Consider the following 52,406-nt stretch of genomic DNA (forward strand, 5'->3'; position numbering starts at 1 on the left):
TATGATCTGGGATATATCGACCTGGAGCAGAGAACCCTACAGACAATCGACAACCCGTTCGGCACGAGGTTGTAACCCATGTCTCCGGTACAAACTGTTACCTATGTCTCCGGATCGGACATCGGGCAAAACTGGATTTGGTAGCGGAGGAGGGACTCGAACCCCCGACACGCGGATTATGATTCCGCTGCTCTAACCGGCTGAGCTACTCCGCCATCCAATGCGTCTTCGAGCCTTGGCGGCCCGCGCAACGTGGGGTGCTTATAGTGAGGCGGCGGGCGGGCGTCAAGCGTTGAATCGGCACCCGCGCGCAAAGTTTTTGAACAGGCCTCAGGCGGCGGAAACCGGGCTTTCGGCCTGTGGAAAATCGATGGTCCAGGTGCCGGTGCGCTCGGTCTTGTGGATCCAGCCGCCGCCAAGCACGCGGGCGGTGTCGTCGTCTGAATCGAAAAAGACGCAGGCCTGGCCCGGGGCAACGCCGGCTTCCGCGTTGGCCAGATCGACAAAGGCCTTGCCGTTCAGGGTGCGCAGGGTGGCGGGCGCGGGCGGGCGGGTCGAGCGGACCTTGGCAAAGAGCTCGATCTCGTCGCCCTCGTCCAGCGGCTGGTCGCCGATCCAGTTCATTTCGCGCAGCAAAATGGTGCTGGTCGCCAGCGCCTCGCGCGGGCCGACCACGACCCGGCGCTCGTCCGGATCCAGGCGGACCACATAGAGAGGCTCACCCGTGGCGACGCCGAGGCCGCGGCGCTGGCCGATGGTGTAATGGATGATGCCGTCATGGTCGCCCAGCACCCGGCCGTCCATGTGCACGATCCTGCCCGGTTCGGCGGCGTTCGGGCGCAGCTTGCGGATCACCTCGGCATAATCGCCATTGGGCACGAAGCAGATGTCCTGGCTGTCCGGCTTGTTCGCAACCGACAGGCCGAATTCGGCGGCGAGCTCGCGCACCCTGGCCTTGGGCATGCCGCCAAGCGGAAAGCGGACGAAGTCCAGTTGCTCCTGGGTGGTGGCGAACAGGAAGTAGCTCTGGTCGCGGTCGAGATCGGCCGGGCGATAGAGCGCGCGCTTGTTGCCCTGCTGCGCGGAGCGGACATAGTGGCCGGTCGCCAGGGCGTCGGCGCCAAGGTCCTTCGCCGTCTTCAGAAGATCGGTGAACTTGACCGTCTGGTTGCAGGACACGCAGGGGATCGGGGTTTCGCCGGCAATATAGCTGTCGGCGAACCGGTCCATGACCTGTTCCTTGAAGCGGCTTTCATAGTCGAGCACGTAGTGGGGGATGCCGATCTTTTCCGCGGCGCGGCGGGCGTCGTGAATGTCGACGCCGGCGCAGCAGGACTTGGCCTTGGCGACGGCCGCGCCATGGTCATAGAGCTGCAGGGTGACGCCGATGACGTCATAGCCTTCCGCCTTCATCAGCGCGGCAACGACCGAGCTGTCGACGCCGCCGGACATGGCAACGACAACACGTGTATCTTCCGGGCGGCCGGGCAGATCCAGACTGTTTCGCATTTCTACAAGCTTCCAGAAATCTTGGCCGATCGCGCGTGCCGGAAGGCGTTTGCCTCCAGGTCCTCCGGGTTGGCCGGGGACGGGCGCCGATCAAGGGCCTCGTTCAAAGTTGGCGGCACTATATAGAAAGGGCCGGGAAATGCCAATTGCTGCCCGCGCATGGCAGGCACGCTTTGCCCGACCGGCAAACCTTGCCGCCTCCCGGGAGCGGGTATTCCGGGGAGGTCGAGAAATTTCTTAGCTATTTCAAAGGCTTTTTTGAAATTTCAGACTGGCCCGATGTTTGCTTCCTTTCCCGTGATGAAATGTGCCTGCAGCCGCGGGCGAAGATCTGGGGGCAAACGTGCTGCCATTTGGACTGACAACGGATGTATCTGCGGGCGCTCTTGCCGCCGGCGCGGGCGGTGCGCTCGGGGCCGGGGTGGCGGGACCCGTTACAGGTGATGCCGCACCCGGCGCGAGCGTGTTCGCCGACGCGTTGAAAGCGGCCGCCGCAACCGGCGTTGTGGCCACTCCGGAAGGCGGTGCCGCCGCCAGGCCGGGAGACGTGAAAGTGGCGCTGCCGGCAAGCGCCTCGGAAGAAGCCATCGATTTGCTGAAGAAGGCGGTGAGCGATCAGGCCGCCGCGCAGCCGCCGGTGCCGGCCACGCAGCCTGCGCCGCTTCCCGGGACGGCCGGGGCGGATACGGCAAAGATATCAAGTGACGGTGAGGCCGCGGTTGCGGACCCGCCCGGGCCCGAGGACCCGCAAATTGATGAAGGCGCCATCCTGGCGTCCATGGACGCGATTGTTCCGGCGGTGCCTGGACCTGCCCCGCTGCCGGGCGTAACGCCCGCCGGTCAGGAGGCGGGTGGTGCGGCCTCTCCTTCGTCGGTGCCGTCCAGCGCGGTGCCTCCGGCTGTCGGAGCGGCTGGCAATGGCGTGCCAGGTGGCATGCTGCCCGGCGCGCCGGGTGGGCAACAGCCGCCGGCCGTGGCCAGTCCGAATGCCGCGAACGGCCTGCAACAGGCGGCCAATGCCGGTGCGGGTGTTTCGGGCTCGCCTGCGGGCTTGGAGGGCGGCACGGATGCTGCAGCGCCTGCGGGCCGGCGCTGGCAGAACGAATTGCCGCCGGAACTTCGTGCTTCGCAGCCGCAGGCCGGGCAGAGCCGGGCCAATGCTCAGCCGGCCCCGGTGCTTCCGGCATCCGCCAATGCCACGACGCCCGCGACAGCCGCTGTGGTGGCTGGTAACGGCGCAGCGGAAAGTGCCGTCCCGAAAGTTGCTGCCTTGGCCGCGGCGGATAAGTCCGCGGCACAGGCCCCGGCCGGGACAACGAGCAACGCGCAGCCGGCGCCTCTGCAGACCCAGTCGGGTCAGCTGGCACCCGTACCGACCAACGGGCAGGCTCCAGTGCCGGCAAGTGGTTCGCAACTCGGCGGTCAGCCGGCCGCGCAGCTGCCCTCTGATCTGGCAACAGCGGCCGGACAGGCGTCCTCGCGGCCTGCCGGACCATCCGCCGCGACCGGCGGTTCCTTGACGGCGGTGGCCGCAACGACGTCCGGTTCCGGCACCCCTTCTGTCCTGAGCGCTGAAGCGCCGGTGACGGTGCAGACGGGTGAGGTGTTGCCGGATGCCGCTTTGCCGGACGCGCCGGTTGCCGACGATGTTGCCACCCTTGCCAAGCCGGGTGCTGACACAGGCGCGCCTGGCAATGCTGCCAAACCCGCCGGTGTCGCCACCACGCAAGCCGGGCAGGGGGCTGACAATCGTGCGGCAAATACGCCTGCGGTGACTGCGCCCGTGGCCGCGGCCACAACCCTTGCGGTTGTTGCGGAAGATGCCGGCCTTCCGGTCACCGATCCCGATACGATGACGGGTTCGGACTTCACCACGGCCAGCGTGCGCGGCGGCGACCTGCATGGCGCCATGCGCACCGAAAGCCTGCAGACGCCGAACCAGACCCAGTCCGCTCATGTGGCCACCCAGGTCGCGGCGGAAATCGCCCGCAATCTGAAAGACGGCAACACCCGCTTCCAGATGCGGTTCGATCCGCCGGAACTCGGCCGGGTGGAAGTCAATATGCGGGTCGGTGCCGATGGCAGCGTCCAGGCTCATCTGATTGTCGACCGGCCCGAAACCCTCGACATGTTCCTGCGCGATCAGCGCGGGCTGGAGCGGGCGCTTGAGGCCGCGGGCCTGAACCCGGACAGTGACAATCTGCAATTCTCGCTGAAACAGGATGGTGGCCAGCAATTCGCCTCGGATCAGGGCGACGGCGGCCAGCAATCCGGCTTTGGCGACAATGGCTCCGAAGGCTCGGGCGATGCGGATCCGGACATCACCGAACGGGTCCGGCTGATGCTTGCCGAACAGCGCGGCGGTCTGGACATGAAAGTATAGAAGGGACGGGATCCGTCCCGGGAGTGAAACATGACCACAGTATCTTCAGCCACCTCTAGCAGCGCTCAGAGCGGTGCCGCCAACAGCAGCAGCGGTCTGATCGCGAATTACGAGCTGTTTCTGACCATTCTGACAACGCAGATCCAGAACCAGGACCCGCTCGATCCACTCGACTCGGCGGAATACACCAATCAGCTGGTGCAATATTCGAATGTCGAGCAGTCGATCAAGCAGAACCAGAACCTGGAAGACATCATTGCCACGTTGCAGAGCAGCCAGAGCCTCAGCTATGTCAGCTATGTCGGCAACGAGGTGACCGCGGACGCGTCCACGACAACGCTGACAGGCAGCCAGGCGAGCTGGTCCTATGACATCACCGAGGAAGCTTCCGGATCCTTCGAGATCCGCAACTCGAGCGGAGCGGTTGTCTATAGCGGCGACATCGAACTCGATGCCGGCAGCGGGACGTTCAATTGGGACGGGCGCACGGACAGCGGTCAGCAGGCCGTCGACGGGCTTTACACCATTTCCTTCGATATGAAGGATGCCAACAGCCGGCCGGAAACGGTCCGGACCACGGTGTCCGGCATTGTCGACCGGGTGGACTGGTCCAGTGGCGAGGCGGTGCTGAAGGTCGGCGACCAGGACTTTCCTGTCAGCTCGGTGACGGCAGTCTCAAGGCCGTCCTAAAGGCAATAATTTCAATTCGCTGCGCATTTGTTGGCTCCGGGCGATGTCCGGAGCCCTTTTTTGCTGGCTTATCGGATTTTGGTCGGGAAACCGGAGTGCCTGCAATTTTCAAGCGTATTCGATTTGCGTTGCAAAATGCACGGGCAAGTCATTATGGTTAACGAATTCATATATCGCTATTTACAAATTGAGTGTTTATTTTTCTGATTTCCTAAATATCATTCACTAAATTTAGATTTTATAGTTAATAAAAATACAATTTTGCTTTAGGCGTTTGTTAAGCGTCATTGTGTAGTCTCAATTCAACTTGGTCATGGTTAGTGTGAGAGTACAATGACCGAACAGATTCGTTCGCGTGTAAAATATGTCATCGGACCCGATGGAAGCCCGCTCACTATTGCGGACTTGCCGCCGACGTCCACGAAGCGGTGGGTCATCCGCCGCAAGGCGGAAGTCGTTGCAGCTGTTCGGGGAGGGCTTCTTTCCCTGGAAGAGGCCTGTCAACGATACACTCTGACGGTTGAGGAATTCCTCTCCTGGCAGAGCTCGATCGAGAAACACGGTCTGGCGGGCCTCAGGGCCACGAGGATCCAGCAGTACCGGAACTGACCGGGCTCAACAGACGTGAGAAGGCGCTGCGCTTGCTGCGCCTGCAAAGGGTCGGCTCCGCCGGCCTTTTTTTGTTTCTGAGGCAAGTCCGTCGGACCTGTTCCATCCTCCCGCAAGCGAACGACCCGTCTGATTAGCGCCGCTGCCGGTCCGTCCGTGCTTCGTGGTGCTGCCGGGGAGGCTTGACCTTTGGGGAACTTATCCAAAAATTAATAAGGTAGGCAGTTTTTCCCCACCTGAGTTGCGTTTTGCATTATCGTAAATCGCTGAATTCTGCCGATCCGGGATAGTGGTAAAGAGCTCGTTAACCACTTGTTAACCCTCTGGGCGGCAAATTTTGCCCATCGAAGGTGTGGCATGCCGAGCCGACTCCAATAATAACGGTTTCAAGGCATGTTTCAGATGCGGGCGGGCATTCGTGAACGGATTGACTGAATTCATAAAAGCACTTGGACCGGCGCGGATTGCCGCGATGGGCGCGGTTGCCGCGATCCTGATCGGCGTGTTCGCGTTCATCATCTTCCGTGTCACCGCACCTCAAATGACCACGCTTTATAACGAGATGACCCTTGAAGACAGCGCGGCGATCGTCAGCCAGCTGGAAAGCCAGGGTGTGCAGTTTGAACTGAAGCGCGAAGGCTCGACCATTCTCGTGCCAAGGGAGCAGGTCGCCCGGCTGCGCATGCAGCTGGCCGCGGAAGGCCTGCCGACCGGCGGGTCCATCGGCTATGAAATCTTCGACCGGACCGACACGCTGGGCGCCACCAGCTTTGTTCAGAACATCAATCACCTCCGGGCCATGGAAGGCGAGCTGTCGCGCACGATCGGTTCGCTGGACCGGATCCGCGCGGCCCGTGTTCATCTGGTGATCCCGGAGCGGCAGCTGTTCCAGCGTGACCGGCGTCCGCCGTCGGCCTCCATTGTCCTGAATGTGCGTGGCGCGCTCGGGCCGGGTGAAATCCGCGCCGTGCAGCACCTGGTGGCCACCGCGGTCGACGGTTTGGACCCCGACAGGGTGTCGATCGTCGACGAGAGCGGCCGTCTTCTGGCCTCCGGTGTCGGCGACGACGAAGACGGTATGGTCTCCGCGTCGCTTCAGGAGCGCACCGTCGCGGTTGAAAGCCGGCTGCGCAACCAGATCGAGGAAATCCTCAATTCGGTGGTCGGCCCCGGCCGGGCCCGCGTCCGCGTCAACGCGGAAGTGGATTACAACCGCCTGACCGAAACCACGGAAACCTTCGATCCGGAAGGTCAGGTGGTGCGCTCGACCCAGACCAAGGAAGAGGCATCGTCCTCCCTGTCGCGGAACGGCCAGGTCACAGTCGGCAATCAGCTGCCCAACCAGGAAGGCGGTCAGGGCGACGCCAACGGCCGGGACACGGCGACGCTGACCGAGGAGATCACCAATTACGAGATTTCCAAATCGACCCGTACGGAAATCATAGAGGCCGGCCAGGTCAAGCGCCTGTCCGTGGCCGTGCTGGTCGACGGTACCTATCAGCCGGACGGCAGCGGCAACAATGCCTATACGCCAAGGTCCCAGGAAACCCTCGACCGGATCGCTGTCCTGGTCCGCTCCGCGGTTGGTTTCGACGCAGCGCGCGGCGACTCCGTCGAGGTGGTCAACCTGCAATTCGCGCTGCCGCCGCAGGACGACCTGCTGGCCGAAGGCGACGAGCTGTTCGAATTCACCCGCGACGACATCATCCGTTTCGCCGAATTGGGCGTTCTGTTCCTGATTGCGCTGCTGCTGCTGCTCTTCGTGGTCCGCCCGCTGCTGCGCCGGATCGTGACGCCGGAAGAAAAACAGCCGCAGGAACTGATGATCGGCCCCGACGGTACGCTGGTCGTCGAGACCGAAGTGCCGCAGGAAGAGACACCGGAAGACGAATTCGTCATCGAATGGCTGGAACAGGCCAAGCAGGAAGGAGCCATGCAGGCAAGCTCGATCGCCAAGGTTGGCGGCATGATCAAGGACCATCCGACGGAAGCAGTGAACATCGTTCGCGGCTGGCTGGATGAGCAGGCCGCCTGATGGCTAGCGATCAACTCCAGCAACAGCTGCAAGTCAGCGCCGATCACGAAGACCGCGAGCTGAAAGGTGCCGAGCGGGCAGCCGTCCTGTTGCTGGCGCTTGGAGAACAGCACGGCGCGCCGATCTGGGAGAAACTAGACGAAATCGAGGTGCGTCAGGTATCCGCGGCCATGGCCAATCTCGGTCCGGTCACGCCGAACATGCTGGAGAACCTGTTCAAGGACTTTGTCCGGCGCGTCAGCTCGAAAGGCGCCCTGACCGGCAATGTCGACGCGACGGAGCGGCTATTGGCCAGCTTCCTGCCGGGCGACAAGGTCAACATCATCATGGAAGAAATCCGCGGTCCGGCCGGCCGCAACATGTGGGAGAAACTCTCCAACGTGCAGGAGAATGTGCTCGCCAACTACCTGAAGAACGAATATCCGCAGACCGTTGCGGTGGTGCTGTCGAAGATCAATTCCGACCATGCCGCCCGTGTGCTCGGCATTCTGCCGGAAGAGCTGGCGCTGGAAGTGGTCAGCCGCATGCTGCGCATGGATGCGGTTCAAAAGGAAGTTCTGGAGAAAGTCGAGCAGACGCTGCGGGTCGAGTTCATGTCGAACCTGACCAACACCTCACGGCGCGACAGTCACGAGATGATGGCCGACATCTTCAACAATTTCGACCGTCAGACCGAGGCCCGGTTCCTGGCGGCGCTCGAAGAGGACAACCGCGAGGCCGCGGACCGGATCAAGACGCTGATGTTCACCTTCGACGACCTGTTGAAACTCGACGCGGCCAGCGCGCAGACGCTCCTGCGCCATGTGGAGAAGGATCAGCTGGCGATCGCGCTCAAAGGCTCGACAGATTCCGCACGCGAATTCTTCTTCGGCAACATGTCCTCGCGCGCCGCCAAGTTGCTCGGCGACGACATGGATGCGCTCGGACCGGTGCGGCTGCGTGACGTGGACGAGGCTCAGACGAGCATGGTGAACAAGGCCAAGGACCTGGCGGCGAAGGGCGAAATCATGATCTCCAAGTCCAAGGGCGAGGATGAAATCATCTACTGATGCGGCAATCGGCAAGTATCTCTAACAGTATGGGCAGCATGACCAACCCGTCGAAATTTCTGTTCAATGTCGACTTCTCGGAACCCGAGGAGCCGCAGGAGGTTGCGCCGGCTGAGCCCGAAGTGCCGATGATCACGGTGGCGGAGCACAAGAAGCTCCTGAAGGACGCGCAGGCAAAGGCCTTCGAGGAGGGCCGTGTCAAGGCACTTCAGGATCTGCAGACCAAACAGGAAACCCTGCTGACGCAGGAGGTCGGTCATCTGGTCGCGGCCGTCGGTGGCGTTCTTGAGACCCTGGACGATGTTCAGGCCACCCGGGAAAAAGATGCGATCAGCCTCGCATTTCTTGTGGCTAGACGGCTGTGCGCCCATCTGATTGCCCGTCAGCCGCTGGCCGAAACGGTGGCGTTGGTGTCAGAATGTCTGGGGCCTCTGCGCAAGGCGCCGCACCTTGTTATCCGGATCGCGGAAAAGGATGTCGAGGCCCTGAAGGCCCAGGTGGATCCGATCGTGCATGAAAAGGGCTTTGACGGTCGCCTGGTCATTCTCGGGGAACCGGAGATCGGCCGCGGCGACTGCCATATCGAATGGGCCGACGGCGGTATCAGGCGGGACCGCAAGGCGCTGGAGACGGAGATCGATACGAGCATTCGCGCTTACCTGCGGGCGCGCGCATCCGAGAAACGCGGAACACCGTCCGCCACGCCGGCGGAAAAGGAAACTAACGAATGAGCGACGAACAGGACACCAACATTCCGCTCGACGAGCTGGAAGCCCCCGAGCGTCACATTGACGAAGGGGATCAGCGAGAGCCGCAATCGGCCGCCGATCTCGAGGCCGTGTTCGACGTTCCCGTGCGGATTTCGGCGGTGCTTGGCCATTCGCGCATGCATGTCTCCGATTTGTTGAAACTGGCCTCGGGTACGGTGCTTGAGCTGGATCGGAAAGTCGGTGAGGCCATTGATATTTATGTAAATAACCGTCTTGTTGCCCGTGGCGAGGTTGTCCTGGTGGAAGACAAGCTCGGTGTGACGATGACGGAAATCATCAAGACGGATCGATAGGAAAAAACGCGGATGCGTCTGTTAATAGTCGGAACCCTTGGCGGCCAGCTGACAACCGCTTCGAAGATCGCCATGCAGGGCGGCGCCCAGGTGACCCATGCCGACGATGTCGAGGGCGCTCTGAGGGTCCTCAGGTCCGGGCGCGGCGCCGACCTTCTGATGGTCGAGGTGCATCTCGACATAGCCGGGCTGATCCAGAAGCTTCAGGACGAGCGGGTGCATGTTCCGGTCGTTGCCTGCGGTGTGGAAACGGATGCCCAGGCTGCGGTCAGCGCCATTCGCGCCGGCGCCAAGGAATATATCCCGCTGCCGCCCGATCCGGAGTTGATCGCCGCCGTTCTGGCGGCCGTTGCCCAGGAGCGCGGCGACCTGATCTACCGGGACGACGCCATGGCCTCCGTGGTCAAGCTGGCCGAGCAGGTGGCGCCGTCGGAGGCATCCGTTCTGATCACAGGCGAGTCCGGCACGGGTAAGGAAGTCATTGCGCGCCACGTGCACAAATGCTCCAACCGGTCATCCAAACCGTTCATCTCGATCAATTGCGCCGCCATTCCCGAGCATCTCCTGGAATCCGAACTCTTCGGCCACGAGAAGGGGGCTTTTACCGGGGCCGTCGCGCGCCGGATCGGCAAGTTCGAAGAGGCCGACGGCGGCACGCTGCTGCTCGACGAGATTTCCGAAATGGATGTGCGCCTGCAGGCCAAGCTTCTGCGCGCCATTCAGGAGCGGGTGATCGACCGTGTCGGCGGCACCCGTCCGGTGCCGGTCAATATCCGCATTCTGGCGACGTCGAACCGGGACCTTGCCGAAACCGTGCGCCAGGGACAGTTCCGCGAGGATCTGCTGTTCCGCCTGAACGTGGTCAATCTGAAGCTGCCGTCGCTGCGCGAACGTCCGGCGGATATCCTGGAACTCGCGCAGTTCTTCATCAAACACTATTCAGAAGCCAATGGCGTGCCGATCCGGCCGCTGGCGGCCGAGGCGCGCCAGGCGTTGATGACCAATCCGTGGCCGGGCAATGTGCGCGAACTTGAAAACACCATGCACAGGGCCATTCTGCTGGCCAGCGGCGCGGAGATCGGCGTCGAGGCGATCCGCATGCCTGACGGCTCGCCGCTGGGCATTTCCAGGGGGGCGGCGGAGCGCGCCGCGCAAACGGCGGAGGCCGTGACGCGGTCCTTTGTCGGCCGCACGGTGGCCGATGTGGAACGCGACCTCATCCTGGACACGCTCGATCACTGCCTCGGCAACCGCACCCATGCGGCGAAAATTCTGGGTATTTCCATTCGCACGCTGCGCAACAAGCTGAATCAATATACCGATGAAGGCATCAGCGTGCCTGGCCCTGGTGAAGCCAGAGCGTAACAAGAGGCGCCCTAGGGCGTCGTGGAACGCGTCGCTTCACGTCAGGCGGCGCAGGTAAGGAACCGGAAGCGGAATGTCGGACACGGCAGCAGGCGGACAAGGCGGACCGGGCGGGCCAGAGGGACCCGCTCCGCAGCAGGCAGCGGCAGCGCCGCAGACTGGCGGCGCGCTGTCGGGCCTGCCCAGCATGCAGGAGCTGATCGACACGCTGCGCAAGGGCGATATCGGTCTCGCGACGGGCATCCTTGTGATCCTGACGCTGCTGATCCTGCCGATGCCGCCGGTGATGCTGGACACGTTCCTGGCGGTCTCCATCATCTTCTCGGTCATGATTCTGATGACCGGCCTGTTCATCCAGAAGCCGCTGGAATTCTCGTCCTTTCCGACCGTTCTCCTGATCGCGACCATGTTGCGGCTCGGCCTTAATATCGCCTCGACACGCCTGATCCTGTCCAACGGTCACGAGGGCACGGCAGCGGCCGGAAACGTCATCCAGTCCTTCGGCAACCTGGTGATGGGCGGCAATTTCGTCATCGGGATCATCGTCTTCGCGATCCTGGTGATCGTGAACTTCGTCGTCATCACCAAGGGTTCCGGCCGTATCGCGGAAGTGGCGGCGCGCTTCACCCTGGACGCCATGCCCGGCAAGCAGATGGCGATCGACGCCGATCTTTCCGCCGGCCTGATCGACGAAGCCGAAGCCAAGCAGCGACGCAAGGCGCTGGAGGATGAAAGCTCTTTCTTCGGCGCCATGGACGGTGCTTCGAAATTCGTGCGCGGCGATGCCATTGCCGGCCTTCTGATCACCTTCATCAACATTCTCGGCGGCATCTTCATCGGCGTCGCCCAGATGGAACTGACCTTCTCCGAAGCCGCCAACAATTATACGCTCCTGACCATCGGCGACGGCCTGGTCTCCCAGATCCCGGCGCTGATCGTATCGACCGCGGCCGGCCTTCTGGTCTCCAAAGCCGGCGTGCACGGCGCCGCCGACAAGGCGCTGGCAGCCCAGTTCACCGGGTATCCCAAGGCACTCGGCATGTCCGCGGCGGTGATGGTGATCCTGGCGCTGCTGCCGGGCATGCCGATGATCCCATTCTTCGGTCTTGCCGGGGTTGCAGGCTATCTGGCCTACCGTGTCAGCTCCCAGAAGAAGCAGGAAGCAGCCGAGGCCGCCCAGGTGAAGGCGGTGGAATCCGCGCCGAAACCGCTGCCGGAGCCGCCGATCACCGACGCCCTCAAGATGGACGAACTGCGCATCGAGCTGGGTTATGCCCTGCTGCCGCTGATCAACGGCAAGGCCACAGGCGACGGCGATGTCCTGACCGAGCAGATCAAGGCGCTGCGCCGCCAGGTCGCCGGCGACATGGGCGTGATCATGCCGCCGGTGCGCATCCTCGACAACATCCAGCTGGGCGCCAACGACTATGTGATCAAGGTGAAGGAAGTCGAGGCCGGCCGGGGCATTCTCTATCCGAACCATTTCATGGTGATGGATCCGGCCGGCGGTCAGGTCAAGCTGCCGGGCACGCACACGACCGAGCCGACCTTCGGCCTGCCGGCGACCTGGGTGGAAGCCCAGTACCGCGAGGACGCGTCCCTGCGCGGCTACACGGTGGTCGATCCGGCGACCGTGCTGTCGACCCATCTGACCGAAACCATCAAGGCCAATATCAGCGAGCTTTTGACCTATGGCGACGTCCAGAAACTCCTGAAGGAGCTGCAGGGCGAGCAGGCCAAGCTGGTCGAGGACCTGATCCCGTCGCAGATCACCGTATCGGGTGTCCAGCGCGTGCTGCAGACCCTGCTCAACGAGCGCATTTCGGTCCGCGATCTCGGCACCATCCTGGAGGGCGTGTCCGAGGCGACCGGCATGACCCGCAACACCGACACCATCGCCGAACATGTGCGCATGCGTCTTGGCCGGCAGATCTGCGCGGCCAATCTGGCGCCCGGCGGCTACCTGCCCTTGATCGCCCTGTCGCCGCAATGGGAACAGGCGTTCCTGGAATCGATTGTCGGCGAGGGCGACGACCGCCAGCTGGCGATGCAGCCGAGCAAGTTGCAGGAATTCGTCGGCCGCGTGCGCGACACGTTCGAGGAAGCCGCCCAGCAAGGCGAGGTACCGGTGCTGCTGACCTCGCCGCAGACACGGCCGTTCGTACGCTCCATCGTCGAACGCTTCCGCGCCCACACCACCATCATGAGCCAGGCCGAGGTCCACCCGCGCATCAAGCTGAAGACGATCGGGTCGATCTGACCCTGAAAACGAGCTTGGGTGTGCTGGGGAAGCAGCCCCTAAACCACCAGATTGATCCGTGCCTGGGCCGCCGTCTGATTGCCGTAGTGGCCGAGCCGACCCTGGTTTTTCAGCACAAACAGGGTGTTCAGCTGCGAGGATTGCAGGGTGACCGACTGCATGGTGTAGGCCAGCGCGTTTATCTTGTCCAAGCGCTTGGCGGCCGATTGACGGCGTTTGGTCCAAGCCTTGTTGTAGTCCGACCAGGAGGGCTTTCGTTGTGAGCGGAAGCGGCTATAGGTGTCCCTCTGGACATAATTCCCAATTTTCGCCATGTGAGCGCCTTTTCAAAAAGACTGCTCTCAGCGTAGCTCCCGAATGTGTGACCAAACGGTTAACGAAGTGTCCGGATCGGAGAATTTTTTACGTTGGGGAAGGTTGGGGCAATCCGGTGCCCGCGGCCTGGCGAGGTCCTAAATCAGCACGTTGACGCGGTTCATGGCAGCCGTCTGGTTCGCGTATGCGCCGACCCGGCCCTGGTTCTGCATCACGAACACCGTGTTGGCCTGGGAGGCCTGCACACCGATGCTGTTGAAAACGCTGGCCACGTTGCGCAGTTGCTGCATTTTCTGCGCCGATGCCTCGCGGCGTTTGGACCAGGCCTTGTTGTAGTCGGACCAGGTCGACTTCCGTTGCGAACTGAAGCGGTTGTGGTAATCGCGCTGGACGTAATTTCCGACTTTGGGCATGGCAGCGTCTTTCATGAACAGGGCTCGATTGTCCCAAAACGTGGTTAACAGCGCGTTAACCAACTGCAATACGCCATTCGGCCCTTGGAGCGAATGGCCGGCGCTGCTATGGCCCATGCCGACACGCGCAACAAAGGAGATTCGACGGTGACACAGACGCTTGGCCCGGTCCTCAATCTGGATGGATATACAGAAGTTCCGGACGGTAAAATTGCCTTTGTCGTCACTTATCTGGAGATGCGCGAAGCCCCGGCGAAGCCCCTCGCTCCGCCTCGCAGCGACGTGACCCTGGAGCGCTGGGACGCGCCCGATGTTGCCACCTATCGCAAGCTGTTCCGGGAAATCGGCGAGGACTGGATCTGGTTCAGCCGCCTGGAGCAGGACGAGGCCGTTCTGGAAAAAACGCTGGCCGAGCCGGCGCGGGACCTGTTTCGGCCGATCAGGGACGGACGGTGTGTCGGCACGCTGGAGCTAGACTATGCCAACCCGGCTGAGCCGGTCGTTGCCTATTTCGGCCTCGTGCCGGGAGCGATCGGCGGCGGACTCGGCCGCTGGCTGATGGGCCAGGCCGTGGACATGGCCTGGGCGCGGCCTGAGACCAAACGCCTGTGGCTGCACACCTGCACAGGCGACAGCCCGCAGGCGATCCATTTCTACCAGTCCTGCGGTTTCACCCCTTACAAGCGCGCCATCGAGGTCGCCGACGACCCGCGGCTCAAGGGGCTTCTCGGCCGGGACCGGGCGCCGCATGTGCCGGTGATCGGGTAGGTCGTGAAGCGACAGAGCACCCTCAACAACTGACGTCATCCTGAGGAGGACCTAAGGTCCGTCTCGAAGGATGGGCCGCTTGTTCCGGAATATGCTGCCGCTCCTTCGAGACGCCGCTTGCGCGGCTCCTCAGGATGACGCCGGTGTGTGTTGCTGCGGCTCCTTGCAGACGAATTTCACGCGCTCATCTTCACCCGTTCCGGAAACGCGTCGGCGATGGATTTCCGGTTGGGCTCCAGAACGCCGCGTTCGGTGATAAGGCCGGTGACGAGGCGGGCCGGGGTGACGTCGAAGGCCGGGTTGCCGACCTCGGAGCCGTCGGCGACGATGTTGATCGTCTCGATGGCACCGGCCTCCGTGCGGCCGGTCATCTGGCTGACCTCCAGCCCGCTGCGTTCCTCGATCGGGATCTGGCTGACGCCGTCGGAAAGCGAGAAGTCTATGGTCGGCGAGGGCAGGGCGACATAGAAAGGCACGTTGTTGTCCTTGGCCGCCAGCGCCTTCAGATAGGTGCCGATCTTGTTGCAGACATCGCCGGTGGCGGTGGTGCGGTCGGTGCCGGTGATGACGATATCGACTTCGCCATGCTGCATCAGATGGCCGCCTGCATTGTCGACGATGACCGTGTGCGGCACGCCGTGATGGCCGAGCTCCCAGGCGGTCAGGAAGGCGCCCTGGTTGCGCGGCCGGGTCTCGTCGACCCAGACATGGACCGGAATGCCGCCGTCATGGGACATGTAGATCGGCGCGGTGGCCGTGCCCCAGTCGACGGTGGCGAGCCAGCCGGCATTGCAATGGGTCAGGATGTTGACCGGTTCGCCTTCCCGCTTCAGCCGGGAGATGGCGGCAATCAGCTCCATGCCATGCATGCCGATCGACATGTTGATGGCAATGTCCTCGTCGCAAATGTCGTTGGCAAGGGTGAAGGCAGCAGCCGCCCGGTTTTCAGGGGCCACCTGGATCAGCGACTTGCGTGCCTTGTCGAGGGCCCAGTGCAGATTGACCGCGGTCGGCCGCGTTTCCAGAAGCGCCGAGCAGGCGGCGTGGAGATTGGCGTCGGACGGGTCGGCGCGCATGGCCAGCGCGACACCATAGCCGGCGGTCGCGCCGATCAGCGGCGCGCCACGCACCTGCATCACGCGGATCGCGTGCGCGGCGTCTTCCATGGTGTGGAGCCTGGCAATCTCAAAGGCATAGGGAAACTTGGTCTGGTCGATGATCTCGACCGAACCGCCATCCTCCGCGAGCCAGATCGTGCGATATTTCTTGCCGTCGACATTCATGACCCAACTCCGCGCTTCCGCATATTGCCTTTGAATAACCCAGGATGAGGCGGAGAGGCCAGTCTTGCCTTGCTGGTCTCATGGTAAAAAATGGCTTAATCTTCGTTAACCATGTTCCGATAGCCGGTGGATAGCGTGCTCAGAATTGGGCTGCGTCTGTTCCGCACCGGTAAGAGTCAGTTAAGACTCTATTGACCAAGAGTGAAACGGAGTCAGGCGCCTCATGTCTGAAATGCAGGATAACGTTGTTCCCCACACCCGCATGCGCTCGCTGCGCGACGCGATCCGCAAGGTTCAGCTCGGCGAAGTCGAGCGCTCCGACGTGGTGGTGGAGCTACAGGACACCGAGCGGGCCCGTCTCGACATGCTCGCGGACGAACTCAAGGACGTTTTCAGGGAAATCCCGGAAGAGGACGACCAGTTCTCGCTGCAGATCATTTCCGGATCGATGCCGCGCCTGTGGATCGACGCCACCAGCCATGTCGCGGTCGGCGGCGACCGGCGCACCTACCGGTTCTTAAAGGACACACGGCTTGGCCGGGTGGTCATCCTGGAAACCGCCAATATCGACGACATGGCCGACTGCCTGACCGAATATATCGCCGAGCGGGTTCTGGAGCGGGAGAAGGCGCTGGAGGGCGACTGGCTCAACAACCGGCTGCGCCAGGTGGCGCTTGACAGCCAGGTGGTGCGCGTCAAGGAAAGCCGCACGCCGTGGCTGGCGGTGGTCGGCGCCTTCGGCATCGGCCTTGCCGCCGGCATAGTAGGACTTGTCGCCTTTGCCTGGTTCGCCAATCCGCTTTGATTTTTTGAATTTTCCGGCACCTGAGTGTCACCCCGGACAAGCGAAGCGCAAATCCGGGGCCTACTCGCCGGGCAGCTTGCTGAAGCCGCAGGTGCGTTATCAGGAATTGCTCGCCTGTTCCCACCATTCTGGAAGTGAGTAGGCCCCGGGTCTCGTTTCGCTCGCCCGGGGGGACACCGAATTATCCGCCAATTTTTTCGCGGCCTACGCATGGCCGTTGCAAGGGGCGCAAAGGCAGCGCTCCGGGTTTATATCCGCTCACACCGGTACCTCGACCTCCCGCTTCGCCAGCAGCTTGACTGGTTCTTTCGGCGCTTCAAAGCCGTGTTCCTCCATCCGGCAGGACCAGCCGGTATTTGTCTTTTCGATCCTGAAGAGATTGTAGCGCGCCGCAGGTTTTTTGCCGCCCGGGGCGCTGGTGGCCGAGGGCACGCCGACAACGGAAACCGGACCGCTTGGGCCGTCAATGGTCTCGAAGCTGTCGATATGGGTGTGGCCGTGCAGGATCAGTTCGGCGCCCGCGCGCTTGACCACCGCACGCACCCTGGAGGCGTCCGACAGGCGTTTGTGCCAGTGGGTGGCATGTTTGAAGGGGGGATGGTGCAGCATCACAACCCGGAAAAGCCCCTCGGCGCCGAGTTGCTCCAGAACGGCCCTGAGACGTTTGCTTTGCTCGCTTCCGACCCGGCCGGTCGCGAACCATGGAGCGCTGGCGCGGCCGGTGGTAACGCCGACAAGAGCAACGTCGCCGCGTTTGCGCACATAGGGAAACGTGGCTTCGGATTTTGTTCCGGCTGCAGGGGCGCCGTCGGCGTCATCGCCGCACATATAGGGCCACCAGGCGGCCCGCGCACGGCGGACGGCTCCGGGCACATAGGCATCGTGGTTGCCCGGCACAACGGAAACGTTCCGGGGCTCGCCGATCTCCTCCAGCCAGGTACGCGCCCCTGAGATTTCAAGCGGCAAGGCGATATTGACCAGGTCTCCCGTCACCGCAATGTGGTCGGGAGCCTGCGCCTTCATGTCCTCGACGAGCTGCTCCAGGTAACTGGCGCCCATGATCTTGGAGCGGTTGCGTTGCCAGTTGAGATAGCCGAGCAGTCGCTTGGAAAAGAGCTGGAGGAGCTTCGGGTCGGGCAGGGGGCCGAGATGCGGGTCGGAAATGTGCGCGAGCGTGAACATGGTTCGTTGATATTCAGGTTCCCGCTGCGGTGCAATGCGTTCCTGCAGATCGCCGCAAATTCGTAGCCTAATCGCAAAAGCAAAGGGCGCCGTGTCCGGAGACACAGCGCCCTTTTGCGGGGGATCTGGTCAGGCCAGCCGGTTATTTGGCCGGCTTGACCGTCTTGGCAGCTTTCGGAGCTTTTTGCGTGCTCTGGTCCGCGGAGCGCGTGGTTTCGCGCAGCGTCGCGCCAACAACATTTACAAATCCGAACATATTAGCCACTCCGTTCAGATCCTTCGACGGCCTTAGTTGGACGCGAAGGTGGTCAGGGTTGCCGCGATGCGCGGGTTGGTCAGGTCGACAGCCGGCTTCCACTGGTAGTGGTTACGGTTGCGGCGGCGTTTGCCAAAAAGTGCGTTCAACATGGTCTTTTCCTTCATCAGCGTCCGGCAACGGACGCGCTGCCTTCGAATTCATCTTGTTGCACGATATATAGGCAGGGACAGTTGAAAGGAGGAGCGTTATTCTGCCTTGGCTGCATTGCAGCAATTGCATGGGTTAACAAAGCCTTGCGCTGCTGGTTTTCCGGGTATCTCGCTGAAAATGCTGAAACTTCTGTCTCTACTGCCTGCATCCTGGACACGCCGCCTGATCCAGCAGGCTGGACTTGTCCGCAATCCCTACACGCTTGGCGTTCGCGTGATCGTGGAAGACGGCGACAAAAGGGTGCTTTTGGTGCGGCACAGTTACCTCGCTGGCTGGTACTTGCCGGGCGGGGGTGTCGACCGGGGCGAGACGATGCCGGAAGCCGCCTGCCGGGAGGTCCAGGAAGAGGCTGGCATTGCTGCGGAAGACCCGCCGCGTCTGCTGAACGTCTATCTCAATGCGGAAGTCACCGGCCGCGACCATGTCGGCCTGTTTCACCTGGAGCGCTGGAGCAAGACGGAGACCTTCCTGAAACCGAATGCGGAAATCCTCGAGGCTGGCTTCTTTGCGGTTGATGCCTTGCCCGACGGGCTCAGCAAGGCAACAGCGCTGCGGCTTGAGGAATTCAGGTCAGGGGTGTTCGTGTCGGACAGGTGGTGACGGAAGCCTCTCTTGAAGCTTCTCCATCGTCATCCCGGCCAAGCGTCGCGCGAGCCGGGATCGGGGAGCCACGCTCATTCATTACTGACTTGTTGCGTGTCGGCGGACTCCGAGGCTCCCCGGTCCCGGATCTTCGCTGCGCTGCGTCCGGGACGACGATGGAGAGTGAGGTTTGGGGCGACAGGCCGTTTGGTTTGATTGCCTCTTAAGCCGCCGACCTGAACCTGTCGCGGTCATGCGGCCGGGTCAGGTCCAGATCCGGTCCGACCGGCACGATGCGGGTCGGGTTCACGCTTTCATGCGAGCCGTAATAATGCTGCTTGATCGTGTCCATATCCACGGTGCCTGCGACGCCCGGCATCTGATAAAGCTCGCGCAGATAGTTGGAGAGGTTCGGATAATCCACGATCCTGCGGATGTTGCATTTGAAATGGCCGACATAGACCGGATCGAAGCGCACCAGCGTCGTGAACAGGCGCCAGTCGGCCTCGGTCAGGCGGTCGCCAACCAGGTAACGCTGATGCGCCAGAAGCTCTTCAAGGTCATCCAGCGTCGCGAACAGGGCCGTGACGGCTTCCTCGTAGGCTTCCTGGGTCGTGGCGAAGCCGGACTTGTAAACGCCGTTGTTGACCGTGTGATAGACACGCTCGTTGATGGCATCGATGTCGGCGCGCAGCGCTTCCGGATAGAAATCGAGCGTCGATCCGGTCAGACCGTCAAACGCGGAATTCAACATGCGGATGATCTCGGAGGATTCGTTGCTGACGATGGTCTCTTGCTGCTTGTCCCAGAGGATCGGTACCGTGGCGCGGCCAGTGTAATGCGGGTCTGCCTTGGTATAGATGTGCCAGGCGTATTTGGCGCCGGTCAGCGGATCGATCTCGCCGAATTCCCAGCCGTTTTCCAGCATCAGGGGCTGAACGGCGGACACCGTGATCAGGTCCTCAAGCCCTTTCAGCTCGCGGAAGATCAGGGTGCGGTGCGCCCAGGGGCAGGCATAGGAGACAAACAGGTGGTAGCGCCCGGCCTCAGCCTTGAAGCCGCCGCCGCCGCTTGGGCCGGCGGAGCCGTCGGCGGTGATCCAGTTTCGAAAGGCGGCGTCCTTGCGCACGAACCGGCCCCCGGTGGATTTTGTGTCATACCATTGATCCGTCCAGACACCGTCAACCAGCAATCCCATTGAACTCTCCCGTGTTGTGTTCGTTGGTTAGGTTGTGCGGAAGCTCGGAAAATCAATCAACTGAAAGCACCGTTCGGGCTCCTTGAACAATCAATGACCTGGAGCCTGGGCGGAAAAAATGCTGGACCAAAGCTGCCGTCGCGTGCTAACCGCTTCCTTCCACTGAGAAATCGCCGGAGTTCCGCAAGAGGTCCGGCAAGCGAGAAACGGGACCCATGACCGCAGGTCTGAACCTCCGACGACGAACCAGCCGACGAGACATCTCTCGTCCGTGCCGTCGCGGCTGACCTGAACCCGGATCTCCTGATCATTTTGTCCGGGTTCCCGGCAGGCGCGCTTTTCAAAAAAAGACTGCTTGCTGGAACCAGCCTAATGAAACAGACCATGTGGGTTATTCGACCCGAACACATTTCAGACAATGACGCCATCGAAGCTCTGCAGGCGGAGGCCTTCGGCCCCGGCCGGTTTGCACGCACGGCTTTCCGGGTGCGCGAAAACGTGCCGCACCGGCCTGACCTGTCCTTTGTCGGTCACGCGGGTGACAAGGTCGCCGGTTCGATCCGGCTGACACCAATCCGGATCGGCACATCGGATGCGCTGCTGCTCGGTCCGTTGACCGTGTCGCCGGATTTCAAGAACCGGGGACTGGGAAAGGCTCTGATGCGCACGGCCATGGAAGCGGCGGCAGCTGCGGGCGACAGGATCGTTCTCCTGGTCGGCGACGCGCCCTATTACAGCCCCTTCGGCTTTCAGCAGGTGCCGCCCGGGCGGATCACCCTGCCGGGCCCGGTGGATCCGGCCCGGCTGCTGGTGGCGCTCCTCAATGACGGCGACTTGCCGGAAGGCGCCGTGCATGGCGGGGTGTCGGGGTGAGGCGTTCCTGAACAAGCGGCCGATCCTTCGAGACGGCCTGCCGGCCTCCTCAGGATGACGCTGTGAGGAAACAGCAAGGCTCCTTCACCACACTCAGCGTCATCCTGAGAAGCGCGCTTGCGCGCGTCTCGAAGGATCGGCTGCAAACTCCATCCACCAACCCTACCGGCCCTCCCGGTACCAGGTCAGCGACAGGGCGCCGAGCAGCAGGGCGAGACCGAGTAGGCCGATCATCAGCGGGTAGCGGTCGATGCCGTTGAGCACGCTGGCCTCGGTTGCCTTCAGGCCGATCCAGCCATTGCCGGCATAGCTTGCCGACTGATGCATGGAGACAACGCGGGGAGCGTTGAGGTCTCCGCCGATGTCGCGCAGGCGCTCGGACGTGCCGCCGGTTGCCTCAACGAGCGGGGCCAGCGGTTCCGTGGACGACAGGACATCGGTGTATTCACGCGGGTTCTGCGGGCCGACATGGATGAGCGCGCTCATGGTGCCTTCGCTGACGGAAAAGAGCCCCGTCTCCGTGACCGGCAATCCGCCTCGCCAGAGGCCCGGTTCCTGCTCGGTCAAGGTCACTTCGGAGCGGTCGCCGGTCGGTGAGATGACGGTGACGTCGTCGATGCTTTCGCCGAGAGTCTGGCGCTCGATCACCAGTTCCGGCCCGCGCAGCGAGACATTCAGTGCTTCTTCTTCAAGATCCGGCTCCTGCATCAGCCAGTGGGCCAGACGGCGCAGCAAAGGCACATGGGGGCCACCGCCTTCATAACCGCGTGCCCACAGCCAGACATGGTCGGAGAGGAGCATGGCGACCCGGCCTTCGCCCTCCCGGTTCAGCACCAGGAGCGGCGTGTCGCTCGGGCCGGACATGAGGGTGTGGCCGGCGTCAATTTCGGTGTCGACGGCGCGGAACCAGCGGCTCCAGGCTGGCGGATCCTGTTCGGACCCCGGCAGGCCGCGGGTCACCGGATGACGTTCGCCGAGATTGGCCAGGGTCGCGTGGAAGGGTTGCTCCAGGATGGTTCCGGTCGGCCGTGCCGGCAGGATCGGTGCCAGCGGCGTGCGGTAGAGGCTGCCGCCCTCGGCGTAATCCGGTCCGCCGGCCAGGAGCACGGCGCCGCCATCGCGGACATAACGGGCGATGTTGTCGAAATAGAGCATCGGCAGCACGCCGCGGCGGACGTAACGGTCGAAGATGATCAGGTCGAATTCGTCGATCTTGACCGAGAACAGTTCCCGGGTTGGAAAGGCGATCAGCGACAACTGGTTGATCGGCGTGCCGTCCTGCTTCTCAGGCGGGCGCAGAATGGTGAAATGGACCAGGTCGACCGAGGCATCCGATTTCAGGAGATTGCGCCAGGTGCGTTCGCCGGCGTGGGGCGAGCCGGACACCAGCAGCACCCGCAAGTTCTCGCGAATGCCGTCAATGGTGACGACAGCCCGGTTGTTGAGCGTGGTCAGCTCGCCGGTCAAGGGCTCGGCATCGAACTCGAAAATGTTGTCGCCGCCATGGGCGATTTCGACCGGAATGTCGATCTTGACGCCGGTCTGTGCCATGCGTTGGGTAATGACGTCGCCGTCCCGCTTGACGGTCAGGCGGACCTGATCGCCGGGGCCTGTGCCCTGGCCCTGATCGACGACGGTCAGGCTGACGGTCTGTTCGGAGCCGACCAGCCCGAAACGGGGGGCCTTGTCCAGGACGATGCGGCGGTCGCGTTCCTCCACGCGGCCGGTGATCAGGCCGTGCACCGGCGCATCGAAGCCGAGCGCGCCGGCTGTCTCCGGTATGTCGTGGATCTGGCCGTCGGTTACGATGATGGCGCCGCCGACCCGCTCCGGCGGCACGTCGGCAAGGCCGTTGGTAAGTGTCTGAAACACCTGGGTGCCGTCACCGGAACCGGAATTGCGGGCTTCCAGGACGCGCAGGTCAAAACCCTTGAGCGCCTCGATGCGCCGCTTGATTTCTTCCGCGGCTTCTTCGGTGGTTGCCTCGCGTCCGGCCAGCCGCTGGCTCTGGCTCTTGTCGACGACGAGCGCGACGACGCTCGAGAGCGGCTCACGGTCTTCCCGCTCGACGGCGGGATTGGCGAGCGCGAACAACAGCAGCGCCATGGTTGCGGATCGGAGCAACCAGCCGCGCAGACTGAGGTAACCGGAGATGCCGGTGAGCAACAGGGCAAGAGCGGCCCCTGCGATCAGGGCCCAAAGGGGTAACAGCGGGTCGAAGGAGAGGGACCAGACCATCAGCGCTCCACGTGTCTCATTGCCCGAGCCGTTCGAGCAGGGCGGGGATATGAACCTGGTCGGCCTTGTAGTTGCCAGTCAGGCTGTACATGACGATGTTGACACCGGAGCGGAAGGCGTAATCCCGCTGCACCGGGTTGTTGGGAACCGTCGGATACATGAATTCGCCGGTGCTGGTGATCGCCCAGGCCGCCGCGAAATCGTTGCCGGTGATCAGGATCGGCGACACGCCGTCACCTGCGCGCACAGGCCGGTCGCCACGCGCTGCGACTTCTTCCAGGCTTTCGACCCAGAGCGGGCTTGTGGCATAGCGGCCCGGGAACGTGTCCAGAAGATAGAAGGCCTTGGTCAGCACGTGATCGGGCGGCACCGGCTCCAGCGGCGGCACATCCAGATCTTCCAGGATCTCCCGCAGCTTCAGGGTTGCCGGCGTCGAGGCGAAGCTGTTGGCCGAGGCGTTGATGTGGTCGCGGGTGTCGAACAGGATCGTGCCGCCATTGCGCATGAAGGTGTCGATGCGGGCGATGGTCTGGTCGCTCGGCTTGTCCATGGCCGGGTCGATCGGCCAGTAAAGCAGGGAATAGAAGGCGAGTTCGTCCCGGGCGATGTCGATTGCGATCGGCGCGCCCGGCTCCAGAGCAGTGCGTTCCCCGAGGAACTGGGACAGGCCGGCGAGGCCTGCAGCGCTGGCGTCGTCGATCTCCGGATTGCCGGTCAGCACATAGGCAAGGCGGGTGTCCAGCGCCGATTCCAGAGCCTGCAGCTCGGCATTGGCCGATTGCGCGCGGGCGCTGTCAGCCCCGGGCAAGGCCAGAAGCGTCAGCCCAAGCAACAGGGCGAGGCCGGCACTGACATTGCGGCTGCGCAGGCCGATGCGGCTGAGACCGCCGGCCAGCAGGAACACCGCGATCGTATCGACCACCATCAACAGGAACGCCAGCGTGAAGAAAGTGGCCCTCAGATCCAGCGGATCCGCTGTCGGATAATCCGATACCACTGCGGCCTCTCCCAAGGGAGCCAGGTCCAGGGGAGCTAGGCTGTCGTCTTTTTTCATGAGGTTCAGGGCCCGGAACCCGTCTTCAGTTCCATAAAGGCCCGGCGGGGTTCTGCGGCTGGCGACGGCACCCTGGAAATCGGCGGCGCTAACCGGTGTGACTTCGACCGGCGGCGGCCCGAAACGGCCATAGCCGTCCAGCAGCCTGAGGGGCGGCAACACGCTTTTCGACGGCGTGCCGTCCGCTGTCGTTTCCGACGCGGCAACCACGTTCGACACCGACAGGATCCGGCGCAGCATGTTCAAAAAGACACCGGAGAGCGGCAGGTTGGACCAGGAGGAGTCGGCTGTGACGTGAAATAGGACAATGGATCCGGCGCCGACCGTCGTGGCCGTCACAAGCGGGGTGCCGTCTTCCAGCATGGCCCAGGTCCGGTCCGGAAGATCTGAGGTCGGTTCCGCCAGCACCTGTCTGGTCACGGCGACTTCCTCGGGAACCTTCAGGCCGGCAAAGGGCGATCCGTCCGGAAAGTCGGCCAGATGCTGCGGCTGTTTCCAGGAGAGCGAGCCTCCGAGAGAACGGTCACCGGCGCGCAGGCGAACCGGAATGAGGTCATCGCTGCCGCCCGCGGTACGGGGGCCGGCAAAACGGACCAGAGTGCCGCCGCTCTCAACCCAGTCGCGCAAGGTTTCGACCGTTGTGTCAGGCAAACGGCCAACATCTGCCAGGACCAGAACGGATATGCCCTGGTCGATCAGGGACGGAACCGCCTCGGCAATGTCGTTCACGCGCGGTTTGCGGATGTCGGAGAAGGGGGCGAGCGCCCGTTCAAGGTAATAGATCGGCGACAGCAGCGGCTGATCCAGATCGCCCGACTGGCCCGAGATGACACCGACGGTGCGCCGGCGCCAGCTGTCGTCTACCAGCTGGACGGCGCCCGCCGCGGCCTCGCCGGAAATTTCGACCCGGGCGATGTCGTTGCGCAATTCGCTCGGCAGTTCGAACCGGGCCAGGGCTTCGGCGGCGCCCGTGTCGAAACGCGCTTGCACCTCGCCCAGAACCAGGCCTTTCAGATCCAAGGCACGCACGGTGGCGGCGCTGAGCGGTTGGTCTGGATGACGGACCACCGTAAGGGTCAGCGCCTCGGCATCATTGTTGAGGTTTTTCAGCCCCATGGGCGTGTCGAGTCCGGTGAACACCGTGATTGGCACACCCCCGGCGATCTGGGCCAGGTCGGTTACGAAGGCCCCTTCCGTGCTCGTGTCGTCCGACAGCCAGATGATCGCACTCGGGAGCGCTTTTTGGGCGGCCTTGCGCAGACCCAGGCTGAGTTCAGACCGTTGCGGCGGATGAGGTCGCGGCTCGAGTGCGCGCAGTTTTTCCAGGGCTGTGGTGGCGGCCTCCGGCGTGAAACTCTGGCCTTGGCCTTCGGCCGTGGCGGCAAACAGGACGGGCTGACCTTCCTGTTCGGCGGTGGTCAGAATTTGTTCGGCGGCACTCATCTGGGAGTCCCAGCTCCGGGCAGAAGACCAGCCATTGTCGATCAGCACCCAGAGCACACCGTCGCCCGTGGCAACCGGTTCGGCGGAACGCCAGACCGGGCCGGCCAGGGCAACAATCAGAATGGCCGCCAGCAGCAGGCGCAACAGGGTCAGCCACCAGGGACTGCGCTGCGGCGTTTCTTCATGCTGCTCAATGTCGAGCAGCAGGCGTGTCGGCGGAAACTGGATCTCGCGCGGACGGGGCGGCGTCAGCCGCAACAGCCACCAGATCACCGGCAGCAACGCAAGAGCTCCCAGGATGAACGGGGCGGTGAACGTCAGGGGCAGGCCAGCAAACACGGCTCAGACGCCTCCTCTCTGCATGACGTCCAGCGCGCCGGACAACGCGCTGTGCAAGACCAGCAGCGGTTCGGAAGCCGGCCGGTCGGTATGGTGCATTACATAAGTCCAGCCGGCCTTTCGGGCCATGTCGCGCAACTCAGACCGGTGGGCTTCCAGACGGTTCCGGTAGTCCTCGCGCCAGTTTTCCGCGCGGCCGGCCGTCAGCCGCAAGCCGAGTTCCGGATCGGTGAATTCCACGCGGCCGTCAAACGGAAAGGTTTCCTCGATCGGGTCGAGCACATGAACCAGATGGCCCTTGGCACCGGTGCCGGCGACGCGGGAGACCCAGGCGGCAATGTCTTCCAGCGGATCCAGGAAATCGGAGACGAGCACGACGTCGGCGAAGCGTTTGACCGAGGCCGTGTCCGGTAGAGCGACGGGTTTGGAGAGATGCGTCAGGGCGTCGGCGAGACGTTCGGCGGCCCGCCGGTCCGAGAACGGACGGGTGAGCCCGGGCAGGCCGATGCGCTCGCCCGTTTCCGCGAGCATGTCCGCCAGTGCCAGCATCAGGACGATCGAGCGGTCGCGCTTGGTCACCTGTGCCAGACGCGACCGGAACACCATGGAGGGCGACAGGTCGGCCCAGAGCCAGACCGTGTGGGCCGCTTCCCATTCGCGTTCGCGCACATAAAGATGGTCGTCCCGGGCGGAGCGGCGCCAGTCGATGCGCTTGGCGGGCTCGCCCAAATAGAACGGTCTGAATTGCCAGAAACTTTCGCCAGGGCCCGCGCGCCGGCGGCCGTGCCAGCCCGCGATGATCGAGCTTGCGACATGGCTGGCCTCGACCAGAAGGTCCGGCAGCGCATCGGCGACGGACCGCGCCTCGCCGATCACATTCGGCCAGGTCGTCGGGTCAATGCCGGTTTTTGCGCTGCTTGGATCCATGAGGCGGGCTCCCGGGTGGGGTTGAAAGGAACTCAGGCGATCTGGGCTTTCACCCGGCGGACTACATCCCTGACCGTGTGGCCGTCGGCGCGGGCCGCGAAGGTCAGCGCCATTCGGTGCTGCAGCACCGGCTCGGCGAGAGCAAGCACGTCGTCCACGGACGGGGCAAGACGGCCGTCGACCAGGGCGCGGGCGCGCACGGTCAGCATCAGGGCCTGGCTGGCACGCGGACCCGGGCCCCAGGCGATCAGCTTGGTGAGATCGGAAGAGCCTTCGCCCTCGTCCGGCCGGGCCGAGCGGACCAGTTTCAGGATCGCCTCGACCACCGATTCCCCGACCGGCATGCGCCGCACCAGCTGCTGGTAATCCATCAGCTCGTCCGCCGACATCGCAACCTGAGCCTCGGCCTGGTTGGCGCCGGTTGTTTCCAGAAGGATCCGTCGCTCGGCTTCCAGATCGGGGTAATGCACGTCGATCTGCATCAGGAAGCGGTCGAGTTGGGCTTCCGGCAGGGGGTAGGTGCCCTCCTGCTCCAGCGGGTTCTGGGTGGCCAGCACGTGGAAAGGCCGTGGCAGGTCGTGGGGATGGCCGGCCACGGTCACGTGGTATTCCTGCATCGCCTGCAAGAGCGCGGACTGGGTGCGCGGGCTGGCGCGGTTGATTTCGTCGGCCATCAAGAGCTGAGAAAAGACAGGGCCTGGAATGAAACGGAATGAGCGGCCGCCGTCGGCGCTCTGTTCCATCACTTCCGCTCCCAGAATGTCGGAGGGCATCAGGTCAGGAGTGAACTGAATGCGGCGGGCGTCCAGGCCGAGCACGGTTCCGAGCGTTTCCACCAGCTTGGTCTTGGCGAGGCCGGGCACACCGACCAGCAGCCCGTGGCCGCCGGCTAGGATGGTGACCAGCGACTGCTCGACCACCGCCTCCTGACCGAAGATGATTCGGGCGATGTCGGACTTGGCGTCGGAGATCCGGCTCACGGCGCGTTCGGCATTTTCAGCTACGGCGGCGAGATCTTCTTCGCTTGGGCTGGAGGGGGAAACAACGCTCATGAATCACCTTTCCCGTCATGTATCTAGTCGGCTGCCAGACCCGGTTGGCGGGGAGCCGCCCGGATGCGTGGTTGCTGCGACTCTTGCAGTCTGACACCATATAAATCAGTAGATAAGGCGCAATTGTGCGCCATACAGTGGAAAGGTCCAAGATTCTTTCGCTGCACTGGGGAAAAGGTTTGGCATCCCCTTGCAGGGCGTGAAAGGCAAATGATCGTGAGGCGTCGGGACTTGTCAAAATTCCCGGTAGGCGAAGAGACGGCAGACAAAGGAAAAACAAGCATGGCGGTCAAATCCCCGTTTCAGGATGCAGCGATGCCGGCAGGCCTCGCGGCTTTGATGAGCCGGGCGGATGCCGGCGACAAGGCACCGCCGCCGGTGGAGAAATGGAACCCGCCTTTTTGCGGTGATCTCGATATCCGGATCGCGCGGGACGGCACATGGTTCTATCTCGGATCGCCGATCGGCCGCTTGCCGCTGGTCAAGCTGTTCGCCTCCGTGCTGCGCAGGGACGAGGACGGCAAACACTATCTGGTCACCCCGGTGGAGAAGATCGGCATCACCGTCGAGGACGCGCCCCTTCTGGCCGTGGAAATGGCCGCCGGGGGAGAGGCCGAGACACAGCAACTGACCTTGCGCACCAATCTGGGCGATCTGGTGAAGGTGGGGGCCGAGCATCCGCTGCGGTTCGAAAAAGAACCGGACAGCGGCGGGTTGAAACCCTATGTTCATGTCAGGGGGCGTCTGGAAGCCTTGTTCACGCGCGCCCTGATGTATCAACTGGCGGACCTGATGGAACACCGCGGCGATGATATGGGCGTGTGGAGCGGCGGCGTTTTTTTCGCAGTCAGCCCGGATCTTCTCACCGCACCGGAGTGAAAGCATGACGACCGACGACAGACCGGGTGAACGGGCCGTATGACAGTGCCGCTGATCAATGACGATTTTGAACGGACCGGTTGGCGGGACCATCTTCAGGCACGGCTTGGCGAAGCCGCGCGGCAAGGGCTTGCCGTGGAAACCGGAGACCATATTCTCAACCCGGATCTTGGACCCTATGCGCGGTGGGAAGGGCCGCCACGGGACGCGGCCGTCCTGATTGGCGTCCTGGAACGGGGCGACGAACCCAGTGTGGTGCTGACACAGCGCACCGGACATCTGAAATCCCACGCCGGACAGGTGGCCTTTCCCGGCGGCAAGATCGATCCGACGGACAACGGGCCGGTCGAGGCGGCGCTGCGCGAGGCGGATGAGGAAATCGGCCTTTCGCCCGGCGATGTCGAACCGCTGGGCCATCTCGCGCCCTATCTGACGGGATCCGGCTACCGGGTTGTTCCGGTCATCGGTGCGATCCGCGACAATGTCTCCTTCCATCCCAGTCCCGATGAGGTCGAGGATGTTTTCGAAGTGCCCCTGCGGTTCCTGATGAACCCGGCCAATCACCAGAAACTCAGCCGCGAATGGCAGGGCAAGCGGCGCTACTTTTATGCCATGCCCTATGGTGAGCGTTATATCTGGGGCGTCACCGCGGGGATCATCCGCTCCATGTACGAAACGGTTTATCGCTGATGTTTCGAGTGTTTCTGGCACACCTCTTCCTGTTTCTGCTTCCCTTTTTCGGCTATGCGCTGTGGCTGTGGTTCAGCAAGAAGAGCAATCATCCCGAGCGATGGTCCAAGGGGCCGATTGCCTGGCTGACCCTAAGCGGCCTTGTTCTGGTGATCGCCGGTCTTGTCAGCATGGCAACGCTCGACCGGAGCCCTGAAGGCGCGGACTACATTCCCTCGCAAATGCGCGATGGCGTGTTTGTCCCAGGCCGGTTCGAATGAGGCGATGAGCGAAAAGGTCGACCACATACTGGCGCAGGCCGACTGGCTGCGGACCGACGGCATCCAGGCCGTCTTCTCGGCCATCGAGCAGGACGGCGACGAGGCCCGGGTGGTCGGCGGTGCGGTGCGCAATACGTTGCTCGGCCACCCCGTGCCGGATGTCGATATCGCTACGACGGCCCTGCCTGAAACGGTCATGCAACGTGCCCGGGCCGCAGGTCTGAAGCCGGTCGGGACCGGCCTCGACCATGGAACGGTCACCGTCATCAGCGGCGGTTTCCCCTATGAAGTCACCACGCTGCGCGAGGATGTCGAAACCTTCGGCCGTCAGGCCCGTGTGGTCTTCGGCCGCAATTGGGTCCGGGATGCGGAGCGGCGGGATTTCACGCTGAACGCCCTTTACACGGACCGTCATGGCCGGCTGCGGGATCCGTTGGGTGGGCTGGAGGACTGTCTGGCCCGCCGTATCCGGTTCATCGGCGATCCGGACAAGCGCATCCAGGAAGACTATCTGCGCATCCTTCGATTCTTCCGCATCTATGCGGCCTATGGCGCGGGAGAAATGGATGCGGCCGGGCTCGGAGCCTGCCTGCGCCAGCGCGATGGCCTGCGTCACCTGTCCGCCGAACGCATCGGCCACGAGATGCGGCGTCTTTTGAGGGCGCCTCTGGCAGGACCGGCGCTGTCCATGATGAACGATTGCGGACTCTGGGAAATCGCGACAGGCGGGCTGGCGCGTATAGACGATTTTCTGGCTCTGAGAACGTTGTCGCACATTGCGGCGGAAGTGACCGATCCGGAACTGGGTCTCGTCGTGCTGGCGGGATTTGTGCGCGAGGATCTTGAACGGATCTGCGACAGGTTCCGGCTGTCGAATGCCGAGCGGGGCAGAATGCGATCCGCATGGGCGGCCATGAAGCGCTTTCGCCAGAGGAAAGATCTGCCGGAGGCCGAGGCCCTGATCTACGAATTCGGCCGGCAGGGGGCGCTTGACGGTTTGCTGGCCCACTGGGCCGGCCAGAAAGCGCGCGGACAGGCGGCGGATGCAGCCTATGAAGACCTGTTGTCGCGGCTGCGACAGTCTCCCTTGCCGGTCTTTCCGCTGAAAGGCGCGGATCTGATCGCCACCGGCCATGCCCCCGGGCCTGCACTGGGGGACCAGCTCAAACGTCTTGAGGCAAGCTGGCGCGACAGCGGCTTCTCCTTGAGCAAAGACGATCTGATGCGGTTGGCAGGTGCTTGTTCTTAAGCAAATATTAGGTGGCAACACGTCACAGCTAGTTCTGCGATTTACCCAGAGTAAATGATCCGGCTCATCCCTATTTGGTTACGGGAGACAATCGGCGAGGCAAGGAATGGAAATTGTTCTGATATCGGATGGACCGCTTCCACTCGAATCGCCGGTTCGGAAACTACCCTTCTTCTTCCCGGCACGGCTGGTCGACATGGCGAAAGTCTCGCCGCGGACGGTCGGCGGGGCCCAGGTTGCGATCATCGAGCTGCTGGACGCGAGCGACGCCGGCCTGACGGCGCTGAAGAACTCCTGGGAAAGCATTGCGGAAATTCCCGCGATCTGCCTTGTTTCGAAGAAGAACCGACGGGAAGTCATCCAGGCGGCCGCGCTTGGCAAAACCGAAGTGATGGAGCGCGACACGCCGTTGTCGATGCTGGTCCGGATCCTCAAGGCCAAGGTCGGTTTCGATCCGATGGCGACCGCGCCGTCAACGGTTCCGCCGAAGACCCTGGAAGCCTATCGTCAGGGCAATGCCTTTCTGGAAAGCGTCGCCCTGTCGGCGACGGACGGATCGAACATCCAGGTCAAGCTGATGAACGACAGTGCCAAGGAAATCCTGGCAGCCCTGTCGCTTGATGGCATGGGGCCATGGATGGAGGCCGTCCAGTCGCATCACAGCGGCACTTATTGTCATTCCCTGATGGTCTCCGGCATCGCGGGTCTGTTTGCCAGGCATCTGGGCTGGAACGAGGCGGATTGCCAGGAAGTCGTTGCGGGCGGGCTGCTGCATGACATTGGCAAGATGCGGATCCCGCTGACCATTCTCGACAAGGTCGACAAGCTCACGCCAGAAGAGCGGGCGATCATCGACAAGCACCCGCAGTTCGGCCGGGACATCCTCAAACCGAGGCTCGAAGTGCCGATGGACATCAAGAAGATGGCAATCCAGCACCATGAGTTTCTGGATGGATCGGGCTATCCCGACGGTCTTAAGGCCGCTCGGATCTCGCCGAAAGTGCGGCTTATGACCATTTGCGACATCTTCACCGCGCTGACGGAAACCCGTGCCTACAAAGAGGGGATGCCGGTCAGGGCCGCGCTCGGCACCATGAAGGAAATGGGCAAGAAGCTGGACCAGGACATGCTGAACGAGTTTGCCCGCATGGTGATCGACCGGGATTTCGGCGAGATCAGCCGCGCACCGAAAGCAGCCAGCGGCGGCTGACCGCCGCTTGCCGCGTCCTACTTGAAGCCTCGGCTTACGGCCATTTCACGACCGGCGGCATGGAGGACAGGATCGAGGCGACATTGCCGCCCGTCTTCAGTCCGAAAATGGTGCCCCGGTCGTAGAGAAGATTGTATTCCACATAGCGGCCGCGCCGGATCAGCTGTTCCTCGCGCTCCGCGTCGGTCCAGGTCTTTTCGAAATTGCGCCGGACAAGCTCCGGATAGACCTTCAGGAAGGCCAGACCGACATCCTTGGTAAAGGCGAAGTCGGCGTCCCAGTTTCCGCTGTGAAGATAATCGTAGAAGATCCCGCCAATACCGCGCGCCTCGTTGCGGTGCTTCAGGAAGAAATAGTCGTCGCACCAGGCTTTGTAGGCCCCGTAATCGGCCACGTCGTGGGCCTCGCAGGCAGCCTGCATCGCCTCGTGAAAGGTGACCGTGTCCGGATCGTCCTGTGTGCGACGGGCGTCAAGCACCGGGGTCAGGTCGGCTCCGCCGCCGAACCACTGTCTTGTCGTCACCACCATGCGGGTGTTCATATGCACGGCGGGCACATGCGGGTTCTGGGGATGGGCAATCAGGCTGATGCCGGAGGCCCAGAAACGCGGGTCCTCGCTGGCGCCGGGGATCTGGCCGCGGAATTCCGGCGAGAATTCTCCATGAACCGTCGAGATGTGCACGCCGACCTTCTCGAAGACCCGGCCTTGCATCATCGACATGACGCCGCCGCCGCCCTTTTCTCCCGTGCTGTCGGTCCGTTCCCAGGGCGTGCGTTCGAACCGGCCGGCAGGCAGGTCGGCGAGTGGGCCACCAGCCGAGCCGATCTCGTCTTCAAGATCCTCAAACGCCTGACAGATTCGGTCCCGCAGATCCTGGAACCAGGCTGGCGCGATGGCCTTCTTGTCCTCTATGCCGTCCGGGATGGGGCCACCGCGATTTTCCGGAGAAGGTGCGTTCATGACAGTGTCCTGAATTGAAAATAGGGCCGCGCCTGCGGCGCTCTTAAATAGCTTTATCCGTGCTTCTAGGAAATGTACCGGTTTGCCGCAAGGCTTCTCCGAGTACCATGCCGGCGGTCACCGCCACATTGATGGAACGGACGCCCTCGGCCATCGGCACCGTCAGGCGGGCATCGGCAAGATCATGCACCGTATCCGGAACGCCCGAGCTTTCCCGCCCCATCAGAAGAATGTCGTCGGCCTCGTAACTGAACTCGACATAAGTCTGCGCTGCCTTCGTGGTCAGGAGGACAAGCCGTTTTTGAAGCGGCCTTCGCCAGGCCTCAAATGCTTCGAACGAGACATGCCGGGTCATGGCCGCCCGTTCCAGATAATCCATGCCGGCGCGCTTCAGGGCGCTGTCTGAAATCGGAAAACCGGCCGGTTCGATCAGATGGATGCGGATGTTCATACAGGCGGCGAGCCGCAGGATCGTACCCGTGTTCTGCGGAATGTCCGGCTGGTAAAGAGCGATGTCGGGCATGATGTCCTGCGGAAATCCAATGAAGTTCGGTCGAGCAGGGACTTATCAGGTGTCCACGACCTGCGCAAAGCGCATCCGGTGCCATGCGGGCTGTGACTGGAGGCCCCCCTGGCTTCCCTCTTCGAACCACGGGAGTGGTAAACCAGACAGGGCTCGACTTTATTCGGTGCGAGTAAAATTTCCTTAATGACGCAGCGTTAGCTTTCGAGGGGTCTAGGGTCAGGACTCATTAATTTGATCGAAATGGCGCAACAAACGGCAACGAGTTGCAAGGAAAAGCGCGAAAAGCGGGCTTCCTGCCCGGTTGAGCGGTTTGGCGCAGCAAATCAAAGCCGTTTTGCGTCCCTCCGGGATAGGGTGAATTTGCCCGGCAACGTCGTTGCAAATCTTGGGAAACCGGACGGTTTCCTGCAGCTTTGCGCCTCGTATCCGAACAAATTCATCCCTACCATTTCACTCAAATTAATGGGTCCTGACCCTAACTGGAAAGCTGTGCCGGTTGATCGACATGTGTGAGAAAAACGTCATTGTTGGCTGCTTGCTGCTGTTGCTGAACCTCGTGCTGGTGCCTTCCGCGCAGGCCGATGAGATCCTGCTGCTGCAGGAGGATTCCTATCTGCCATATATGGGAGTAGCGGATTTTGAGGCCATCGGCATCTACAGCGACATTCTCGACGAAGCGCAACAACGACTGAACCCTTCTTCCTTTGCGCTCAAGGCGGTTCCCTGGTCGCGCGCCATCGAACTTGTGCGTGCCGGAAACGCGCAGGGGCTGGTCGGGACCTATTATCGTCCAGCGGCCAGGCCGTGGATTCGTACATTCTCGGTGCCGCTCTTCACGGAGCAGGTCGGCGTATTCTGCCGGCCTGGCATAGGGGACGAAAGCTGGTCCTACCCGGAAGATTTCAAGGGGCTGATCTTCGGCAACAACACCAATTTCAGGACCCCGGGCGCCAGGTTCTTTGAACTCGTCGATGCGGGTGAAATCACCTTGCTGGAAGCCGAGACAACGGCGATGAACCTTAAGATGCTGGAGATCGGGCGCCTTGATTGCTACGTGCAGGAGCAGCTTACGACCGAACGGGAGATCCGGGGCAACAAGCTGAAAAATGTGCGCCGCGTGAAAACGATCAGCGCAGAAACCGCCCATATCGGTTATTCCGCGTCTTGGATGAGGCCGGAGGCAGATGCCTTCATCGCCGAGATGGACCGGGTGCTGACAGACATGCACTCAGATGGAGCGGTCAATCGCATCATTGCCGCCTATTTGAGCTCTTCGTAAATGCACCAAGATCTCTTTGTGTTTACAATCGGTTTTCATTGCGATTAATACTGGTATTTTCTTGTATTAATATTTGAAGAAACTTATATTTGAATAATATTCCCTTCTTGTTTCGATGTTGTGAGGGGAAGTGCCATGACTTATCTTTGGTTGAAAACTCTAATCTCTTCAACTTTATTTGCCGCTGGCCTGGCAGCAGGAACTTCGCAGGCGGCAGAGATTCTGCTGGTGCAGGACGAAGCCTATCCGCCCTACATGTCCAAGGACGGCAGCGATGCCACCGGTATCTGGGCGGACGTCGTCAAGGAAGCGGGCCGCCGCATGGATGGAATGACCTTCAAGATCGAAGCCGTGCCCTGGTCGCGCGCGGTCGGGCTGGTGGAGCAGGGCCGCGCGCAGGGCCTGGTCGGAACCTATTACAAGCCTGAGGCACGTCCCTGGATCGCCGCCTATTCCGAACCCGCCATGACGGAACAGGTCAGCGTCTACTGCCATCCCGGGGTCGCCAAGGCAGACTGGACCTATCCCGACGATTACAAGGGCCTGACCTTCGGCAACAACACGGGATTTCAGACCCCCGGCGCGAAATTCTTCGAGATGGTCGAGGCCGGCGACATCAAGCTGCAGGAAGCGCCGAGCACCGAACAGAACCTGAAAAAGCTCAGTGCCGGCCGGATCGATTGTTATGTGCAGGAACGGCTCTCGGCCGAGATCGCCATCAATTCCGGCGGCATCGACAATGTGGAACGGGTGACCGATGCCAGCTCCGAACAGTCTTTCATCGGCTACACCGACACCTGGACCGGACCTGAAGCAGAGGCTTTCATTGCCGCGATGGACCAGGCGATCAAGGACATGAAGGCCGACGGCACGATCGACAAGATCGTGAAGAAATATGTCGGTGGCTAAACCAGGGTCAACCACTGCCGGCAGGTCCCTCAGGCAGGTGTAGACGTCAGACCCTTCGCTGAGTTTCCGGAAACCTTGCCGGCGGACGGGACCCATGCCCTCCTGGCGGCTTGACCGCCAGGGCGGCAAGGTGCCCGCTGAGGGCGAGGGGGGGCGAAGCCTGCAACGCCATCTTTGTAGGCCTGAGGCGAAAATCGCTTTATTTTTGCCGGATGGTCGTTTGTATCGTCCAGCAAGGGGGAGCGTACAATGCACCGGAATCGTTTCGCCGCGACATGGCAATTTCTTGCGGCCACGCTCGGCTTGACCGGACTGCCCCCGGGCGCGGCGGGGGAACCGGTTGAAATTGTGACGATGGTGCAGGACGCGGAATACCCGCCCTACATGTCCAGTGACCTCAACGGCGCCAGCGGCATCTACGCGGAAATCGTCCAGGAAGCTGACCGGCGCATGCCGGCCTATGAAATCGATCTGAAGGCAACGCCCTGGTCGCGCGCCATGCATCTGGTGCGCAGCGGTCAGGTCGACGCGCTGGTGGGAACCTATCACAGGCGGCAGGAGCGGCCGTGGCTCCGGCGTTATTCAGCCGCGATCATGTATGAAAACATCTATGTCTACTGCCACAAGGGGGTGGCTGAGAAAAGCTGGTCCTATCCGGAAGACTATGCCGGGCTGGTGTTCGGCAACAACAAGGGGTTCGAGACACCCGGGCGCGCCTTTTTCGACATGGTCGCGAAGGGCGAGATCTTCCTGACCGAGGAACAGAACACCACCATCAATCTGCGACTGCTGCAATATGGGCGCTTTGACTGTTATGTCCAGGAGGAGGCCGTGGCCGGCCCCATCCTGGCGGAGAAGGCCTATGACAACATCATTCCGGTCAAACAGGTGACCTTCGAATCGGTTCATGTCGGGGTCTCCGTCAAGTGGAATGCCGAGACAGCGGATACTTTCCTGGAGGCTTTCGACAAGGTCATCGCCGAGATGAAGACAGACGGCACCATCGACGGGATCATTTTCCGGAACGCAATGAACTGACACCATTTCCGCCTGAAGGAGCACGGCGTGTGCGTTTTGACTGGGCCAAGCGCCAGCCTCTTGCGTAGGATGAGGGACAGAATCGTTCCAGCCCAACTCCCTGCAGTCCTTACTTGAGAGACCCCGTGTCGCCGCTCTTCCGCCTGTTTGAAAACTGGATTGATCCCTTTCGCGCGCCGCCCGAAAAGGACATGCCGCGCGGCGGTGCCGCGTTTCTGTTCTATTTCGTCTCCCAGGTGCGCTGGCCCTTCGCCGTCATGCTGCTGCTTGGTGGCGCGGCCGCCTTTGTCGAAGTCGCAATCTTCAATTTTCTCGGCGACCTTGTGGATCTGCTGGACACGGCCGACCGCGACACCTTCTTCAGCGACCACGCAGGCGCCCTGCTGGGCATGGCCTTTGTGATCGTGATCGTGCGTGTGCTTGTCAATTCGCTGATGGCTCTGTCCGAGGAGCAGGCGGTGGTTCCGGGTTTCTTCAATCTCGTGCGCTGGCAATGCCATCAGCGCGTGATGAAGCAAAGCCTCAGCTATTTCCAGGACGATCTGGCAGGACGGCTGTCGCAGAAGGTGATGCAATCGGGCATGTCTGCGGGCGATTTCATGATCAACCTGCTGCAGGTGGTCTGGTTCATCGTCGTCTACGCGGTCACCACGCTGGTACTGGTGGCCGATCTCGACCTGCGTCTCGGCCTGCTGGTCGGCCTGTGGCTGTGCTGCTTCGCTGTCACGGCTTGGATTTTCGTGCCGCGGGTGCGGGGCGCCGCCAAGGAGGTTGCCAATTCCTATTCCGGGGTGACGGGCCGATTGGTCGACACCTACACGAATATTCAGTCGGTCAAGCTGTTCGGGTCCCAACGCGAAGAAAATCAGGGGGCCAGGAGCGCAGTCGAAGGGTTCATCGGCAAGTTGCAGCGGTTCACCCGCCTGCTGACCTCAATCCGGATCATCATGTCGTTCATCAACGGCTTGATGATTGTCTCGATCGCCGGCATGGCGCTCGGCATCTGGCAGGAAGGCGGCATCAGCACCGGTCATGTCGCCTTTGCCCTCAGCCTGATCCTCCGGCTGAACATCCTGCTTAACCGGCTGTTCAATCAGCTTAACGGCCTATTCCGGCATTTCGGCTCCATGCAGGACAGTATGGAAACGGTGGTCAAGCCGATCACATTGATCGATACGCCGGAGGCCGGCGAGCTTGCGGTCTCGAAAGGGGCGGTGGCGTTCGAGAACATCCGGTTTCACTACGGCAAGGCCGGCGGCGTAATCGACCACCTGGCCCTTGCCATCCATCCCGGCGAGCGGGTCGGTCTGGTTGGCCCGTCCGGTGCCGGCAAGACGACGCTTGCCAGCCTGCTGCTGCGTTTCTTCGATGTGGAAGCCGGCCGTATCCTGATCGATGGGCAGGACATCCGGCAGGTCACGCAGGAGAGCCTGCGCCGCTCCATCGGCATGGTGACGCAAGATCCGTCGCTTCTGCACCGATCCATCCGCGAGAACATCTGCTACGGCCGCAGTTCGGCGAGCGAGGAGGAGCTACTCGACGCCGCCCGCAAGGCGCATGCCCTGAAGTTTATTGAAACTCTGGAAGACAAACGCGGCCGCACGGGCTTCGATGCCTTTGTCGGTGAGCGCGGCGTCAAACTGTCCGGCGGTCAGCGCCAGCGGATCGCTATCGCTAGGGTGCTCTTGAAAGATGCGCCGATCCTGGTGCTGGATGAGGCAACCTCGGCGCTCGATTCAGAGGTCGAAGCGGCTATTCAGGAGAACCTGCAAGGTCTGATGGCCGGCAAGACGGTGATCGCGATTGCTCACCGCCTGTCGACCATAGCCGCAATGGACCGGCTGATCGTCATGGACAAAGGCCGGATCGTTCAACAGGGAACACATGAGAGCCTGCTGCGCGAGGAAGAGGGGCTTTATGCCCAGCTGTGGCACCGACAGTCCGGTGGCTTCCTGAAGGCGGAAACCGAACTCGCCTGATCCCTCCCGGATCAACAGCAAAGCGTCTTGCTGATTTGGTTGATCTGTGGGCGATGCATCGGCGTAACCACATGGCAATTCTTCAGAGGATCTCATGCCCCAGACCTTCATTGCCTATGTGGCCACCGCCGTGGTTTTTTTCGCCGTTGACTATGTCTGGCTGTCGCAGGTCGCCACCCGGTTCTATGTCGACCGGATCGGTCACCTGATGATGGACAAGCCGAACCTGGTGGCGGCGGGTCTGTTCTACGTGTTTTATGTTGCCGGGATCGTGATCTTTGCAGTCGCGCCCGCGCTGCGCGCCGAAAGCGTCGCGACCGCTGTGATCTATGGTGCCTTGTTCGGCTTTTTCACCTACGCCACCTACGATGTGACCAATTTCGCGACCCTGAAGAACTGGCCGATCATGGTCGTGGTGGTGGATGTCGCCTGGGGAACGTTCTTGTCGGCCCTGTCGGCATGTTTCGGGTACACGCTAACCCGTCTGGTTGCGTAACGGATCCTTGACTACGTATTTCTCCTAGTCAACTGACGTTACTGAATTTTTACGAGCAGGACGGTAGACTTTCGCGTCCGTTGAGACTGGCCAGCCAGCGCCGGACGACACGGGATATTGGATCTACCGGGGATTTCGCGTGACGCTTTCGATCAAGGGCCGTTTTGTTGCCATGGTATTGACCGCCGCCGCCATCATGATGGGCGGGACGGCATTTGCATTTTATTCATTCCGTCAGGCATTTATGGAAAAAATCGGGACACCGGCAGGTGCTCAGGAGTTTCTGTCGGGCAATGTCGCCAATCAGATTGACGGGTTGATCCTTGACCAGATGATCACGATCGGCCTGGTCGTGTCTCCGGTCGGCCTGGCCTTCCTCGGGTTTGCCGTGATTCTGGCCGTGGGTCTTGCCCGGCCGCTGAACCGCTTGCAAAACGGGCTCGACACCTTGTCGGAAGGCAATCTGGACATCCAGATCGACGGTGCAGACCGCAGCGACGAAATCGGCGCCATCGCGCGCTCGGTGACCGCGTTTCGCGCCAATCTCGCCGACCGGGCCCAGGAACAGGCACGGCGGGAACTCGCCCATCAGGAAGCGCTCGGCGAAGAACGCAAGGCGCTGATGCAGGATGTCGCCGATGACTTCGAGAAGTCGGTGATCGGCGTCGTGTCTGCCCTCTCAAGGGCGGCTCAAAGCGTTGAAAGCAACTCAACCGATCTCAACGATGCCGTGAACTCTTCGCTTCGGGCGGTCGTGGAGGTCCAGCGGGCCACGTCCGACACCAGCGGGTCCGTGGAAATCGTGACCAGTTCGGCAGACAGGTTGTCCGGGTCCCTGAGCCGGGTCCGCGAAGACGTCGACCAGGCAACGGACATTGCCAGCGTGGCTGTCGCGGAGGCGCGCAAGACCGACGAAATCGTCGGCCGTCTGTCTGAAACCGGCCGTGCGATCGGCGAGATTGTCGAACTGATCAGCCAGATCGCCAGTCAGACCAATCTGCTGGCGCTGAATGCCACCATCGAGGCGGCCCGCGCGGGCGAGGCCGGGCGCGGCTTTGCGGTTGTCGCCAATGAGGTCAAGGCACTGGCGGAGCAAACCACCAAGGCGACAGACGATATTTCCGCTCAGGTCGCTTCCGTGCAGGAGGTGGCCGAGCTTTCGGAGACCGCTATCCGCTCCATTACGGAGACGATCGGCCGGGTGAGCGAGATATCAGGCAAAATACGCGATGCCGTCGAAGAGCAGACTGCCGCGACCGACGAGATCAGCAGCAATGCGCTGACGGCCCGCTCGAGTTCCGAACTGGCCGCGAACAATGTCGGTTCGCTGAGCACAGCCATGGAGGCGAGCCGGTCGGCGACCGATGAAATGCACGGTGCGGCGACGGAACTTGGTTCCCTGTCGGAAAATCTGCAGAAGCAGGTTCAGCAGTTCTTGCAGAGTGTTCGTGCGGCATAAGGCCAATGTTTCTCAAGAAATGTCGATAATATTGTTATAATTATCAATATGCAGAAATGATTTTTCTTGCTTAGAGATTGATTGAGGAATGTGCCGATAAAATAATGCCTGATTAAAACCTGAGCTGAAGTCGGAGAATGGCAGACTACCTGGCGAATGTGCCACTAGAATTTTTAACGGTCTGCCTTGGCGTTGCACTTGTGACGTTTGTCATCGGTTATGCCGGAGGCCGCCAGCTCTTGGCGCGCGAGCGCACGTTCCCACCATCCGAATTCGGCAATGACACAGCCATTTTGAAACTGGTGGTGGAGCATGCTCATGAAGGCCTGATCATGCAGGATATTTATGGGCATATCGAATGGTCGAACCCCGCCTATTCACGCATAACCGGTTACAGCGCAGAGGAAATTCTCGGGCGGCGACCGCAGGAATTCATCCTGACCCCGGAAAACCAGCTCCAGCCTGAAGACATCGATGTCTTCAGATTCGACCTGAGCAAGTTTCAGTCCGGGACGGAAGAGCTGATTTTGAACCGCCGCAAGAACGGCGAGTATTTCTGGAACCAGCTCACCTTCGCGGTTGTCGATGGCGAGACGGAAGAAGACACAAAGATCATTCTCATCTGCCGCGATGTCACCAGCCAGGTGGAACATGTCAAGGAGCTGGAAGACGCCCGCAACCGGCTGAAGCACCAGGCCGAACACGACGACCTGACCGGCGTCGCCAACCGGGCTCGACTGTCGGCCCATCTGCAGGAGCAGATCGCATCGGCCCGCGAAGGGGAGGGCAAGATCGGCATTCTTCATCTCGACCTCGATCACTTCAAGGACGTCAATGACAGCCATGGACATGGCGCGGGTGATGCCGTGCTGCGGCATGTCGCCAAGGCAATGCGCTCCGCGCTCGGCGACAAGGGGCTTGTGGCGCGGATCGGCGGCGACGAGTTCATCGCGGTGGTTTCGAATCCGGTCGGGCCGGAGCAGCTGGAAGCGCTGGGCAATCAGGTCCTTCAGGGGGTGGCCGAACCGGTCAAGGTGGATCATCATCATCTGCGGGTGGCCGGCAGTGTCGGTCTGGTTCTCGCCGACGCCAGCAAGTCAAGTGCCTCGGAACTGATCAACCAGGCGGACATCGCCCTTTATGCCGCCAAGAAATCCGGCCGCAGTCAGCAGGCCTGGTATACGGAAGCCCTCGGGGCACAGTACCGGCAAAGGCGGCAGATCCTGGCGCGCCTCGACCAGGATCTGGAAGCCGGCGACCTGAGCCTGCTGATGGAGCCGCAATACAGCGTGACCTTGAGGCAGATCGTCGGCTATGAGGTTTCCGCCCAGTGGCTGCATCCCTCGGAAGGACTGGTCGATCCGGTGAAGCTGCTGTCCAGCCAGGAAGACGTCAAACGCATCGAGAAAATCGAGCGGTTTGCCCTCAATCGCGGTCTGGCGGAAGTCAAGCGGCTCAGAGAGGCCTCGAATGTTCCCTTTTTCCTGTCCGTCAATCTGACGGGAGCGAGCCTGCGCTCGCAAGGTTTCGTGGAGGCCGTTGACCGGATCTGTAACGAGGCCGCGTTTTTGCCGAACGACCTGGTGATCGAGCTGGATGAAAAGATCATCCGCTTCGACGAGCCCGACGGCCTGACGGGGGTGGTCGAAGATCTGGGGCAAATCGGCTGCAAGATCGCGCTCGACCGGTTCGGAGGCGGACATGGCGGTGCCGGCCAGCTGATCTATCTCGATGCGGATATGGTCAAGATCAGTCCCGATCTCATTAACGGCATCGAAAATGAGGACAACAAGCGCGAACTGGTCAAATCCGTGATCCGGCTTGCCGCCAATCTGGGGCTGGAAGCCGTGGCCAATGGCGTGGACCGGCCCGAGCAGGCCGCTCTTCTGCAGGAATTCGGCTGTACTAGAATCCAGGGCAAGATGATCTCCGAACCGCTGTCACCGCGCCTGGCCGAGCGGCATATGCGCGAGTTCGAGCTGCAGGAAGAGGCCCTTTAAGATCTTGCTGAGCCGGACGGTCGCAGACGCCACGCCATCGGCGGATGCCCGGGTGCCGCAGCGTCTCGTGATGCCGCTGTGGCCGTTTGGCAACAGGTTCTGGTTGTATGCGACAACTTGGCGTGATTTGTCTTTTCAAGCGCACGAAAAGCGGTTACCAACGCGATCAGTCACCGCTCATGGTGACCCTTTATCCTCAGCGGCCGCCCGGCTGCGCAACCTCAAGGAGGGCTACATGATAGATCGTTGCATGATCCACCCATTTGCCGCCCTCGCAGGTTGCACCAGGATCTCTGCCCGCCTCCGCTAGGAGGCCGCGAGCCTTCTTCATACTCCCAGATTTTGCGGTGACCGGCTGAAGCCGTCCGTTCTGGCTGCACGCGTGTTCGCGCCTGTCTGCCGTCACCACCTCATTATGATCCCGTTTCGGAGAGATTCCGATGTCAGTCCAATATTCACCGGACCTGTCTGCGCTGGCGGACCGTCCGGACTTCGAGGTGTCCGTTCCCGAGGAGCCAAGTCCCGGATCGTTCCGCCGCGCCCGGCGTGCGGTCGTTGCCGTGGCCCTGTTCCTGGCTGCCACCTTTGCGCTTGCCGTGACGTTCTATGTGCCGGTGTTCATTTACAACCTGTCCCGGGTCGATGCCCTGGAGGTCGCGGGCCGGCTCATTCCCGCCTCCGTGTTTGCCGAGCATTTCAGCGCGCTTTTCTGGGGCACGTTCATCCTGGCCCTGGCCGTCACAAGTTTCATTGCCAGTCTGCTGCTGTTTGCGTCTGGCCGAATAATCCGCCCGCGTTCCCGCCCGTTCCAGCGCGAAGATGCCCTGACGCATCTCGCCGTGTTACGGTTGGCCGGGCCTGAGAGGTAATCATGTTTGATCGGTTCGAAAAACTCGTAGATCCGTTCGAAAACACCGAGCTGGATGTGCCGCCGAAAGGCTTCTGGGCCTTTTGCTGGTACTATACCAAGCCCGTCTGGCCGATCCTGGCCGGCGTATCAGTGCTGGGCGCGATCATTGCCGTCCTGGAAGTCACGATCTTCACGTTTCTCGGAGAGCTGGTGACCTGGCTCGGCACGGAAAACGCGGAGACTTTCTTTCAGGACAACTGGCGTCAGCTGGTGTGGATGGGCCTGGTCGTGCTGGTGGTGTTGCCGGTGTTCGCGGCCTTCTGGGAAATGCTGTTCCATCAGGGTCTGATGGGCACCTATCCCATGTCGGTACGCTGGCGGGTGCACCGCTATCTGCTTCGGCAAAGCATTTCGTTCTACCAGAACGACTTTGCCGGCCGGATAGCGAACAAGCTGATGCAGACGGCGCTCGCCGTGCGTGAAGTCGTGACCCGGATCGCCGACATTCTGGTCTATGTGGCCGTCTATTTCGTCGCCGCGCTGTTCGTGGTCGCGGAAGCCAGCTTCTATTTCCTGATCCCGTTCATCGCCTGGCTCGGCTGTTATCTGGTGACCATGCGGATTTTCATTCCGCGTTTGAAAAACGTCTCCAGGGAGCAGGCGGATGCCCGTTCGCTGATGACCGGACATGTGGTCGATGCCTATACCAACATCTCGACCGTGAAGCTGTTCTCCCACGCTGCGCGTGAGGAGGACTATGCCAAGGGGTCGATGAAGTCGTTCCTGAAAACGGTGTTTCTGCAGATGCGCCTGGTCTCGGGCATGAACATCACGCTGACGACGCTCAACATGATGCTCCTGTTTTCGGTCGGCGCCATGGCGATGGTTCTGTGGCAGGCCGGAAAGGTCTCGACAGGCGAGATCGCGGTTGCCGTTGCCCTCGTGCTCAGGTTCCAGGGCATGTCCCAGTGGATCCTGTGGGAAGTGTCCGGCCTGTTCGAGAACATCGGCACGGTCCAGGACGGCATCAACACGATCTCGCGTGAGCGGGATGTGACCGATGTACCCGATGCGGCTCCGCTGTCCGTGCCCAAGGGCGAAATCCGGTTCGAGGAAATCGGTTTCCACTACGGCAGGCAGTCGGGTGTCATCGAAAAGCTCGATCTGACCATCCAGCCGGGTGAGAAGATCGGCCTGATCGGGCGGTCCGGCGCGGGCAAGTCCACGCTGATCAATCTGCTCCTGCGGTTTTACGATCTGGAGAGCGGTAAGATCCGCATCGACGGCCAGGACATCGCGCACGTGCGCCAGGACGACATCCGGGCCAATGTCGGTGTGGTGACGCAGGACACGTCCCTGCTGCACCGGTCAATCCTGGAGAATGTGGCCTACGGCAAGCCCGATGTCAGCCGTGAGGAAGTCACCGCGGCGCTTGAGAAGGCCCATGCGCTTGACTTTGTCCGTGGCCTGACGGACCTCAACGGCCGTACCGGCCTGGACGCCCATGTCGGCGAACGAGGCGTGAAACTGTCCGGCGGCCAGCGCCAGCGGATCGCCATCGCCAGGGTGCTGTTGAAGAACGCACCGATCCTGGTTCTCGACGAGGCGACCTCGGCGCTCGATTCCGAGGTGGAACTTGCGATCCAGGAAAGTCTTTTCAACCTCATGGAGGGCAAGACCGTGATCGCGATCGCGCACCGGCTGTCGACAATCGCGGCGATGGACCGGCTGATCGTGATGGACCAGGGTCGAATCATCGAAGAAGGCTCCCATCAGGAGCTGCTCGACAAGAACGGCCTTTATGCCCAGCTCTGGCAGCACCAGTCGGGCGGCTTCCTGTCCTCTGTGCAGGCCGCTTAAAGGCGTCAAAAAACAGCAAGACCGGGATTCATTTGAATTCCGGTCTTGCGCTTGTTCCCAAAAAAAGGGCAGAAAAGCGGCGCGGTGGTGGATTTGCCTGCGACATATGCGTTTCGGTACGTTTGTTGAACTGGACAAGCGTTTCGAAGGGTGCAAAAAGACAAGCCGCTTGGCCGGTGCGGATAGATGCCGCACCTGGTCGCCGTTGAGCCCGACATGGTTCTGCCTATCCTTTGCCACAAAGGATGGTCCGGACGTGTTACGGGCTGTCGGTACAGGTAAACAGGTTTCGAGAGGACGCGACCTTGGCACACAACACGGATCCGGAAGAACCGAACCGGCGTGACTTTCTCTACATTGCGACCGGCGCCATGGGCGCTGTGGGCGCTGGCGCGCTGGCATGGCCCTTCATTGACCAGATGAACCCGGACGCTTCTGCACTGGCACTGGCTTCCATCGAGGTCGATGTGTCTGCGGTGGCAGAAGGACAGTCAATTACAGTTAAATGGCGCGGCAAGCCGGTCTTCATCCGCAACCGTACGGAAACGGAAGTGGAAGAAGCCAAGGCGGTTCCGGTTGCGGATCTGCCGGACCAGAATGCGCGTAACGCCAATCTGCCGGCCGACGCGGAGGCAACCGATGCCAACCGCGGCGTCGAAGGCAACGAAAAGTGGCTCGTTCAGGTCGGTGTCTGTACCCACCTCGGCTGTGTGCCGCTGGGCGATGCCGGCGATTTCGGCGGCTGGTTCTGCCCGTGCCACGGCTCTCACTATGACACTGCCGGCCGTATCCGTAAGGGCCCGGCTCCCGAGAATTTGCTGATTCCGCCGCTCGAGTTCGTCAGCGACTCGACGATCAAGATCGGCTAACGGCAAGATTTTTTAGGAGACAGCCATGGCTGGACATTCAAACTACGTACCGCAGAGCGCTGCGGCAAAGTGGCTGGAAAGCCGCCTGCCGGTCATTTCGCTCGTTCGCGGCTCCTTCGTCGATTTCCCGACCCCGAAGAACCTCAATTACTGGTGGACCTTCGGCGGCATCCTGTTCTTCATGCTCGTTGCACAGATCATCACCGGCATCGTCCTGGTGATGCACTATACGCCGAGCACGGGCGCGGCCTTCGACAGCGTCGAACACATCATGCGTGACGTGAACTTCGGCTGGATGCTGCGCTACCTGCACTCCAACGGCGCGTCGATGTTCTTCATCGCCGTCTACATTCACATCTTCCGCGGTCTCTACTACGGCTCCTACAAGGCGCCGCGCGAGATCTCCTGGATCCTCGGCGTGATCATCTTCCTGATCATGATGGGCACCGCCTTCATGGGCTACGTGTTGCCCTGGGGCCAGATGTCCTTCTGGGGCGCAACCGTGATCACCAACCTGTTCTCGGCAATTCCGCTGGTGGGTGAGGAAATCCGCACCTGGCTGTGGGGCGGCTTCTCGGTCGACAATCCGACCCTGAACCGGTTCTTCTCGCTGCACTACCTGCTGCCGTTCATGATCTTCGGTGTTGTCATCCTGCACGTGTGGGCGTTCCACACCACGGGCAACAACAACCCGACCGGCGTTCAGCCGAAGACCAAGCAGGACACTGTGCCGTTCCATCCGTACTACACGATCAAGGACCTGTTCGCGATCGTGGTGTTCATGGTGATTTTCGCCTGGTTCGCCTTCTATGTGCCGAACTACATGGGCCACCCGGACAACTACATCGAGGCCAACCCGCTGGTAACTCCGGCGCATATCGTTCCGGAATGGTACTTCCTGCCGTTCTACGCGATCCTGCGCGCAGTTCCGGACAAGCTCGGTGGTGTTGTCGCCATGTTCGGAGCCATCGCGGTCCTCTTCGTCCTGCCCTGGCTCGACACGTCCAAGGTCCGCTCCGGCACCTACCGTCCGCTGTTCAAGCAGTTCTTCTGGATCTTCGCAGGTGTCTGCGTGGCGCTTGGATATCTCGGCGCGATGCCGGCGGAAGGTATCTACGTGATCCTGTCCCGGATCTTCACCGTCTACTACTTCGCTCACTTCCTGGTCATCCTGCCGATGCTCGGTTTCCTGGAGAAGCCGAAGCCATTGCCGGCATCGATCTCCGAAGCGGTGCTGAAGGGTGGTTCCGGCAAACCGGCTGGTGCGGCTGCCGCACCGGACACGAAGTAACGCGACCCGGATCAGGAGTTAATTGAGACAATGAGCACCATGATCAAAATGGTTCGTAACTTCGCTGCGGTGGCCCTGGTCGCCACCGCTACCCCGGCCCTGGCCGCCGGTGGCGCGGTGCCGCATATTGAGCGCCAGCAGTGGTCCTTTGCCGGGCCGTTCGGCTTCTTCGACCGCGGTCAGCTGCAGCGCGGCTTCAAGGTCTACCGGGAAGTCTGTGCGTCCTGTCACGGTCTGAAGCAGGTTGCCTTCCGCAACCTGGCGGATGAAGGCGGGCCGAGCTTCTCCGAAGACCAGGCCAAGCAGATTGCCTCCGAATATACGGTGATCGACGGCCCGAACGAAGACGGTGACATGTATGAGCGTCCGGCGATCCTGGCGGACAAGTTCCCGTCGCCGTTCCCGAACGAGCAGGCGGCCCGCGCCTCCAATGGCGGCGCCTACCCGCCTGACTTCTCGCTGCTGGCCAAGGCCCGCGCGGCACACCGGGGTTTCCCGTGGTTCGTGTTCGACGCCTTCACCCAATATCAGGAGAATGGCCCGGACTACATCTACACACTGTTGACCAGCTATCCGGAAGAAAACCCGGCCTGTCTCGGCGAGGACTTCTCCGGCAACTACAACCCGGCTTTCCTCGGCGGATCGGTCACAGCAGAAGAATGCGCCCATGAGAACCTGACCGGTGGTCCGATCGGCATGGCCAACCCGCTCTCCGACGAGCTGGTGGAATATACCGACGGCACTCCGATGACGGTCGACCAGTACGCCAAGGACGTTTCCGCGTTCATGATGTGGGCGGCTGAGCCGCATCTGGAAGAGCGCAAGAAGATCGGCTTCCGCGTCATGGTTTTCCTGATCGTCTTCGCCGGCATGCTCTACTTCACCAAGAAGAAACTCTGGCGCAACGTTGAGCATTGATTGATTGCCGCGACAGTGCATGATGAAAGCCGCCGGTTGTACCGGCGGCTTTTTCTTTTTTGAGGTGATGCAATGGGCCGCGCCCTGCTGATTTTGGCATTTGTACTTCTACCCGCGCCTTCCTTTTCCCAGGCGGCTGCAACACATACGGTCGAGGTCCTGGATCTTCAGCTCGCCATGCGGGCGGCTTTGCGGGCGATCGAGGTCTGCAACGAAGCGGGGTTCCAGGCCGGGGCGTCGGTGGTCGATCGGTTCGGGGTCGAACAGGTCACGCTGCGCAACAATATGGGCGGTGCCCTTGTGGCCGAAGCCGCCCGGCGCAAGGCTCAGACGGCAGCCTCCTTCAACCAGCCCACGGCTACGCTTGAGCCGCAGGAAGCTGGCGGCGGCGATGCCGGTCTTGGCGCAATTCCCGGCGTCGTGCCACTTGGCGGCGGCCTGCCCATCGTGACCGCGTCCGGCGCGCTGCTCGGCGGTATCGGCGTTGCCGGAGGCGGCGGCAGTGAAAATGAGGCCAAATGCGCCAAGGCCGGTCTTGACGCAATTGCGGATCAATTGAAATAACCCTCTCGGAGTTCCAGTCCGATACGGGACCGGCACGCCCGCATTTTTAGGAAGCTTGGAGCGGACATGGCAGACGCAGTATTGGGCATTATCGGCGGGTCGGGTATCTACGACCTTCCTGGGCTGGAGAACTCCGAATGGATCTCCGTCGAAAGCCCCTGGGGCACGCCGTCCGATCAGGTGCGTATCGGTACCATCAACGGGCTGAAAATCGTGTTCCTGCCGCGCCACGGCCGCGGACATGTCTATTCACCGACAACGATCAACTACCGTGCCAATATCGATGTGATGAAGCGTTGCGGCGTCACCGATCTGCTGTCGGTATCCGCCTGCGGCTCCCTGAAGGAAGAGCATGCGCCGGGGACCTTCGTGCTGGTCGACCAGTTCATCGACCGCACCATTGCCCGGGAAAAGAGCTTCTTCGGCACCGGCTGCGTCGCCCATGTGTCCATGGCGACCCCGGTCAGTCCGAAGCTGGTCGATGCCGTGGCAGCAGCCGCCGAGGCCGAAGGCCTTGCCCATGCCAAGGGCGGCACGTATCTGGCCATGGAAGGCCCGCAGTTTTCCTCGCTGGCCGAAAGCCACCTATACCGGTCCTGGGGCTGCGACGTCATCGGCATGACCAACATGCCGGAGGCCAAACTCGCCCGTGAAGCCGAGATCTGCTACGCGACCGTTGCCATGGTCACCGACTATGACAGCTGGCATCCGGATCATGGCGAAGTCGACATCCAGGCCATCATCAAGGTTCTGCATGAGAATGCCGACAACGCGCAGCGGCTGGTGGCCCGGGTGGCCCGCGACCTGCCGAAAGAGCATCAGTCCTGTCCGGCCGGCTCGGACACCGCCCTGGAATTTGCCTTCATGACCGCGCCGGAAAAACGCGATCCTGCCCTGGTGGCGAAACTAGACGCCATTGCGGGCCGGGTTCTGAACCGGGGCTAGGGCATCGGGCGTTAAGTTTGAAGCATTTGATGATGGAAAGCAGCTCACTCGGCGAGGCGCGTCGCGCAGCGCGATGCAGTGTATCGGGCCAGCGGCGTAACGCTGCCGATGAGCTGCTTCCCATCACCCGAAGGGTCGGTTTCCTTTGCCCTCTGACGTCGTTGGCTTGCGCTTGTGGTGGGAAACACCACGACGCGCAACCCTCCTCGTCAGCAGACAAAGGAAATCCGGTCAAATGCTTCAAACTTAACGCCCGATGCTCTAACTTATTTGTCCATTTGAATTGGCTTCGACCGGTGGCGGAAACTTGGTATAACCACCGGCCGGGGCCTTCGGCCGGAACGCTTCAAATAGAAAGACATGCGATGACCGAACAGACGATCCAGGATGAATTGATCAGCTCCATCCGCACGATCGAGGACTATCCGAAAGAAGGCATTCTGTTCCGGGACATCACGACGCTGCTGGGCAACGCTCGCGCCTTCCGCCGGGCGGTCGACGCATTGGTGCAGCCCTGGGCGGGCTCCAAGGTCGAGCAGGTTGCCGGCATCGAGGCGCGCGGCTTTATCCTGGGCGGCGCGGTGGCACATCAACTGTCGGCCGGTTTCGTTCCGATCCGCAAGAAAGGCAAGCTGCCGCATGAAACCGTGCGCATTGCCTATTCGCTGGAATACGGCCTCGACGAGATGGAAATGCACAAGGACGCCATCCAGCCCGGCGACCGCGTCATTCTGGTCGACGACCTGATTGCGACCGGCGGCACGGCGGAAGCCGCCTGCAAGCTGCTCAGATCCATGGGCGCCAACATCGAGGCGGCCTGCTTCATTGTCGATCTGCCGGATCTGGGCGGGCGCAAGAAACTCGAGGCGCTCAACGTGCCGGTGCGCACGCTGGTGGAATTCCCGGGACACTGATCCGTCATGGTTGGAGGAGCCGGGGAGGGCGCCGGGAAACCGGATTTTTCGGAACGATTTCGGACCGATTTCGAGACGCTGCTGAAATGGCGGCGGGACGTGCGGCGTTTCAGGCGCGATCCGCTGCCCGAGGGCACGCTCGATCACCTGTTGCACTTGGCCGACCTGGCGCCGTCCGTCGGCAACAGCCAGCCCTGGCGGATCGTGGTTGTCGACAGCGCGCAAAAGCGGGGCGAGATCGTTTCCAGCTTCGAGGCGGAGAACGAGGCGGCCGCGCAGGCCTATGACAATGACAAGGCGATGCTCTACCGCCAGCTCAAGCTGGCGGGGCTCAAGGAAGCTCCGGTGCATCTGGCGGTTTTCAGCGACGAGGACCCGGAGCAGGGGCACGGCCTTGGCCGTATGACCATGCCCGAGACGCTGGCCTATTCCACCGTCAGCATGATCCACACATTCTGGCTGGCCGCCCGTGCGGAAGGGGTCGGGGTCGGCTGGGTGTCGATCCTTGATCCCGAAAAGGTCACGCAGATCCTGCAGGTTGACGGCAGCTGGCGGCTCGTGGCTTATCTATGCGTCGGTTTTCCGGAAGAAGAACATGTCGATCCGGAACTCGAACGGGCACGCTGGCAGGCACGGACGCCGTTGTCGTCCAGGATACTTCATCGATGAGGGCAGATCATGAGCATCGTCACACGCCGGATCACTGAAGACGACAAGGACGCCGTCTTTCAGCTGCTGGCCGACCGTTGGGCCGGGCCTGAAATGTTGCTGGACGGTGAGCTGATCGACGCCTCGAGCCTACCCGGTTTCGTTTCCTATGACGGCGATGAGCTGGTCGGCCTGGTGACCCTGATCAAGCGCGATCACGAATGGGAAATCCTGACGCTCGATTCTCTCAACCGGTGGGGCGGTACAGGCACTTTGCTCCTCAATGCGGTTGTCGACGATGCCCGCGCCAGCGGCATCGACCGGCTGACGGTGCGCACATCCAACGACAATCTCGACGCTTTCCGCTTCTACCAGCGCCGCGGCTTCCGCCTGGAGCGGATCGCCCAAGGGGTGATCGACGCGGAACGGGAAAAGAAGCCGGAAATCCCGCTGCGCGGCGACTACGGCATCGAGATCCGCGACGAAGTCCTGTTCTCGCGCAGTCTTTGAGGGCGCGTGACGCGGCGAATTCCTGCCAGAATTCAAGCTTCCCACACGTTCTGCGTCATCCTGAGGAGCGCGCTTGGCGCGCGTCTCGAAGCAACCGTGTTTGTTATTTGATCATAGGCTGCCATTCCTTGTCGTCTCTGACCATGGCGTTGAGAATGGTCAGGAGCTTCCTGGTGCAGGCGATGATCGCCTGTTTCT

At 61.8% G+C, this 52,406-nt stretch carries 48 protein-coding genes and 1 tRNA gene; 36 read left to right on the forward strand and 13 right to left on the reverse strand.

Annotated elements, in window-relative coordinates; translation table 11 throughout:
- Positions 1-138 precede the first annotated feature (138 nt).
- Both M0H32_RS26660 and mnmA read right to left on the reverse strand, forming a co-directional pair.
- Positions 139-215: transfer RNA gene (locus M0H32_RS26660), tRNA-Met, on the reverse strand.
- Between the two features lie 115 nt (positions 216-330).
- A complete protein-coding gene (gene mnmA / locus M0H32_RS26665; RefSeq protein ID WP_248159551.1) occupies positions 331-1,509 on the reverse strand; it encodes a tRNA 2-thiouridine(34) synthase MnmA in 1,179 nt (392 codons plus the stop codon).
- 343 nt (positions 1,510-1,852) lie between these two features.
- Here mnmA and M0H32_RS26670 point away from each other — a divergent pair, with 343 nt between their 5' ends.
- The 9 genes from M0H32_RS26670 to flhA all read left to right on the forward strand — a co-directional run bounded on the left by M0H32_RS26670 (position 1,853) and on the right by flhA (position 12,963).
- Positions 1,853-3,892, forward strand: a complete 2,040-nt coding sequence (locus tag M0H32_RS26670) for a flagellar hook-length control protein FliK (protein WP_248159552.1) — start codon at positions 1,853-1,855, stop codon at positions 3,890-3,892.
- A gap of 30 nt (positions 3,893-3,922) precedes the next feature.
- The gene (locus M0H32_RS26675) at positions 3,923-4,582 is read left to right on the forward strand and encodes a flagellar hook assembly protein FlgD (protein ID WP_248159553.1); all 660 of its coding nucleotides are present in this window, start codon (positions 3,923-3,925) and stop codon (positions 4,580-4,582) included.
- A 333-nt stretch (positions 4,583-4,915) separates the two neighbouring features.
- Entirely contained in the window at positions 4,916-5,191 is a 276-nt protein-coding gene (gene sciP, locus M0H32_RS26680) for a CtrA inhibitor SciP (RefSeq protein WP_008194991.1), read from the forward strand.
- A 418-nt stretch (positions 5,192-5,609) separates the two neighbouring features.
- Positions 5,610-7,226: a flagellar basal-body MS-ring/collar protein FliF gene (gene fliF, locus M0H32_RS26685; RefSeq protein ID WP_248159554.1), complete on the forward strand. Its 1,617-nt coding sequence runs from the start codon at positions 5,610-5,612 to the stop codon at positions 7,224-7,226.
- Positions 7,226-8,275: a flagellar motor switch protein FliG gene (gene fliG / locus M0H32_RS26690; protein WP_248159555.1), complete on the forward strand. Its 1,050-nt coding sequence runs from the start codon at positions 7,226-7,228 to the stop codon at positions 8,273-8,275. The genes fliF and fliG overlap by 1 nt, the downstream gene beginning before the upstream one ends.
- Positions 8,276-8,313: 38 nt before the next feature.
- Entirely contained in the window at positions 8,314-9,006 is a 693-nt protein-coding gene (locus M0H32_RS26695; RefSeq protein WP_248159557.1) for a FliH/SctL family protein, read from the forward strand.
- Positions 9,003-9,338, forward strand: coding sequence for a flagellar motor switch protein FliN (gene fliN, locus M0H32_RS26700; RefSeq protein ID WP_248159559.1), 336 nt, complete (start codon positions 9,003-9,005; stop codon positions 9,336-9,338). Before M0H32_RS26695 ends, fliN begins: the two co-directional genes overlap by 4 nt.
- Positions 9,339-9,350: 12 nt before the next feature.
- Positions 9,351-10,703, forward strand: a complete 1,353-nt coding sequence (gene flbD, locus M0H32_RS26705; protein ID WP_248159561.1) for a sigma-54-dependent transcriptional regulator FlbD — start codon at positions 9,351-9,353, stop codon at positions 10,701-10,703.
- Positions 10,704-10,776: 73 nt separating this feature from the next.
- Positions 10,777-12,963: a flagellar biosynthesis protein FlhA gene (gene flhA, locus M0H32_RS26710; protein ID WP_248159562.1), complete on the forward strand. Its 2,187-nt coding sequence runs from the start codon at positions 10,777-10,779 to the stop codon at positions 12,961-12,963.
- A 38-nt stretch (positions 12,964-13,001) separates the two neighbouring features.
- Here flhA and M0H32_RS26715 read toward each other — a convergent pair whose 3' ends face one another.
- Positions 13,002-13,277, reverse strand: a complete 276-nt coding sequence (locus M0H32_RS26715) for a flagellar biosynthesis protein (protein ID WP_248159563.1) — start codon at positions 13,275-13,277, stop codon at positions 13,002-13,004.
- Between the two features lie 138 nt (positions 13,278-13,415).
- On the reverse strand, positions 13,416-13,691 hold the full coding sequence (locus M0H32_RS26720; RefSeq protein ID WP_248159564.1) for a flagellar biosynthesis protein: 276 nt from the start codon (positions 13,689-13,691) through the stop codon (positions 13,416-13,418).
- Between the two features lie 147 nt (positions 13,692-13,838).
- Here M0H32_RS26720 and M0H32_RS26725 point away from each other — a divergent pair, with 147 nt between their 5' ends.
- On the forward strand, positions 13,839-14,459 hold the full coding sequence (locus M0H32_RS26725) for a GNAT family N-acetyltransferase (protein WP_248159565.1): 621 nt from the start codon (positions 13,839-13,841) through the stop codon (positions 14,457-14,459).
- A 176-nt stretch (positions 14,460-14,635) separates the two neighbouring features.
- On the opposite strand, the gene mtnA is transcribed toward M0H32_RS26725, so the two are convergent.
- Positions 14,636-15,742 (reverse strand): S-methyl-5-thioribose-1-phosphate isomerase, encoded by a 1,107-nt coding sequence (gene mtnA / locus M0H32_RS26730; protein WP_248159566.1) that lies wholly within the window; start codon positions 15,740-15,742, stop codon positions 14,636-14,638.
- A 223-nt stretch (positions 15,743-15,965) separates the two neighbouring features.
- Here mtnA and M0H32_RS26735 point away from each other — a divergent pair, with 223 nt between their 5' ends.
- Positions 15,966-16,547 carry a hypothetical protein gene (locus M0H32_RS26735; RefSeq protein WP_248159568.1) on the forward strand — a complete coding sequence of 194 codons (582 nt, stop codon included), beginning with the start codon at positions 15,966-15,968 and terminating at the stop codon, positions 16,545-16,547.
- A 258-nt stretch (positions 16,548-16,805) separates the two neighbouring features.
- On the opposite strand, the gene M0H32_RS26740 is transcribed toward M0H32_RS26735, so the two are convergent.
- A complete protein-coding gene (locus M0H32_RS26740; protein ID WP_248159570.1) occupies positions 16,806-17,729 on the reverse strand; it encodes a metallophosphoesterase family protein in 924 nt (307 codons plus the stop codon).
- A gap of 586 nt (positions 17,730-18,315) precedes the next feature.
- Between M0H32_RS26740 and M0H32_RS26745 the strand changes: the two genes are divergently transcribed.
- Entirely contained in the window at positions 18,316-18,798 is a 483-nt protein-coding gene (locus M0H32_RS26745) for an NUDIX domain-containing protein (RefSeq protein ID WP_248159572.1), read from the forward strand.
- A gap of 205 nt (positions 18,799-19,003) precedes the next feature.
- Here the strand turns inward: M0H32_RS26745 and M0H32_RS26750 are convergent, their stop codons facing one another.
- The gene (locus M0H32_RS26750; protein WP_248159574.1) at positions 19,004-19,978 is read right to left on the reverse strand and encodes a glutathione S-transferase family protein; all 975 of its coding nucleotides are present in this window, start codon (positions 19,976-19,978) and stop codon (positions 19,004-19,006) included.
- A gap of 372 nt (positions 19,979-20,350) precedes the next feature.
- On the opposite strand from M0H32_RS26750, the gene M0H32_RS26755 reads away from it, so the two are divergent.
- Positions 20,351-20,851 carry a GNAT family N-acetyltransferase gene (locus tag M0H32_RS26755; RefSeq protein WP_248159575.1) on the forward strand — a complete coding sequence of 167 codons (501 nt, stop codon included), beginning with the start codon at positions 20,351-20,353 and terminating at the stop codon, positions 20,849-20,851.
- 162 nt (positions 20,852-21,013) lie between these two features.
- Here M0H32_RS26755 and M0H32_RS26760 read toward each other — a convergent pair whose 3' ends face one another.
- From M0H32_RS26760 to M0H32_RS26775, 4 genes are read right to left on the reverse strand one after another with little or no spacing between them, the layout of a single operon-like run.
- Entirely contained in the window at positions 21,014-23,089 is a 2,076-nt protein-coding gene (locus M0H32_RS26760; protein ID WP_248159576.1) for a hypothetical protein, read from the reverse strand.
- Positions 23,090-23,105: 16 nt separating this feature from the next.
- Complete coding sequence (locus tag M0H32_RS26765) at positions 23,106-25,925, reverse strand: DUF4159 domain-containing protein (protein WP_248159577.1); 2,820 nt, start codon at positions 25,923-25,925, stop codon at positions 23,106-23,108.
- 3 nt (positions 25,926-25,928) lie between these two features.
- A complete protein-coding gene (locus tag M0H32_RS26770) occupies positions 25,929-26,852 on the reverse strand; it encodes a DUF58 domain-containing protein (RefSeq protein WP_248159578.1) in 924 nt (307 codons plus the stop codon).
- A 32-nt stretch (positions 26,853-26,884) separates the two neighbouring features.
- Positions 26,885-27,904, reverse strand: coding sequence for an AAA family ATPase (locus M0H32_RS26775; protein WP_248159579.1), 1,020 nt, complete (start codon positions 27,902-27,904; stop codon positions 26,885-26,887).
- Positions 27,905-28,186: 282 nt separating this feature from the next.
- Between M0H32_RS26775 and M0H32_RS26780 the strand changes: the two genes are divergently transcribed.
- From M0H32_RS26780 to M0H32_RS26800, 5 genes are all read left to right on the forward strand, one after another.
- Positions 28,187-28,783 (forward strand): DUF1285 domain-containing protein, encoded by a 597-nt coding sequence (locus M0H32_RS26780; RefSeq protein ID WP_248159580.1) that lies wholly within the window; start codon positions 28,187-28,189, stop codon positions 28,781-28,783.
- Positions 28,784-28,822: 39 nt separating this feature from the next.
- Positions 28,823-29,473 carry a CoA pyrophosphatase gene (locus M0H32_RS26785; RefSeq protein ID WP_248159581.1) on the forward strand — a complete coding sequence of 217 codons (651 nt, stop codon included), beginning with the start codon at positions 28,823-28,825 and terminating at the stop codon, positions 29,471-29,473.
- Complete coding sequence (locus M0H32_RS26790; protein ID WP_248159583.1) at positions 29,473-29,733, forward strand: DUF6111 family protein; 261 nt, start codon at positions 29,473-29,475, stop codon at positions 29,731-29,733. Before M0H32_RS26785 ends, M0H32_RS26790 begins: the two co-directional genes overlap by 1 nt.
- 4 nt (positions 29,734-29,737) lie before the next feature.
- Entirely contained in the window at positions 29,738-30,982 is a 1,245-nt protein-coding gene (locus M0H32_RS26795) for a CCA tRNA nucleotidyltransferase (RefSeq protein ID WP_248159585.1), read from the forward strand.
- Between the two features lie 106 nt (positions 30,983-31,088).
- Complete coding sequence (locus M0H32_RS26800; protein WP_248159587.1) at positions 31,089-32,192, forward strand: HD-GYP domain-containing protein; 1,104 nt, start codon at positions 31,089-31,091, stop codon at positions 32,190-32,192.
- Between the two features lie 34 nt (positions 32,193-32,226).
- On the opposite strand, the gene hemF is transcribed toward M0H32_RS26800, so the two are convergent.
- Positions 32,227-33,153: an oxygen-dependent coproporphyrinogen oxidase gene (hemF, locus tag M0H32_RS26805; protein WP_248159588.1), complete on the reverse strand. Its 927-nt coding sequence runs from the start codon at positions 33,151-33,153 to the stop codon at positions 32,227-32,229.
- Between the two features lie 43 nt (positions 33,154-33,196).
- On the reverse strand, positions 33,197-33,676 hold the full coding sequence (locus M0H32_RS26810; RefSeq protein ID WP_248159589.1) for a tRNA (cytidine(34)-2'-O)-methyltransferase: 480 nt from the start codon (positions 33,674-33,676) through the stop codon (positions 33,197-33,199).
- Between the two features lie 234 nt (positions 33,677-33,910).
- Here M0H32_RS26810 and M0H32_RS26815 point away from each other — a divergent pair, with 234 nt between their 5' ends.
- The 18 genes from M0H32_RS26815 to M0H32_RS26900 all read left to right on the forward strand — a co-directional run bounded on the left by M0H32_RS26815 (position 33,911) and on the right by M0H32_RS26900 (position 52,208).
- On the forward strand, positions 33,911-34,192 hold the full coding sequence (locus M0H32_RS26815) for a hypothetical protein (protein WP_248159590.1): 282 nt from the start codon (positions 33,911-33,913) through the stop codon (positions 34,190-34,192).
- Entirely contained in the window at positions 34,185-34,958 is a 774-nt protein-coding gene (locus tag M0H32_RS26820) for a substrate-binding periplasmic protein (RefSeq protein WP_248159591.1), read from the forward strand. The genes M0H32_RS26815 and M0H32_RS26820 overlap by 8 nt, the downstream gene beginning before the upstream one ends.
- 135 nt (positions 34,959-35,093) lie before the next feature.
- Entirely contained in the window at positions 35,094-35,867 is a 774-nt protein-coding gene (locus tag M0H32_RS26825) for a substrate-binding periplasmic protein (protein WP_248159592.1), read from the forward strand.
- Between the two features lie 249 nt (positions 35,868-36,116).
- Complete coding sequence (locus M0H32_RS26830; protein ID WP_248159593.1) at positions 36,117-36,905, forward strand: substrate-binding periplasmic protein; 789 nt, start codon at positions 36,117-36,119, stop codon at positions 36,903-36,905.
- Positions 36,906-37,096: 191 nt separating this feature from the next.
- Positions 37,097-38,884, forward strand: coding sequence for an ABC transporter ATP-binding protein (locus tag M0H32_RS26835; protein ID WP_248159620.1), 1,788 nt, complete (start codon positions 37,097-37,099; stop codon positions 38,882-38,884).
- A gap of 94 nt (positions 38,885-38,978) precedes the next feature.
- Positions 38,979-39,380, forward strand: coding sequence for a DUF2177 family protein (locus tag M0H32_RS26840; RefSeq protein ID WP_248159594.1), 402 nt, complete (start codon positions 38,979-38,981; stop codon positions 39,378-39,380).
- A 139-nt stretch (positions 39,381-39,519) separates the two neighbouring features.
- Positions 39,520-40,839 carry a methyl-accepting chemotaxis protein gene (locus M0H32_RS26845; RefSeq protein WP_248159596.1) on the forward strand — a complete coding sequence of 440 codons (1,320 nt, stop codon included), beginning with the start codon at positions 39,520-39,522 and terminating at the stop codon, positions 40,837-40,839.
- Between the two features lie 137 nt (positions 40,840-40,976).
- Entirely contained in the window at positions 40,977-42,839 is a 1,863-nt protein-coding gene (locus tag M0H32_RS26850; RefSeq protein ID WP_248159598.1) for a putative bifunctional diguanylate cyclase/phosphodiesterase, read from the forward strand.
- Between the two features lie 440 nt (positions 42,840-43,279).
- The gene (locus tag M0H32_RS26855; protein WP_248159600.1) at positions 43,280-43,708 is read left to right on the forward strand and encodes a hypothetical protein; all 429 of its coding nucleotides are present in this window, start codon (positions 43,280-43,282) and stop codon (positions 43,706-43,708) included.
- Positions 43,709-43,710: 2 nt separating this feature from the next.
- Positions 43,711-45,549 (forward strand): ABC transporter ATP-binding protein, encoded by a 1,839-nt coding sequence (locus M0H32_RS26860; RefSeq protein ID WP_248159602.1) that lies wholly within the window; start codon positions 43,711-43,713, stop codon positions 45,547-45,549.
- 305 nt (positions 45,550-45,854) lie between these two features.
- Positions 45,855-46,418 (forward strand): ubiquinol-cytochrome c reductase iron-sulfur subunit, encoded by a 564-nt coding sequence (gene petA, locus M0H32_RS26865; RefSeq protein ID WP_248159604.1) that lies wholly within the window; start codon positions 45,855-45,857, stop codon positions 46,416-46,418.
- Positions 46,419-46,443: 25 nt separating this feature from the next.
- Complete coding sequence (locus M0H32_RS26870; protein ID WP_248159606.1) at positions 46,444-47,709, forward strand: cytochrome b; 1,266 nt, start codon at positions 46,444-46,446, stop codon at positions 47,707-47,709.
- A gap of 30 nt (positions 47,710-47,739) precedes the next feature.
- Positions 47,740-48,627, forward strand: coding sequence for a cytochrome c1 (locus tag M0H32_RS26875; RefSeq protein WP_248159608.1), 888 nt, complete (start codon positions 47,740-47,742; stop codon positions 48,625-48,627).
- 72 nt (positions 48,628-48,699) lie between these two features.
- The gene (locus M0H32_RS26880) at positions 48,700-49,191 is read left to right on the forward strand and encodes a GlcG/HbpS family heme-binding protein (RefSeq protein WP_248159610.1); all 492 of its coding nucleotides are present in this window, start codon (positions 48,700-48,702) and stop codon (positions 49,189-49,191) included.
- Positions 49,192-49,257: 66 nt separating this feature from the next.
- Positions 49,258-50,136 (forward strand): S-methyl-5'-thioadenosine phosphorylase, encoded by an 879-nt coding sequence (locus tag M0H32_RS26885; protein ID WP_248159612.1) that lies wholly within the window; start codon positions 49,258-49,260, stop codon positions 50,134-50,136.
- Between the two features lie 365 nt (positions 50,137-50,501).
- Positions 50,502-51,050, forward strand: a complete 549-nt coding sequence (locus M0H32_RS26890) for an adenine phosphoribosyltransferase (protein ID WP_248159614.1) — start codon at positions 50,502-50,504, stop codon at positions 51,048-51,050.
- Positions 51,051-51,056: 6 nt separating this feature from the next.
- The gene (gene bluB / locus M0H32_RS26895; protein WP_248159616.1) at positions 51,057-51,719 is read left to right on the forward strand and encodes a 5,6-dimethylbenzimidazole synthase; all 663 of its coding nucleotides are present in this window, start codon (positions 51,057-51,059) and stop codon (positions 51,717-51,719) included.
- Between the two features lie 9 nt (positions 51,720-51,728).
- Entirely contained in the window at positions 51,729-52,208 is a 480-nt protein-coding gene (locus M0H32_RS26900) for a GNAT family N-acetyltransferase (RefSeq protein WP_248159618.1), read from the forward strand.
- The last annotated feature ends 198 nt before the right edge of the window (positions 52,209-52,406 follow it).

It is taken from the genome of Roseibium sediminicola, assembly GCF_023156505.1.
Taxonomy (GTDB): domain Bacteria; phylum Pseudomonadota; class Alphaproteobacteria; order Rhizobiales; family Stappiaceae; genus Roseibium; species Roseibium sediminicola.

Coding starts and splice junctions, on each gene's coding strand:
- mnmA (WP_248159551.1), bottom strand. CDS start 1,509: ATGCGAAACAGTCTGGATCTGCCCGGCCGCCCGGAAGATACACGTGTT.
- M0H32_RS26675 (WP_248159553.1), top strand. CDS start 3,923: ATGACCACAGTATCTTCAGCCACCTCTAGCAGCGCTCAGAGCGGTGCC.
- sciP (WP_008194991.1), top strand. CDS start 4,916: ATGACCGAACAGATTCGTTCGCGTGTAAAATATGTCATCGGACCCGAT.
- fliG (WP_248159555.1), top strand. CDS start 7,226: ATGGCTAGCGATCAACTCCAGCAACAGCTGCAAGTCAGCGCCGATCAC.
- M0H32_RS26695 (WP_248159557.1), top strand. CDS start 8,314: ATGACCAACCCGTCGAAATTTCTGTTCAATGTCGACTTCTCGGAACCC.
- fliN (WP_248159559.1), top strand. CDS start 9,003: ATGAGCGACGAACAGGACACCAACATTCCGCTCGACGAGCTGGAAGCC.
- flbD (WP_248159561.1), top strand. CDS start 9,351: ATGCGTCTGTTAATAGTCGGAACCCTTGGCGGCCAGCTGACAACCGCT.
- flhA (WP_248159562.1), top strand. CDS start 10,777: ATGTCGGACACGGCAGCAGGCGGACAAGGCGGACCGGGCGGGCCAGAG.
- M0H32_RS26715 (WP_248159563.1), bottom strand. CDS start 13,277: ATGGCGAAAATTGGGAATTATGTCCAGAGGGACACCTATAGCCGCTTC.
- M0H32_RS26720 (WP_248159564.1), bottom strand. CDS start 13,691: ATGCCCAAAGTCGGAAATTACGTCCAGCGCGATTACCACAACCGCTTC.
- mtnA (WP_248159566.1), bottom strand. CDS start 15,742: ATGAATGTCGACGGCAAGAAATATCGCACGATCTGGCTCGCGGAGGAT.
- M0H32_RS26735 (WP_248159568.1), top strand. CDS start 15,966: ATGTCTGAAATGCAGGATAACGTTGTTCCCCACACCCGCATGCGCTCG.
- M0H32_RS26740 (WP_248159570.1), bottom strand. CDS start 17,729: ATGTTCACGCTCGCGCACATTTCCGACCCGCATCTCGGCCCCCTGCCC.
- M0H32_RS26745 (WP_248159572.1), top strand. CDS start 18,316: ATGCTGAAACTTCTGTCTCTACTGCCTGCATCCTGGACACGCCGCCTG.
- M0H32_RS26750 (WP_248159574.1), bottom strand. CDS start 19,978: ATGGGATTGCTGGTTGACGGTGTCTGGACGGATCAATGGTATGACACA.
- M0H32_RS26755 (WP_248159575.1), top strand. CDS start 20,351: ATGAAACAGACCATGTGGGTTATTCGACCCGAACACATTTCAGACAAT.
- M0H32_RS26760 (WP_248159576.1), bottom strand. CDS start 23,089: ATGGTCTGGTCCCTCTCCTTCGACCCGCTGTTACCCCTTTGGGCCCTG.
- M0H32_RS26770 (WP_248159578.1), bottom strand. CDS start 26,852: ATGGATCCAAGCAGCGCAAAAACCGGCATTGACCCGACGACCTGGCCG.
- M0H32_RS26775 (WP_248159579.1), bottom strand. CDS start 27,904: ATGAGCGTTGTTTCCCCCTCCAGCCCAAGCGAAGAAGATCTCGCCGCC.
- M0H32_RS26780 (WP_248159580.1), top strand. CDS start 28,187: ATGGCGGTCAAATCCCCGTTTCAGGATGCAGCGATGCCGGCAGGCCTC.
- M0H32_RS26785 (WP_248159581.1), top strand. CDS start 28,823: ATGACAGTGCCGCTGATCAATGACGATTTTGAACGGACCGGTTGGCGG.
- M0H32_RS26790 (WP_248159583.1), top strand. CDS start 29,473: ATGTTTCGAGTGTTTCTGGCACACCTCTTCCTGTTTCTGCTTCCCTTT.
- M0H32_RS26795 (WP_248159585.1), top strand. CDS start 29,738: ATGAGCGAAAAGGTCGACCACATACTGGCGCAGGCCGACTGGCTGCGG.
- M0H32_RS26800 (WP_248159587.1), top strand. CDS start 31,089: ATGGAAATTGTTCTGATATCGGATGGACCGCTTCCACTCGAATCGCCG.
- hemF (WP_248159588.1), bottom strand. CDS start 33,153: ATGAACGCACCTTCTCCGGAAAATCGCGGTGGCCCCATCCCGGACGGC.
- M0H32_RS26810 (WP_248159589.1), bottom strand. CDS start 33,676: ATGCCCGACATCGCTCTTTACCAGCCGGACATTCCGCAGAACACGGGT.
- M0H32_RS26820 (WP_248159591.1), top strand. CDS start 34,185: ATGTGTGAGAAAAACGTCATTGTTGGCTGCTTGCTGCTGTTGCTGAAC.
- M0H32_RS26825 (WP_248159592.1), top strand. CDS start 35,094: ATGACTTATCTTTGGTTGAAAACTCTAATCTCTTCAACTTTATTTGCC.
- M0H32_RS26830 (WP_248159593.1), top strand. CDS start 36,117: ATGCACCGGAATCGTTTCGCCGCGACATGGCAATTTCTTGCGGCCACG.
- M0H32_RS26835 (WP_248159620.1), top strand. CDS start 37,097: ATGCCGCGCGGCGGTGCCGCGTTTCTGTTCTATTTCGTCTCCCAGGTG.
- M0H32_RS26840 (WP_248159594.1), top strand. CDS start 38,979: ATGCCCCAGACCTTCATTGCCTATGTGGCCACCGCCGTGGTTTTTTTC.
- M0H32_RS26850 (WP_248159598.1), top strand. CDS start 40,977: ATGGCAGACTACCTGGCGAATGTGCCACTAGAATTTTTAACGGTCTGC.
- M0H32_RS26855 (WP_248159600.1), top strand. CDS start 43,280: ATGTCAGTCCAATATTCACCGGACCTGTCTGCGCTGGCGGACCGTCCG.
- M0H32_RS26860 (WP_248159602.1), top strand. CDS start 43,711: ATGTTTGATCGGTTCGAAAAACTCGTAGATCCGTTCGAAAACACCGAG.
- M0H32_RS26870 (WP_248159606.1), top strand. CDS start 46,444: ATGGCTGGACATTCAAACTACGTACCGCAGAGCGCTGCGGCAAAGTGG.
- M0H32_RS26875 (WP_248159608.1), top strand. CDS start 47,740: ATGAGCACCATGATCAAAATGGTTCGTAACTTCGCTGCGGTGGCCCTG.
- M0H32_RS26880 (WP_248159610.1), top strand. CDS start 48,700: ATGGGCCGCGCCCTGCTGATTTTGGCATTTGTACTTCTACCCGCGCCT.
- M0H32_RS26885 (WP_248159612.1), top strand. CDS start 49,258: ATGGCAGACGCAGTATTGGGCATTATCGGCGGGTCGGGTATCTACGAC.
- M0H32_RS26890 (WP_248159614.1), top strand. CDS start 50,502: ATGACCGAACAGACGATCCAGGATGAATTGATCAGCTCCATCCGCACG.
- bluB (WP_248159616.1), top strand. CDS start 51,057: ATGGTTGGAGGAGCCGGGGAGGGCGCCGGGAAACCGGATTTTTCGGAA.
- M0H32_RS26900 (WP_248159618.1), top strand. CDS start 51,729: ATGAGCATCGTCACACGCCGGATCACTGAAGACGACAAGGACGCCGTC.